We start from the raw sequence: 56514 nt of genomic DNA on the forward strand, positions 1-56514 counted from the left end.
GGCGCAGCCCGCTCAGCCCCGTGGCGATGCTCGCCTGCACCCTGGTCGGCGCCTGCGTGGCGTTGGCGATCGGCGCGGCAACGCCGTAGCGCACGTCGTTCCTGGCTGACGTCGATCGCGGTCACGCCGTTTCATGGGGCGCGGCCACTGCGGTCGCGTCGCACTGCGGGGGCGATCGCCGCGACCGGTCGGCGCACATGTGGGGTTGGATGCATGGCTTCGCTCGGAGGCGGCGCAGGGCGCCTTGCAGGCGCGGTGCGAGCAAACGCTGGTGGCGAACTTCGCATCGGGACCGCGGTGCGGCGCTGGCCGCGGCGCTAGCGCGGCAGTCGCGCTGCTAGTTTGCCCAGCCGCCGCATTGCCTCTTCCAGCGTCTCGCTCCACGGCTGCCCGCAGCTCAGCCGCAGGTGGTCGGCGTAGTCGCCGCGGCTGGAGAACAGGTGCCCGGGCGAGGTGCCGATGCCCTCGGCGAGGGCGGCTTCGAACAGCGCCTGGCCGCTGCCGGCGTCGGCCAGTTGCAGCCACAGCGACAGGCCGCCGGCCGGGTCGCCGATGCGGGTGTCGGCCGGCCAGTGCCGCAGCACCGCCTCGCGCAGGCGCTGGCCGTTGTCGGCCAGGGTGCGGCGCAGCTTGCGCAGGTGGCGTTCCAGGTCGTGCCGCTCCAGGTAGTCGGCCAGGGCCAGTTGCGGCAAGCTGGCGCCGCCGATGGTGGAGAAGTACTTGGCGCGCACCAGCGCGTCGGTCCAGGCGCCGCCGAGCAGCCAGCCCACGCGCAGGCCGGGCGCCAGCACCTTGGAGAAGGCGCCGCAGGTGATCACGTTGCCGTGCGTGTCGAAATGGCGCAGCGGCCGTGGGCGCTGCCCCGACCAGTCGAGTTCGCCGTAGATGTCGTCCTCGATCAACACCGTGCCGTGGCGCGCGCAGCTGTCCAGCAGCGCGCGCTTGGCCGCGTCCGGGGTGAGGCTGCCGAGCGGATTGTTGAAGTTCGGCACCAGCACCGCGGCGCGCGCCGGCGTGCGCTGCAGCAGCGCGTCCAGGCGCGCGGCGTCGATACCCTGACCCGGGCGATTGGGCACTTCCAGCACCTTCAGGCGCAGCGCCGCCACCGCCTGCAGGATGCCGTGGTAGGTCGGGGTCTCGACCAGCACCACGTCGCCGGGCGCGGTGAGCGTGCGCAGCGCCAGGCTGATCGCCTCCATCGCGCCGGCGGTCACCACCACCTCGTCGGCGGCGACGGTGGTGGCGCAGTGCGCGTAGCGCTGCGCGATCTGGCGACGCAGCGCGGCGTGGCCCTGCGGCGGCGCGTAGTCGAGCGCGGCGCTGCGCTGGCGACGCAGTTGCCGCGCCAGCGCACTGGCCAGGTGCGCACCGGGCAGCAGCGGCGCGGCCGGCGTGGCGGTGTGCAGCGGCACCAGGTCCGAGCGCGCGAGCATGTCCAGCACGCCTTGCAGCGCGGGATTGGCGACTGTGCCTGGGGCGCGCCGCCGGGAGGGGCCGGTGCCGGTCGGCAGCGGCGTCGCCGCGGCGCGCACGAAGTAGCCCGAGCGCGGGCGGGCCTGCACCCGGCCTTCGCGTTCCAGCTGCAGGCAGGCCTGCACCGCGGTGGCGGCGCTGATGCCGTGGCCGGCGGCCAGTTGCCGGATCGACGGCAGGCGCTCGCCGGCACGCAGCGTGCCCTGGGCGATCTGGTCGCGCAGTTGGCTGGCGAGGGTTTCGTACAGGCGCATGCGCAGGCCTCATCTGTATCGGTCGATTTGCAGCGTATCTGACTCTGTGCTGGTCGCCCAGCCGGGCGCACACTGGCCGCGTCCTTTCCCGCTCCCGAGGCTGCGCGTGCAACTGCCGCTGTTCATCGTCGATGCGTTCACCACGGTGCGGTTCCGCGGCAACCCGGCCGCGGTGGTGCCGCTGCAGGCGTGGCTGCCGGACGCGCTGATGCAGGCCATCGCCAGCGAGAACAATCTGTCGGAGACGGCGTTCTTCGTGCCCGAAGCCGATGGCGCGTTCGCGATCCGCTGGTTCTCGCCGCTGCGCGAAGTGGGGTTCTGCGGCCATGCCACCCTCGCCAGCGCCTTCGTCGTCGCCACCCAGGGCCTGGCGCCGCTGCCGTTGCGGTTCCGCGCCGCGGCGGTCGGCGAACTGGCGGTGGATCGCGAGGCCGACGGGCGCTTCGTCCTGCGCTTTCCGAACCAGGCGCCGACCGCGTTGGCGACGGTGCCGCAGGCACTCGCGCAGGCGCTGTCGATCGCGCCGCAGGCGGCATACCGCAACGATCAGGCCTACATCGCCGTGTACGCGGACGAAGCCCAGGTGCGCGCGGTGGTGCCGGACCTGGCACGGATGCTGGCGTTGGCGCCGCGCGATGTCGCGGTCACCGCGCCCGGCCGCGAGCACGATTTCGTGTCGCGCTATTTCTGGCCGGCCAACGGCGGTGCCGAGGATCCGGTGACCGGCTCGATCCATGCCGCGCTGGCGCCGCTGTGGGCGCAGCGGCTGGGCAAGCAGGACCTGCGCGCGTGGCAGGCCTCGGCGCGTGGCGGCGAACTGGAGTGCCGGGTGCTGCCGGACCACGTGCAGGTGCGCGGCGCGGCGGTGCAGTACCTGCAGGGGAGCATCGCGCTATGAGCGCCGTACCTGCGACGTCGGCGGGCACGGCGCGGCGTGCCTTGTGGCAGCTGTTGCTGGCCGAGGTGCTGATCGGCTCGGTCGGAGTGTTCGTGCACGAGAGCGGCCAGGATCCGGTGACCGCGGTGTTCTACCGCTGCCTGTTCGGCGCGCTGTTCCTGACCGTGTGCGGCCTGCTCGGCGGGCAGTTGCGCGGCCTGTGGCGCGAGCGCGCGCTGCTGCGCGACGCCGCGCTCAGCGGCGTGCTGCTGGTGCTCAACTGGGTGGCGCTGTTCGCCGGCATGGCGCGTTCGTCGATCGGCGTGGCGACCATGGTCTACCACGTGTTCCCGTTCGTCATGCTGATCCTGGCGGCGTTGCTGCAGGGCGAGCGCAGCCGCCGTTCCGACCTGGGCTGGACAGTGCTGGCCTTCGTCGGCGTGGCCTGTTCGGCGGACCCGCTGCGGCTGTGGTCCAGCGCCGACCGCGGCTACCTGGCCGGGATCGCGCTGACCCTGCTGGGCGCGCTGCTGTGCGGCGCGTCGTTGCTGATGTCGCGGCGGATCAGCCGCGAGCGGCCGCTGGCGGTGGTGACCGTGCAGTGCTGGGTCGGTGCGGCGATGCTGGCGGGCTTCTCCAGCAGCGCCGCGCTGCACCCCGGCCGCCACTGGTTCTGGCTGGTCGGCCTGGGGGTGATCCACAGCGGCGTGGTGTACGTGCTGTTCTACAGCGCCTACCGGCACCTGCACGTGGCGGCGATCGCGGTGGTCGCCTTCGTCTACCCGCTGGTGACGCTGCTGCTGGACTACCTGCTGTACGGCCACCGGCTGGTGCCGGTGCAGTGGCTGGGCCTGGCGCTGATCGTGCTGGGGACGCTGGCGGTCAATCTGCGCTGGTCCTGGCCGCGCCGGGCGGTGGCCGCGTCCTAGCGCGGCACCGCAGGGCGTCTCGGCCACCGCAGCGCGGCGGCCGTGCCGTTCGGCTCAGCGCACGTCGCGCAGTTCCCAGCCGCTGCCGGCGAGCAGGCGCAGGCGCTGCTTGAGGATGTCGCCGGGGATGCTGGTGGTCGCGGACAGGTCGATGCGCAGATCGTCCTGGCGGCCGGTCACCCGTGCTGCCGGATCGGTCACGCCCAGGGCCGGATCGACCTCGTCCGGCTCCGGCTGCATGGCGCGCCAGCGCTCGAACCAGGCCGGATCGCTCAGGGCGGCCTGCAGCTGTTCGGCGAAGGCGTCGGCGCCGTGCGCGGAGAAGCTCAGCGACGGGTTGCTGCCGCGGGCACGGGCGGGATCGGGCAGGCTGATCGAGTAGGTGACGGCCATGGGCATCTCTTGTGGGCGGTACGAAGCGGCGCAGCCTAGCAGAGCCGGCGGCGACCCGCCGTCGACGCGGCCAGCGGGCGATCAGCCGAAGCGCAGCGCCTCGCCGGCGAAGCCGAGCACCAGCGCGCCCTTGCCGACATTGACCATGCCGGTCAGGCTCATCACGCTCTCCAGCAGCGCCACGCCGTGGCTGTCGCAGGCCTGGCGCAGCGCCGCGTAGCCGGGCAGGGCGCGCAGTTCCGCCAGCTCGCCGCCATAGCTCAGGCACAGCGTGGGCGTCATCAGCCCGGCGGCCACGCGTTTGGCGGCCAGCCCGAACAGGGTCTGCACGGCGTGGTCGAAGCCCTTGAGCTTGGCCACCGGCGCGGTCTCGCCACGGTGGCAGTGCAGCACCGGCTTGATGTCCAGGGCCGAGCCCAGCGCGGCGCTGAGCAGGCCGACGCTGCGGTCGCCCTTGCTGCGCGCGCGGCTGCGCAGGTAGTACAGGTCGCGCGCGATCATGTAGCCATGGGTGTGCTCGGCCAGCGTCTCCAGCCGCTCGCGGATGGCCTGCACGCCGGCGCCGTCGGCACGCAAGCGCACCGCCTCGACGGCAATCACCGCCTGTGCGGCGAACAGGTTGCCGGTGTCGATCACGCGCAGCGCGAACGGCGAGGCATGGCCTGCAGCCTGACGGATCGGCTTGTAGTCGTTGAGGATGGCGAAGCCGGCCTGCTGCGCGTGCTCGTGGATCGGGCTGCGGGTCTTGGCGATGGTCAGGCAGAACACGTGGTCGTAGTCGATGACCAGCCGGCTCAGGAACAGCTCGCGGATCTGCGCCACGCTGTAGGGCACGGTCTCGGCTTCGGCGCCGTGCGCGCTGACCTGTGCGTGCAGGAACTCCAGCGTCGCCGCTTCGTCGCGGCGATCGGCGAGCACGGTGCCGCCGAGGCGCACGCTGATCGGCAACACCACCAGGTCGTGCTGGGCGATGTAGTCCTGCGGCAGATCGCAGGCGGAATCTACGACGATGCCGATGCGCATCCGCTGAAGCTCCAGTGATTGGGGAGACCGATGGACATGGCGACCGCTCAGGCGTTGCGCTGCACCGCGACCGGCAGCGCACTCAGGCGCGCCATCTCGCCGCGCTGCAGCAGCTGCGGGTCGGCCAGCACCGCCCGCATCAGCGGGTGCGCGTCGTTGCCCCACAGCAGGGTGTCGTCGATCTGCAGGGTCGGCACGCCGAACACGCCGGCCGCCAGCGCCTGCTCGGTGTTGGCGCGCAGTTGTGCCTTGACCTGCGCATCGGCGGTGGTCGCGGCCACGTCGGCGATCCCCAGTGCCTGGCCGACCGGCGCCAGGGCCGCGGCGTCGTCGCCGGCGTGGCCGTCGCGCCACAGCCAGTCGAAGAGCGCATCGATGGCCTGCGGCGTGGTGCCGGCGGCGATGCACAGGCGCAGCGCGGTCAGCGGGTTGAACGGATGTGCCGGCGGGAAGCGCAGCGGCACGCCTTGCTGCTGCGCCTGCCACTGCACGAAGCGATAGGTGAACTCGCGCTTGTGCGGCACCTCGGCCGGCCCGCGCGTCTGCAGCTGCGCCAGCACCGCGCCGAACACGATCGGCACCGGCTGGATCCGCGAGAACTCCGGAAGCGCTTTCACCTGCTGCCAGTGCAGATAGGAAAACGGCGAGATGAAATCGAAATACCAGCGCAACGTCATCGTGCTTCTCCGTCATGACCCATCAGCTTATCGCGGCGTCGCGCGCGCTGCGACTGCGTCCATCGCATGCTGCAGTGCGAGATGTCGCTGCCGCCCGTTCGCCCGGGCGGCCGCAATGCGTAGACGATGCCGTGGCGGAAATCTCGCTGGCACGCGATATCTGTGAAGCGCGGCGCGGCCGTGGCCTGGATCGCGGTAGCGCTATTGCGCTGGCGCATGGCATGCGCGGGTCTTGTCATAGCTCGCGGCACGCGCGCCTTGCTAGCGTCCGCCGCGGCAGCAGCTTCGCTGCCCCTGCACGCTCAGGAGAGACCGCCATGCACGCTTCCGCTTCCGTTTTCGCCGCTGCTTCGCCGCGCCTTCCCGCCACGGTCGTCAGGTCGCCGCGCGGCTGGGCGCGGCCGCTGCGCGCGCTGTTCGCCACCGCGCTGCTCGCCATCGCGCCGATGGCGCTGGCCGGTCCGTACCAGGTGTACGGCAACCAGTACGCCTGGGTGAACAATTTCAACGACCCCAACAACGTCATCCAGGGCACCTTCCACAGCGGCAGCACGCCGAGCATGACCGTGACCTTCAATTTCCCCAATGCCAGCCTGTACGGCTATCCGGCGATCCTGCGCGGTTCGCACTACGGCTTCAATCCCACTGCCGACCGCACCTTCCCGCGGCAGGTTTCGGCGCTGCGGTCCCTGCCGGCGACCTTCGCCTACTCGTCCGGCGGCAGTAACCTGGCCGGCGACTTCGCCTACGACCTGTTCTTCCGCTGGGACAGCACGGTGTCCTCCAGCGCGATCCCGCAGGCCGAAGTGATGATCTGGGGCGGCCACAACTCGTACCCGATCGGCACGCTCACCGCCAGCAACGTCATCAGCGCCGGCGGCTACACCTTCGATCTGTGGGAAGGCATGAACAGCGCCGCCGGCTACTACGTCTACACCTTCATCCCGCACAACACCGCCGGCCAGCCGACCCTGCCCAGCAACGGCAATCTCAACATCGACATCAAGCCGTTCCTGAGCTGGCTGCACACCCATCGTGCGCAGGACGGACGCTTCAGCAACGCGATGTACCTGCACGTGGTCGAGGCCGGCTTCGAGGTGGTGCGCGGCAACGGCTGGGCCTGGATCCAGGCCAATATCGGCGCCAACTGAAGCCGCCGCGGACACCGCCGGGCTCAGGGCGGCGGCGCCGTGCACCGTGCCGCGTTTTCCAGGCGGCACGGGCGCTCGGCAGAAATGCATCGGACTCGCTAGGTAGCACGCTGTGGCGCACGTCCTTGGCATCGTTGCCGGCGCGTTCCAGCCTGGTGCCGGCGTGCGCAGGCAAGCGGCGCCTTTCCAGCACCCCACGGTGCCGCCTCACGGCGCGAGCAATTGCACGCTGTCGAAGACGATGCCCGGGCCGAGGAAGCCGTTGTCCGGCGAGCCCGAGGCGACGTCGATGTCCAGTGTGTTGAGGCCGGCCTGCAGCGCGCTGGCGGGAATGTCGACCAGATAGACGGTGTTGTTGCCGCGGTAGGTGCCGCGGGTGATGCCGCGGCTGTCCGGCTGCTCCGGGCGCGGCGGCACCGGCCCGCTCCAGCGATCGTTCACCCGCAGCTGCGGGCGGCCGCCGGCCTGGGTCAGGGCGACGAACAGCCGCAGGCGGTAGGCGTGGACCTGTTCCGGCGAGAGCACGAAGGCGATGCGCGTGGGCGTGTTGACGCCGCGCCATTGCGCCGCCGGGAACGCGTCGAGACTGTCGCGGCCCACGCGATAGGTCAGCGGCCCCCATGGCGCCATGCGCCGGTCGGAGGGATGCGCGCTCGCCAGCAACGCGGCGTTGCGGAAGCCGGCCGGCGTGCCATCGGGATCGCCGATCTGCCAGATCACCTGGCCGGGCAGCGGGACGGCGTGCAGGTCGGCCTCGGTGGTGGCCGCGGCTGCGATCTGCACGGTGTCGTGGGCCACCTCCAGCTCGTTCTGGTACAGCGCGATGCGGTACGCGCCGGGGCGGATGCCGGCGATGTGGAAGTGACCGTGTGCGTCGGCCCTGGCCCAGTACTGCGCCTGCGCGTTGCGCAGGGCAACCACCGCCGGCTGCCCCGTCGTGATGCCGGAGACCTGGCCAGCCACCGCGCCGCGCTGCGCCGTGCCCAGGAAGCCCTGCAGACCCAGCGACGCGTCGACGAAGCACAGATCCGGCGGCACCTGCGCTTCCGCGCCGCCGCCGCTGAACTGCAGCACGTACACCCCATGCAGGCCGCCGCGGTAGGGTTCGGTCTGGGTGTGGTTGGAGAACATGTAGTTGTACAGCTCGTGGGTGCGCGCGGTCCGCTGCGTGGCGATGTCCTTGAAGAACGGTCCGCCCGCGCTGTGTTCGCGATCGCCCATCCACATGCGCACCGCGAGGCCGGAGCCGCTGACGCCATGCACGGTGTCGTCGATCGCGCGCCGTGCCGAGTAGAACTTGGAACTGGTGCGGCCGTCCGGCAGCAGGAACACGTCCTTGCCCTCGATCGCGGTGCCGACGTTGGAATCCGGCTCGCGTTCGGCGTCGGGCAACTTCGCCGCGTCGAGCCGGGCGATGAAGCGCAGTTCGCCGACCGGCAGCAGGGTCGGCGCGTAGGTGGCCAGGTAGAGCGCGTCGCGGCCCTTGCGCGCCATGTAGTACTGCACCAGGTCGCCGGTGCTGGCCGAGACCACGATGGTGTCGCCGACGGTGCGCACGGCGACGCGGGCGCTGCCCAGGCCCGAGGCGATCTGCGTGTGCTTGGCTTCCGGGCTCTCCAGTTCGATGCCGCGGTAGCGCAGGGAGACCACGTCGCCGGTGCGGGCATCCACGCTGAACTGCAGATCGGCGCCGCTGTCCACGACGAAGCGCTCGCCGACCCTGGCGACGCCGAAGCGGCTGGCGTCGGCCCATGCGGGCGCTGCACTGGTCAGCGCGAACAGGCACAGCAGCAGGCGAGGCAGGCGGGGCATGGCGGTGCGCGCAAGGGCAAGAAGGCGCACAGCCTACTGCGCGTGGGCGCGGTGCCGGATGTCGCCGGCGCGCGCCGGTCGGGCGGCGCTCAGCCGCGCGCGGTCGAGCGCGAGGAAGGCGTTGCCGCCGGGGAGACGGCAGCGTCTGCACGCTGCCGTCTCCGCTTCCTCGGCGAGGCTAGTGGGTGTACGCCTTCGGCAGTGCGCCGTTCTGCTGCATGTAGCGGTCGCGCAGTTCGGTCTGCCGCGAGCGCATTGGGATGGCGCGGCCGCCCAGCCAGACCTGCTCGGCGTAGTGCGCCACGTCCAGCGGGTCGCCTTCCCACAGCACCAGGTCGGCGAGCTTGCCGGGGGCGATGCTGCCCAGGCGGTCGCCCACGCCGAAGGCCTCGGCCGGGACCCGGGTCAGGCCGGCCAGGGCGGCGTCCCACGGCAGCCCGTGCGCGACCGCATTGCCGGCCAGTTGCCGCTGCTTGCGCGCGTTGTGCGCACCGTCGCCGCCCTGGGTGAAGCTCACCGCCACGCCGGCGGCGTTGAGGCGCGCGGCGTTCTCCAGGGTGGCGCCGATCTGGTCGAAGCTGGCCGGCAGGTCGTCCAGCGCATTGACGAACACCGGTACCTGCGCCTTGGCCAGTTCCGGCGCCAGCTTCCAGGCCTCGTCGCCGCCGGCGATGGCGATGCGCACCTTCTCGCGACGTGCCCAGCGCAGCAGTTGGCGGATGTCGGCCGCGCGGTTCACCGTCACCACGATGCGGCCCTGGCCGGCGAGGTAGCGCGCCAGCACCGCGCGTCCGGCCGGGGTCAGCAGCGCATGCGGCGAATCGGCGGGCATGCGCCCGCGCGCTTCGGCCACCAGTTGGTCGAGCAGCATCCACTGCGCCGCGCGCGACTTGCCGCTCAGTTCCAGCGCATCGCTGCCCAGGTGCAGGTACAGCGCGCGCTGGCCGATCGGGTCGGCGCCGCCGTCCAGGCGCATCACCGCGCCCTGGCCGGCGACGAAGGCGCCGCCGGTGTTGGCGCCGAGCGCGGTGAAGCCGATGCCTTCCACCCGTGCGACCGGGATCAGCACCGACGCGGGGTTGTAGGCCAGGGTCACGTCGAACTCCGGGCGCATCGGCTGGTCGTGCGGCAGGGTCAGCGTGCTGTCGACGGTGGAGGCCTCGCCGGACACCTCCTCGATGCCGATCTCGGTGATGCCGCCGAACAGCGCCGGGGTCAGCGGCCGGCCCTTGGCCTCGACCACGGCGACGCCGGCCGGCGCGCTCAGGCCGGGGCCGACCGCGCGGATCACGCCGCCCTGGACCAGCACGTCGGCATTGGCGAGGGTGCCGCGGGCGCTGGCGGTGTGCACGGTGGCGCCGCGGATCAGCACGTCCTGGGCGAACCCGGGCGCGCTGCCCAACAGCAGACAGGCGGCCAGGGCCAGGCGCTGCGCCAGGCGGTGGGGCGAGGGTAGGACGCGGCTCATCGGGCAGCCTCCTGGCCGAGCATGAAATCGGAGGTGGGTTGCAGGCGGCGGTCGGCGCGGTCGTAGACCTGCGCGCCGTCGATGTAGACCTTGTCGGCCAGGGCGTAGGAGCTGAAGGGGTTGCCGTTCCACAGCACCACGTCGGCCATCTTGCCCGGCTCCAGCGACCCGGTCTGCCTGTCGATGCCCAGCGCCTTGGCCGGGTTGCTGGTCAGCCAGCGGATCGCGCGTTCGGGCGGGATGTCCATGCCGGCGCGGCGGCCGGCGGCCATCGCCTTGGCCGCTTCCTGGTTGAGCCGCTGGATGCCTTCCTCCGAGTCCGAGTGCACGATCGCGCAGCCGTTGGCGGGGCGGTCGACCAGGGCGATGTTCTCCTGGATGCCGTCGAAGGCTTCCATCTTGAAGCCCCACCAGTCCGCCCACAGCGCGCCGCAGACATTCTCCTGGGCCAGGCGGTCGGCGATCTTGTAGGCCTCCACGCCATGGTGGAACGCGGCGATCTTGAAGCCGAACTCCTTGGCCAGGTCGAGCATGGTGGTCATCTCGTCGGCGCGGTAGCAGTGGATATGCACGCGGATGTCGCCGTTGATCGCGCCGGCCAGGGTGTCCAGCTTGAGGTCGCGCTTGCCGCCGCTGTCGCCGCTGCTGTCGTTGTCGCCGGCGCCGCGGCTCCACCAGTGGCGCTTGGGCGGGCTCTTCTGCTTCGGCGCGTTCTTGCGCAGGTATTCGCTGGCGTCGATGAAGGCGGCGCGGTAGCCGGCGACGTTGCCCATGCGCGTGGACGGGCCGCCCTTCTCGCCGTAGACCCGCTTGGGGTTCTCGCCGCAGGCCATCTTCAGGCCCCACGGCGCGCCCGGGAACTTCATCGCCTGGTAGGTGGTGGCCGGCACGTTCTTCAGGGTGACGCCGCGGCCGCCGACCAGGTTGGCCGAGCCGGGCAGCACCTGCAGCGCGGTGACGCCGCCGGCCAGCGCGGTGCCGAAGCCGGGATCCTGCGGCCAGATCGAATGCTCGGCCCACACGTTCGGGGTCACCGGTGCGGTCGCTTCGTTGCCGTCGCTGTGCGCGCTGACGCCCGGGCTGGGGTAGACGCCCAGGTGCGAGTGCACGTCGATGATGCCGGGCGTGACCCACTTGCCGTGGCCGTCGATGCGGGTGGCGTTGGCCGGCGCGGCCAGCGCGCGGCCGACCGCCTGCACGCGGCCGTCCTGCAGCAGCACGTCGGCATCGTCCAGGCGCTCGCCGGTGCCGGTGAGCACGGTGGCGTGTTCGATCAGCACCGGCACCGACGCCAGCGCGCGATAGGTGCTGGGATAGGGATCGTCGACGAAACGCGAGGCCGCGGCGGCCGGGCCGCACAACGCCACGCCCAGGCAGGCGAGCAACAGATGACGCATCGAATTTTCCCCGGAAGATGAACCCGGCCCTTGCGGCCGTGCCCGCACGCTAGCCCGAGCCGGCGCGCTTGCCAAGTGCGGGTGCCGCATCGGCACGCCTTGCTGCACCGAATCGCGACGCGGAACCTGTTATGCAGCGCGATTCTCGCCCATGGACACCGCAATGACCGACACCCCCGCGCGCACCGTCGTGGACTTCTGGCGCAGTGCCGGCCGCGAACGCTGGTTCGCCGCCAACGACTCCTTCGACGCCAATGTCCGCCAGCATCTGCTGGAGGCGCATCACGCCGCCGCCCGCGGCGAACGCGGCGACTGGCTGACCGACGCCGAGGGCGCGCTGGCGCTGCTGCTGTTGCTCGACCAGGTGCCGCGCAACGTGTTCCGCGGCAGCGCGCACGCCTTCGCCACCGACGGCCTGGCCTGCCGCTACGCCGACCAGGCGCTGGCGGCAGGCTTCGACCAGGAGACCGACGCGGAACTGCGGATGTTCTTCTATCTGCCTTACACACATGCCGAGGACGCCGCGCGGCAGCGCCAGGCGGTGGAGCTGTTCAGCGCGCTCGGCGATGCGGAATCGCTGCAGTGGGCGGTGGTGCACGAAGACGTGATCCAGCGCTTCGGTCGTTTCCCGCACCGCAATGTGGCGCTGGGGCGCACGACGACGCCGGAGGAACAGGCGTTCCTGGATGCGGGTGGGTTTGCTGGTTGAGGGAGGCGGTGCCTGTGCGTTCGCCACTTCATGCGGATGAAGCCACTGGCGCATCGTGTGTCACTGCAGTCGGGACTGAAGTCCCTCCCACAGGGATGCACCAGGCTACTGGCGCGGCCGCCAGCATTCGCCTGGTACGCGCACCGGAGACAAGGAATGCGCTTCTTGTGGGAGCGGCTTCAGCCGCGACGAGCGAAGCCATCGGGCGCATCGGGTGTCACTGCAGTCGGGACTGAAGTCCCTCCTACACGGAGCGCCCGACTTCGGCGCTGCCGTCAGCACTTGCGCAAGACGCCAGGCGAGTGTGTGCCCAGGGTAGGAGCGGCTTCAGCCGCGACCTGGCCTTACCGGTAAAGCCCGGTCGCGGCTGAAGCCGCTCCTTGTATCTGGACATGTCGCCCCTAAACAGGCGTCATGTCTTCCGACTGATCATCGGAGGAGGTGTGGGAGGTCCAGTCGCTCCTAAAGCTTCGAGCTTGCATCGTAGATCGGCTCCGCCCTCCACATGCTGGCCTTTGTGTGTCCGAACGGTATCCAGAGTCCGCCCCCCGGGCGTGAACTCGCATCGACGAGGCAGGACCGGGCCCAGCGCCGATCATGACCCTGACACGATGGAGGAATCGCGCATGTCTCCCGTCATCGGCATCGACGTCGCCAAACGCAGTTTCGATGTGGCCATCGAGCTGACCAATGGCAAGCACCGTACCAAGGCCAAGTTGTCCAACGATGCCAAGGGCTTCCAGGCCCTGCAGGCATGGCTGCAGACGCATGCCCAGTCCGATAGCTGGATCGCCATGGAGGCCACCGGCACCTACCACCAGGCGCTGGCCGAGTTCCTCCACGCACGAGGCTATCGGGTGTGCGTGCTCAACCCGGCACAGACGGCCGCGTACGCACGCAGCCAACTCAGCCGGGTCAAGACCGATCGCAGCGATGCCAAGCTGATCGCCAGTTATGCCTTGCGTCACCGCGAGCAATTACGCCGTTGGTCCCCTGATCCGCCGGCGCTCAAGCAGCTCAAAGCGCTGGTACGCCGGCGCCAGGATCTGCAACAGATGCTGCAGATGGAGCGCAACCGGCTGGACGTCGCTCCGGCCCAGGTGAAGGACTCGATCCAGGTCCATCTGGCCGATCTGCAACACCACATCGCCCAGATCGAGCAGGCCATCGATGACCATATCGACCAGGATCCGACCTTGCGTGGGCAGCGCGAGCTACTGGTGAGCATCCAGGGCATTGCCGACACCAGCGCGGCCTTGATGCTGGCCGAGCTTGGCGATGTGAGGCGCTTCTCCGATGCCTCGGCGGTGACCGCCTTCGCGGGCCTGAATCCGTGCCTGCAGGAGTCAGGCGAGCGCAAAGGCCACGTCTGCATCTCGCGCACCGGCTCACCCCGCTTGCGCGCGGGCCTGTTCATGCCGGCCCTGGTGGCCATGACCCACAACCCGATCATCCGGGCGCTGAAACAGCGGCTGAGCGAACGTGGCAAAGCCGGCAAGCAGATCGTGTGCGCCGCCATGCGCAAGCTCCTGCATCTGGCCTACGGCGTTCTCAAATCGGGCACGGCGTTCGATCCGAAAAGGGGCCTTGCCTGCTAGGGGGTAAGACGGTATCTACGTGTGTGCGTGCGTGCGTGTGTGCGTGCTTGCGCGCTGTGGCGATCGCGGCACGCGGACACAAAAAAGGGCGATCGTTCGATCGCCCTTTCGGCGCGTCCGCGCGGGACGCAAAACCACGAGGTGCGTGTGGCTCAGTACTTCGGCACGCTGCCGTCGACCTGGTCGGTCCAGGCGTCGATGCCGCCGACCACGTTGTGCACCTTCGTGAAGCCAAGCGAGCGGAAATGCTCGGCTGCCTGCGCGCTGCGGCCGCCGTGGTGGCACAGGAAGGCCAGCGCGGTGTCCTTCGGCAGCGCTTCCAGCTGCGCGCGCTGCTCGCCGTCGAGGGTGCGGAACGGCACGTTGACCGCCGCCACCGCGCGCTCTTCCGGCGGACGCACGTCCACCAGGATCAGGCCGCCGGCGCGCACCTGGTCGTCGGCGTCGCGCGGGCTCAGGTCCTGCACCGGCTTGGGCGCGTTCGGATTGTCGATGGCCAGACCGCGGCCGCGGATGTCGTCCACCCAGTCGATGGTGATGCCGTCGGCGCGGCGCGCGCTACCCAGGTCGAACTGCACGCGCAGGCCGTTGGACTCGGCGGCGATGGCGTTGGGATCGGTCGGCGCCAGCTGGAAGTTCGGCTGGAACTGCGCGTCGATCGCCAGCGCCAGGCTCGCGCCCGGGGCGTCGGCCAGCGCGCCGCGCAGCATCTCGGCGGCGGCGTCGGTGATGGTGATCGACGGCGGGGTGCGGTCCGGCGCGGCCACGCCGAGCAGTTCGCTCAGCTCGCCGCTGCCGGCCATCTGCAGGATGATGTCGCTGCCGCCGATCAGCTCGCCGTCCACGTACAGCTGCGGGATGGTCGGCCAGTCGCCGTAGACCTTGATGCCCTCGCGGATGTCCTGGTCGGCCAGCACGTTGACGTGGGCGAAGTCGACGCCGAGCTCGTTCAGCGCGCCCACCGCCTTGGCGGAGAACCCGCACTGCGGCATGCCCGGCTGGCCTTTCATGAACAGTACGACGCGGTTGGAGCTGAGCAGCGTTTCGATACGGGAGCGCAGGGCGGGGTCGAGGGACATGGCAGCAGTCGTCGCAGAGTCGGACCGGTCATTCTACGCCGCATGGCATCATGGGGCATGACAGTTCCGGAAACGCTGCATCGCATCCCGCGCCACCCGTACCGCTGGCTGCCCTGGGCAATGGCCTCGCAGGCGCTGGTGGCGGTGCTGTGGTGGGCGTATGGCTGGCCGGTCGGCCTGCCGGCGCTGCTGCTGTCGCACGCGGCGCTGGTGTTGCCGGTGTTCCTGCCGCGGGCGCGGCTGTACGCGCCGGTGCTGGATCGCCTGCCAGGCAACGCGCCGCGGGTGTGGCTGACCATCGACGACGGCCCCTCCGACGACACCGTGGCGATCCTGGACCTGCTCGACCGCTACCAGGCAAAGGCCACCTTCTTCCTGGTCGGTGCCCGTGCCGCCGCGCGCCCGCAACTGGTACGCGAGATCCTGCGCCGCCGCCACGGCATCGGCAACCACAGCCAACACCATCCGCAGGCGTGGTTCTGGGCGCTGGGACCGCGGCGCATGGCGCAGGAAATCGGCCAGGCGCAGCAGACGCTGGCCGCGATCGCCGGTACCGCACCGCGCTGGTACCGCTCGGTGGTGGGCATGACCAATCCCTTCGTCGCCGCACCGCTGCGCCGGCATGGCCTGACCCGGGTGGCCTGGAGCGCGCGCGGATTCGACGGGGTGCGCTGCGACCCCGCGGTCACCGTCGCGCGCATCGCCCGCGACCTGCAGCCCGGCGCCATCGTGCTGCTGCACGAGGGCGCGGCGCACGGGCACAATCCGGCGATCGTGGAGGGGGTGTTGCGGGCGTTGCAGGAACGCGGGTTGCGGGCAGTACTGCCTGATTGAGTCGGATGTGCGTCATGGCGCCGCGGCAGGGTGTCGCGCGCGGCATGCCGCATGCCGATCGATGCGCCAGCGCGGGAATCAGCCCGGCTGGGCCATGCCGTAGCCGATCAGCGCCGCCATCGCGCCGAGGGTGAGCAGGGCGCACAACAGGCCGAGAATGCCGTGCCGCTTGCTGCGGCCAGGTTGCAGACAGTTGCCGATGCCCAGCGCGATGGCGCAGACCTGGGCGATGGCGGTGACCAGCGCCAGCAGGCCGAGCAGCAGCGACATCGGCGCGTGCGGACCAGCGGCGAACGTCGGGATGACGAAGAAGGTGCTCAGCAACAACGCCGCGAGCAGCACGAAGGCGCTGATCAGGCTGGTCGCCAGGGCGGCGATGCCCAGGCCGGAGCGTGGCGGTGGCGTGGGTGTGCTCATGCGTGGCGATGCGAGCGTGGGCCGGCGCAGCCGGAGCGGCCGCTGCGTGCGCGGTGCCGCGGCAACCTCAACGCGGCTCCGCCACGATCAGCCAGTTGTTGAACGGCGTGTTGCCGTACAGCGGCGCGAAGCTGGCGCGCAGGCCGGCGGCGTCGAGCTGGGCCTGCAGGCTGTCGCGGGTGGGGTAGGCCTTGGGCAGCTCCTGCATCCAGCCGGCCAGGTGCGCGAGCACGTCGGTGATGCGGCTGGTGCGGCCGCGGCCGCTAGCATCGCCCAGGCCGCTGCGGATCACCAGCTTGGCGCCCGGCGTGAGCATGCGCGCGACGCTGCGGATCAGATTGGATTGCATGTCGCGGTCCAGGTACTGCAGCACGTCCAGGATCGCGACGCTGCCGTGGTGCTCGGGCCACGACTGACCCAGGTCGACCACCGCGAAATGCGTGTCCTGCAGCCCGTTGCGGGCGGCGATGGCGCCGGCGCGGCGGATCTTGGCCGCGTCGATGTCCACGCCGTGGTAGCGCTGGCGCTGGCCGTCGGCGCGCAGCGCGTGCGCGAGCAGGCCCAGCCCGCAGCCCAGGTCCAGCACCGGCGCATCGGTGCCGCGCAGCGCGGCGAGCACGCCGGGGTAGAGCGGATCGGTGCGCAGCTTGGTGCGCGTGTAGTAGTAGTCGTAGCGGTTGCCGAGCGGATGCGTGGGCAGGAAGGCGCGGGCGATGGCCAGGGCCTGCGGGCGGGTCATGGGCTGGGTGGTGCTGGCGTCGCGCAATGTCGGTCCTTGGCAGCGGGCGTACGCCAGCTAGGCTAACGCATCGCGTGCCGCCGGCAACAGCAGCGCGGTCCAGCGCGCATACATCGCCGCTGACGGATGCAGCCCGTCCGCGGCCAGCATCGCCGGGTCGCCGCCGCCATCGCGGCTGCAGCCGGTGATGTCGACGAAGCGCACCGCGCGCGCGGCGCAGCAGGGCTGCGCCGTGGCATTGAAGGCATCGATCTGCACGGCGATGCGTGCCGGATCGTGTGCGGGCGACTGCGCGAAGGCGGTGACGCCCCAGTCCGGGATCGACACCGCCAGTACCCGCTGCGGCCGCGCGTCGGCGAAATCGATCGCGCGCTGCAGCAGCGCATCGAACTGTGCGCGATAGTCTTCAAGCGGATAGCCGCGGTACTGATTGTTGACGCCGATCAGCAGCGTCACCAGGTCGAACGGTCCCTGCGGCGCGGCCGCGTCGATGCCGGCGTCCAGTTCGTCGGTGGTCCAGCCGGTGGTGGCGACGATCTGCGGATCGGCCAGGGCGATGCCGTCGCGGCGCAAGCCCGCGGCCAGTTGCATCGGCCAGCGTCCGTCGGCGTCCACGCCTTCGCCAATCGTGTAGGAATCGCCCAGCGCGAGGTAGCGCAGCGTTGTGTGCTCGGAAATGGCGAAACTGCCTTGGCTCATCTTTGCGCAACCAGAGGCGGCCATCTTATCGCGATGCGGGATTCAGGGACGGCGCACGCTTTGCTATTCCCCATTCCCCATTCCCCATTCCCCACTCACCGCCCCACAGCCGCCCGCGGCTTCAGCGGCACCACCTTGGTGGCATCCTCGGCGCGGCGTGCCAGGACGCGGTCGATGCGCGCGAACACCTCGCGCATCGTCGCCGCCTCCGGCAGCAGGGTGACGCGGAAATGGTGCCGGTAGGGCACGTTGAAGCTGGAGCCGGGCACCACCAGCACGCCTTCCTGTTCCATCAGCTCCAGGGCGAAGGCGTGGTCGTCGAACCCGCGGGCGGCGGCGCCGACCACCGCCGGGAACGCGTACAGCGCGCCGGCCGGCTGCACCAGCGACAGGTGCTCGCTGGCCGCGCAGGCCTCGAGTACCGCGCGGCGCGTCTCGTACAGGCGTCCACCCGGGGCGCACAGCGGCGAGATCGTGTCCGGGCCGTTGACCGCGGCATCGATCGCGAACTGGCCGGGGACGTTGGCGCACAGGCGCAGCGCGCCGAGCAGGTCCATGGCGTTGCGGAAATCGCCGACGCGCTCGGCATCGCCGGACAGCAGCGCCCAGCCCACGCGCCAGCCGCAGGCGCGGTGCACCTTGCTCAGGCCGCCGAAGCTGATGCACGGATGCGTGCCGGCCAGCGGTGCCACCGACACGAATTCCGCGTCGTCGTACAGCACCTGGTCGTAGATCTCGTCGACCATCAGCAGCAGGTTGTGCTTGACCGCGATGGCGACGATCTTCTCCAGCAGCGCCCGCGAGTAGCTGGCGCCGCTGGGGTTGTTCGGGTTGATCAGCACGATGGCGCGGGTGCGCGAGGACACCAGCGTCTCGATCTCCACCGGGTCGGGCTGGAAGCCGTTCTCCGGCGCGCAGCGGTAGTACACCGGACGGCCGTCGTTGAGGATGGTGGCCGCCGACCACAGCGGGTAGTCGGGCGAGGGCACCAGCACTTCGTCGCCAGGGTTGAGCAGCGCGCGCAGCGACAGGTCGATCAGCTCGCTGACGCCGTTGCCGATGAAGATGCGGTCCGGGTGCGCATCCGGGTGCTGGCGCCGGGCGTAGGCCGCGGCGATCGCCTCGCGCGCCTCCGGCAGGCCCTGCTGGTGGGTGTAGGGATCGGTGCGGCCCATGTCGTCGGCGATCGCACGCTGCAGGTGCTCGGGCGCACGGAAGCCGAACGCGCCGGGATTGCCGATGTTGAGCTTGATCAGTTTGCGCCCCTGGGCCTCCAGCTCGCGGGCTCGCCGTGCCAGTTCGCCGCGGATCTCGTAGCGGACTTCGGACAGGCGTTCGCGGATCGCGAGCGGCTTGATCGGCAGGGTGGGCATCGCATTGGCCGGTGGGGCGTGGGACCTGCATGGTAGCGGAAATGTGACACCGCGGCGGGGCAGTGGGGCGCCGTGGTGGCGGGTCGTCTACGGCGCCCGGCCGCCACGCTCGGCGCTGCGACGGGCGTGGCGCGGTGGCTGGCCCGTGTGGCGGCCAGCACACGCGTCGCGCGGGTCATGCGCCGCTGCTGGCGAGTCCCGGGACGCCGCCTGCGGCGCGCGGCTCTCGTCGCGGCGGGGCGGGGTTAGCTATGCAAGGCGCCGCCCCGCGCGTGTCCCAGTGGCCGCCCTGCGCTCACCTTTGGGTGCGGCACACCCTCTAGAATTCGCCCATGACCTCCTCCCCGATCGACTTCGACGCGTTGCGCCCCATCGGCTGGCCCTGGCCCGGAATGCCCGAGGAGCCCGCCTGGCGCGCACTGTTCGAGGCGCATCCGCAGTCGCGGCCGGCGCGGGTGGTGGAGCAGCACCGCACCGGCTATGTGGTCGCCGATGCGGTGGACACCGGCTTCAAGGTCGAATCGCTGCCGGACTGGCAGCGGCCGCGCTTTCCTAGCCACGAGCGCGCCGCGGTCGGCGACTGGGTGCTGCTGGAAGGCACGCGCATCGTCGCGCTGCTGCCGCGGCGCACCGCGATCAAACGCGGCGCCGCCGGCGAGCACTACCACCAGCAGGTGATCGCGGCCAACATCGATACGGTGTTCATCGTCTGCGGCCTGGATGCGGACTTCAATCCGCGCCGGATCGAGCGTTATCTGCTGCTGGTGGGCGGCGGTGGTGCGGCGCCGGTGGTGGTGCTGACCAAGGCCGACCTCACCGAGTACGCCGACGATGCGCTGGCGGTGCTGGAGGAACTGGCGGCACAGGCGATCCCGCTGCTCACGGTCAACGCCCGCCAGGCCGACAGCGTCGACGCGCTGCAGCCGTGGCTGGGGCCGGGGCAGACCGCGGTGCTGGTGGGCTCATCCGGTGCCGGCAAGTCCACCCTCACCAACACCTTGCTCGGCGTGCAGAAGATGCGCACCGCGGCGGTGCGCGCCACCGATTCGCGCGGCCGCCACACCACCACCCATCGCGCGCTGCTGCCGCTGCCGTCCGGCGCCTGCCTGATCGATACGCCGGGCATGCGCGAACTCAAGCCCACCGGCGAGGAAGACCTGGCCGAGGGCGGCTTCGCCGACATCGAGGCGCTGGCCGCGCAGTGCCGCTTCAACGACTGCGCGCACCTGGCCGAACCGGGCTGTGCGGTGCAGGCGGCGATCGAGCGCGGCGAGATCGAGGAGGCGCGCTTGGCCAATTACCTGAAGCTGCGCGACGAGGTCGCCGGCGCCGCCGGCAAGCTGGCGCAGCGCCAGGCGCAGAACGCGGCCGCAGGCCGCAGCGGCAAGCCCGGCGGTAGCAAGCCCAGCGGTGGCAAACCGGGCGGCAAGCGTCCGCCGCCGCGCACCCTGCGCCGCTGACGTCGGCCGTGGTCAAACGCGTGCTCCCGGCCGAGATCCGCCACCATGCCGCGCTCGACGCGCGGCTGGTCAAGGCGGTGCGCGGCATCCGCCTGCTGGCCCTGGCCAGTTGGCCGGTGGCGTTGCAGGCGCCATTCCTGGAGAGCGTGGCGCGCGGCCAGCCGCAACTGCCGCAGGTGGACTACCCCAGGCTGGATTTCGCCGACACACGCCGCGAGCTGGCGGCGATCGCCGAGGCCGCCGATCCGGGGCATCCGCTCGGCGCCTACCTGCAGGCGTCGGTGCACAGCTGGGATCTGGCCGCGGCATTGCTGGAAGCGCTCGGCACGCCGGCAGTGGGCACCTATTCGGCGCAGTTGTTCGGCGTGCCGGAAGACCCGATGCCCGGCCACGGTCCCACCACCCGCGAGGCCGCCGGCCATTTCATCCGCATCGCCCAGGAGCTGGACCGCGAGCTGTTCTCGGCCGAGGAGCAGGTGCCGGTCTCGGCCACTGCCTTGCGCCTGCTGCTGCAGCGCGACCTGGACGAGTTCTTCGGCACGCGGGTGATCACGGTGGAACTGGATCCGGACCTGCTGGCCAAGGCCGCTGCCGGCGCGCAGCGCATCCGCCTGCGCTCCGGCGCCCACTTCAGCGACTACGACCGCGCGCAACTGTTCCACCACGAGGCGCTGGTGCATTCGCTGACCGCGCTCAACGGCCGGCAACAGACGCAGTTGCCGAGCCTGGCGCTGTCCTCGCCGCGCACCACCGCCACCCAGGAAGGCCTGGCGACCTTCGCCGAGCAGATCACCGGCAGCATCGACATCGAGCGGATGAAACGGATCAGCCTGCGCATCGAGGCGATCGCGCTGGCCCGAGACGGCGCCGACTTCATCGAGGTGTTCCGCTACTTCGATGCGGCCGGGCAATCGCCGGCGGAGAGTTTCTCCTCGGCGCAGCGCGTGTTCCGCGGCGTGCCGACCAGCGGTGGCGCCGCGTTCACCAAGGACACCGTGTACCTGCGCGGCCTGGTGTCGGTGCACACCTTCTTCCGCCAGGCGCTGCAGCGCGACCGCCTGCCGCTGTGCCGCTGGCTGTTCGCCGGCAAGATGGCGCTGGAGGACGTGGCCGCGTTCGCACCGCTGTTCGAGTCCGGCGTGCTGGCCCCGCCGCGCTGGCTGCCGACGTGGGTGGCGCGGGCCAGCGGCCTGGCCGGGATGCTGGCGTTCTCGCTGTTCGCCAACCGTATTCGCATGGATCAGGTGGAGTAGGGTCGCTCCAGAAAGGAAGGAGCTGCCGTTGCAGGAGGTTGGCGGCATTCGCGGCGACCAGCCGCGTGGACGATCGAACGCGTCGAATGCGACTGCAGTGTTCCTGTGGCTATCGCAACCTCGCATTGCGGGCTGTCGGTCGTTTGGTTTTTGAAGAAACGAGAAGAAGTCCGCGGATTTTCTCTGGCAAGAAGGAGGGTTTACTCGTGTCCGTCTTGCTTGCAGAAAGAAGAGTTAAGTACTTATGCTGGGTTGCGCATTTATCGCCAATAAGGGGGCTCGCGTGTCTATGACGGAAGGCAAGGGTGGGGACGTGGGAGCGGCTGGCGTCATCGCGCAGTTGCGCAGGCAAAATCGAATTCTGAAGATCTTTTCGGCTGTGGCGCTTGCCTGCCCTTTGACGCTGATGCTGATGGGTGCCCGAAGCGCTGGCAGCAAGCAGGTCTTTTCCGAGATCGATGTCAAGCGCATCAATATCGTCAACGAGGACGGCTCCAGGTCCATGGTGTTGGCCGCCCGTGGTTGGCTGCCCGATCCGGTGATGGGTGGGAAGGTGATGAAAACCGAGAGGAGCGACATGCCCGGAATGCTCTTCTATAACGGCGTGGGCGACGAGGTCGGCGGGCTCATCTATGACGGCAGTATCGGCAAAGATGGAAAGCCCAGTGGCGGCGTGCATCTTTCGATGGATCGGTTCGGCGGAGATCAGCAAATCGCCCTGCATCACTACGAGGAGGGCGGCTTCATGGAAACCGGCCTTTCCGTGTTCGACCGCGGGCTCTCCAGGCAGTACGAAGGGCTGTATGAAAAGTATCTGGCGGCCCCGAATGGGCCGGAGAAGGATGCGCTGTTGAAGCAGTGGAAGAATGCGGGTGGTCAGCAGACGCAGAGACTCTTTGTCGGGCGTACTCGCGGAAAATCGTCCGCGGTGATTCTCGCGGACGATTCCGGAAATCCCAGGATCATCATGTCCGTCACGCCTGCTGGAAAGGCCTCGTTGGATTTTATTGATGACAAGGGCGATGTCGTCCAGAGTCTCCCGACCCCCGTCGTGAAGAAGTAGTGGCATGGTCGATACCGGCCATGGAGTTGCCGGAGTGGTCTGGTGTCTCGCTGGAGTACGTCGGGCTCGATGCCTGATCGCGTGCGTACGGGGTGGCGGCGCATCGGCATCGCGCCGTCCGCCTCATCGGCATCCACGCCATCACTCGGTGGATTTGGGTAGCCGCTGATTCCAGGGCGCGCCGCCGTTCGGCCTGCAGTTCCATTCGACGTCGAACAGTGCGTGCAGTGCATGCAGCGCAACCTGGACACGCATGGACTGACCCAGGACGCCGGTGACTTCGTGTGGTGTATGGAGGCCGCCTGCATGTGGTTCGTTGGCTGATCAACTAGTAGCTATCCGCTTCGAACAAGCTGGTCGACCCGGCGCAGCGAGCGGGCTGCCGCCGTAGTGACTGGCTTCGGCAGCCTTGCAGGATCGCGTGTGTGAGCTGAACCGCATTGCGCGATGCTCACCCGCCGCGAATGTGCGGCTGCCGATACTGCGGCGCCCGGCCTGCCCGCGCATGGCCGCTTCCCCTCACAAGGAGATCCGCATGAAGATCCTGATGGTGCTGACGTCGCACGACCAGCTTGGCGACACCGGCCACAAGACCGGCTTCTGGCTGGAAGAATTCGCCGCGCCGTACTACACGTTCAAGGATGCCGGCGCCGAGATCACGCTGGCCTCGCCCGAGGGCGGGCAGCCGCCGCTGGACCCGAAGAGCGATGCGCCGGACGCGCAGACCGAAGCGACCCGCCGCTTCAAGGGCGACCCGGCGGCGCAGCAGCAACTGGCGAGCACGCATCCACTGGCATCGGTGCGCGTGGACGACTACGACGCGCTGTTCTACCCGGGCGGCCACGGCCCGCTGTGGGACCTGGCCGAAGACCGCGATTCCATCGCGCTGATCGAGGCGTTCGCACGCGCCGACAAGCCGATCGGCTTCGTCTGCCACGCGCCGGGCGTGCTGCGCCGGGTGAGCGCGGCCGATGGCACGCCGCTGGTGAAGGGCCGCCGCGTCACCGGCTTCACCAACGGCGAGGAAGCCGCGGTCGGCCTGACCGACGTGGTGCCGTTCCTGGTCGAGGACGAACTGCAGCGCCTGGGCGGTCAGTACAGCAAGGTTGCCGATTGGGGCGTGCACGTGGTCGAGGACGGCCATTTGGTCACCGGACAGAACCCGGCTTCGTCCGAGGCGGCGGCCGAGGCGTTGCTGGGGATGCTGCGCGGGAAGTGAGCGCGTCCAATGGCAAGGCGACCGCCATCTCGATAAGAAAGGGCGTCGTTTTCTGATAGGCGCTGGCGCGGCAGTCGACGAGTACTTTTGGTAATCGCTTTTGTAGCGCCTCGCCGGACTCACCTTTTGTAAGTTGACCGGGCAGGACGGCTGCAAGTGGATCGTGCCGCTGGCATCGGCGTGCTCTGTCATCCGTAGGAGCGGCTTCAGCCGCGACGGGCGTTCCCATTGACGCTGGTCGCGGCTGAAGCCGCTCCTACGAGGCATGGATGTGCCGCTGCGTGCCAGCCAGGTAGCCGGCGCCTGTGGGAGGGACTTCAGTCCCGACTGCATGCACTCGCAAGCGCAGATGTACAGCAGCGGCGCTGATAGGCGCCGCTGCTGTTTTCGGCTCAGCCGCGCCGCCACCAGCGCAGGCCGTACGCAGGCAGGATGCCGTCCCAATGCACCAGCATTGCTGGATCCTTGCCGCCATCGGCAATGGCCTGCCAGTCGCCTGCTCCAAGCGCATCGGCGACATCGACCGCAATCGGCTGCGCACTGAAGTTGTACACCGCCACGAACGTCTCGCCGCGCGCCAGACCGAGCAGGGCGGGATCGCCCAGCGGCATTGCACGCAGCGGCTGGTCGGCGGCCAGCGCCGCGGTGGCCGCACGCGCGGTGATGAGATGGCGCAGGCGGGCGTAGACCTGGCCGGGCAGGCTGTCGCTGTCGTGGCGTTGCGCCGCGCGCGCCCAGTCCATCGCCGGTCGATGCAGCCAGCGGCCTTCGTGGCGGCGCAGCGGATCGTCGCGATATGCCTCGTCGTTGCCCAGGGCCAGTTCGTCGCCCATGTACAGCAGCGGGATGCCCGGCATCGCCAGTGCCACCGCATACAGCAGCAGCAGGCGGCGCACGCCTAACTCCAGCGCTTCAGCGTCGTCGTCGGCCAGCGCGGCGGCGATACCGGTCAGCGCCGCGCTCATGCCGTTGCTGCCGTGCACGCCGTCGCCGCTGCTCTGGAACGCTTCGCCGCGCGCATAGCTGTCCGGCGTGCGGCCCGCATAGAACTGGGCGATGCGCGCCAGCGCGAACGGGGCCACGCCTTCGCCACCGGCGGCTTCGCGCTGCAGCACGTTCCAGCCGATGTCGTCGTGGCAGCGCACGTAGCTGAGCCAGCCGCAGGCCGGCGGCAGCGCCGGCGTCTGCGCGATCGCCGCCTGCACGATGTCGCCGCGCTGCTCGGCCAGTGCCACCCAGCCGGCCGCCATCAGCGTGCTGTGGTAGGCCAGGTGGCATTCGTGGCCGCGCGCGGCGCCTTCGCCGAAGTAGGGCGGCAACTGCGCCATCGGCACGATCGCCTCGGCCTTCAGCAGCACCGCCGGCGCAAGGATGTCGGTGAGCGCGCGCAGCGCCTGCAGGATCGTGTGCGCCTCCGGCTGGTTCATGCAGTCGGTGCCGGGACGCTTCCACAGGTACGCGGTGGAATCCAGGCGGAACACCTCCACCCCCAAGTTGGCCAGGCGCAGCAGCGCCAGCGCCATCTCGCCGAACACCGCCGGATTGCTCCAGTCCAGATCCCATTGGTAGGGATAGAACGTGGTCCACAGCCAGGCGTCGGCGTCCTCCACCCAGGTGAAGTTGCCCGGTGCGGTGTGCGGGAACACCTGGCCCAAGGTCCGTTCGTAGGCATCCGGCGCGCTGCGGTCGCGGAAGTGGTGGTAGTAGTCCAGATGCCGCGCATCGCCGCGCTTGGCCGCCAGCGCCCAGGGATGGTCGTCGGCGGTGTGGTTGAGCACGAAGTCGGCGCACAGGCTGATCCCGGCCGCGCGCAGCCGCGCGGTCAGCGCCGCCAGATCGTCGGTGTCGCCGAGCCGCGGTTCGACCTGGCCGTAGTCGCTGACCGCGAAGCCGCCATCGTTGTCGCCGGCGCGCGCGCGCAGGAACGGCAGCAGGTGCAGGTAGCGCACGCCCAGTTCCTGAAGGTAGGGCACGCGCTCGCCAACGCTGTTCAAGGTGCCGGCGAAGCGGTCGACATAGGCGCTGTAGCCGAGCATCGCCGGGGTGGCGAACCAGTCGGGGGCGCGCTCGGCATCGAGCTGGCGCAGCGCCGGCGGCCGCGCAGTGGCGATGGCTGCCAGTTGTGTAAGCCACTGCGGCAACCACTGCGCGAAGGCCGGATGCGTGCCGTACAGCGCATGCAAAGGCGCCAACAGACGTTCGCCGTGGCGCTGCAGGCGCGGCAGCAGCGCGGCGGCGGCATGCGGAGGCAGATGCGCCTGCCACAGGGTGTGGGCGAGCGCGGACAGTGCGGAAGGAGCGGGTGCGGTCATGGAGGGCTTGGCCGCGCCCCGGGCGGGGCGCGGATGTGCGGTCCTCGTCAGAAGTCGTAGCGCAGGCTGATGCTGGAGGTGCGGCCCGGGATCGAGCGCGCGCGGATCACGCCGGAGGATGCGTCGGCGATCGAGGCTTCCTCCGCTTCGGTCAGGCCGAAGGTGTTGAACAGGTTGTTGACGTTGAGCGAGACGGTCAGCGCATCGGTGATGCGGTAGTCGCCGAACAGGTTGACCTGGGTGTAGCCGGGCATCTTCAGCTGGTTGCTGTCCTGGGTATAGGCCGAACTGGTGCCGATCGCATTGACGCCGACCTGGTAGCGCTCGCCGCGGTAGCTCGGCGTCAGCTGCCAGACGAAGCGCGCCTGCCGACGCGGGGTGTTGCCGGCGTTGGCCGGGGTGATCTGGTCCTTGTCGATGGTGGCGTCGGTCCAGGTCAGGCCGCCGTTGAGGGTGAAACCGCCGGTGCGGTACGCCGCTTCCAGTTCCAGGCCGTGCGCCTTGTAGGTGCGGTCGAAGAAGCGTTGGGTGGTGGCTTCGTAGTTCTGCTCCTGCGTGCGTGCGGCGAACGCCGTGGCGAACAGGCTCAAGCCGCCGCTGCGCCACTTCAGGCCGCCTTCCAGTTGCTTGACCACGTTCACCGCCTCGTTGGAGGACACCGAGCCGTCGTCGCGGACCACGCCGAACAGCAGGCGGTCGGCATTGGCGCGCGCGCCGCGGCTGTAGCGCGCGAACGCGGCCAGGTCGTCGCCGAGCATGTAGTTGCCGCCGAACGAGTAGGACAGGTAGTTCCAGTCGTAGCGCACCGGCTTGCGGTTGCCGTAGTCGATGGTGGCCACGCTTTGCTCCGGCGCCTCGATCACGCCGTCGCCGTTCACGTCGACGTTGTTGGCCAGTACGCTGCCGGCGGTGTTGCCGCGGGCGCGGCCCATGTCGTAGCGCAGGCTGCCGTCCACGCTCAGCGGACCCTGGTCCCAGCTCAGCGCCAGGTACGGTGCGTTGATGTCGTAGCGCACGTCGTAGTGGCGGGTGTTGTCCAGCCCCCAGTACGGCACGCCGTAGGCGTACAGGCCGTCCTGCGAGCGCAGGCTGCCGTCGGCGGCGACCACGTCCAGCAGCCGCGGGCGGTGCCCCAGCGACTGTACGTAGGAGTTCCAGGTCCAGTCCACGTCGATGGTCTGCCGCGAGGTATACCAGCCGGCCTTGAGGTTGAGATTGCCGCCGTCGCCGCTGCCGAAGTCGCGCGCCAGGCTGACATCGTTGACCGCGTTGCCCAGGTCGTTGAGGTGCACGTTGAACAGGTGCGTGCGCAGCGCCAGGCCGGTGTAGGCCTGGCCGGCGTTCGGCCCGTCGACGTAACGCAGGCCGGCACCGGCGCCGCCGATGCTCGCCGCCAGCGCGCCGGCATCGGCCACCTGCGCCGGGAACGGCGAGACGAAGCGGCCGGAGGTATCGGCGATGCGGAACTTGTCGGTCAGGGTCCAGCCGCCGCCGATGTCGAACTGCGCCTCGGCGCCGAACGCGCGCGACAGCGGATGCATGCCGTCGCCCAGTTCCACCCGCGAGGGCCTGTTGCCGCCATCGAGGGTGGCGCTGCTGCGGAAGTACGGGCTGTACAGCGTGTCGGTGCCGGGATCGAAACCGTCGATGCTGCCGAAGTGCGGCGACCCGTCGCTGCCGCTGACCCGGGTCGGCACCGGCAGGTAGCCGGCGGCGCGGTCGTTGAGGTACTTGGCGTAGACGCGCACGTAGCCGTTGTCGAACAGCCGGGTCAGGTTGGCCTTGAGCTGGCCGCCCTTGTCGGTGGTGTAGCCGGCATCGCGGATGCCGTCGCCGCGGCGGTAGAAGCCGCCGACGTTGAACTGCCAGTGCTCGGCGAACGGTGCGCCGTAGTCGAAGTCCAGGCGGGTGTTGTCGTAGCCGCCCAGGCCGCGGGTGAGGCCGACGCTGCCACCGGCGGTGTCGCCGGTCTTGCTGATGAAGTTGATGATGCCGCCGGGCGAGTTGCTGGCGAAGGTGGAGGCCGAGCCGCCGCGAATCGCCTCGATGCGCTCCAGGCTGTAGTCGGCGCGCAGGAAGATGTCGGCGTTGCCGAAGGCGATGTCGCCGAACTCCAGCACCGGCAGGCCGTCTTCCTGCAACTGCAGGAACTTGGCGCCGCCGGAGGCGACCGGCAGGCCGCGCACGGCGATGTTGGCATTGCCTTCGCCGCCGCTGGACTCGGAGCGGATGCCGGGGATGTTGCGGAAGATCTCGGCGGTGCTGCGCGGCGCCGACTGTTCGATCGCCTCGGCGCCGACGGTGCTGACCGAGACGCTGGACTTGAGCTTGCTCTTGGGCGTGCCGGTACCGGTGACGAACACCGAGTCCAGGCTGACCACGTCGCCCTGCGCCGCCGGGGCGTCGGCAGTGGCGGGCGTGGCCTGTTGCGCGAGCGCCGCCGGTGCGGACAGCGCCGCGGCGACGGCCAGGGCCAGGGTCTGCAGGCGGATCGAAGGGTGATGCATCGCTGTCTCTCCCGAAGCGAGTGGTGCAGTGGGTGGCGGCGCGCCGCTGCCGGAACGGGCAGGGCGCGGCGCGGACGGTGGGTGCGGCGGCGTACAGATACGGCTGTCCGCAATCGATTGCAATTTGCAATGCAGCAAATCCACCGGCGGTGCTTTAGCTCAACTCTACGTTGGGAGATCGAGGCATTCTGCATGGTGCAACGCAGCGTTACAAACGATTGCAGGCGCGGCGACACTCCGCTCCGCCGCTGCGGCACGCCTCCCGCGTGTCCGACCCGTTCAGGCCGATGCCGATGCTGATGCGTTCCGATCGTCCCCTGCTTCCGCTCTCGCGCGTGCTGGCGCTCAACGCCGGTTTCTTCGGCGTGCAGTACAGCTTCGGGCTGCAGCAGAGCAACATGAGCCCGATCTACAACTACCTGGGCGCCGACCATGCCAACCTGCCGTACCTGTGGCTGGCCGGCCCGATCACCGGGTTGGTGCTGCAGCCGGTGGTCGGCGTGCTCAGCGACCGCACGGTGACCCGCTGGGGCCGGCGCATGCCGTACATGGTGGTGGGCGCGCTGGTCTGCAGCCTGTGCCTGCTGACCATGCCCTTCAGCATGGCGCTGTGGATGGCGGTGGCGTTGCTGTGGATGCTGGATGCGGCCAACAACGTGGCGATGGAGCCGTACCGCGCACTGGTCAGCGACGTGCTGGCGCCGCCGCAGCGGCCGCTGGGCTACCTGACCCAGAGTGCGTTCACCGGCCTCGGCCAGACCCTGGCCTACGTCACCCCGCCGCTGCTGGTGTGGCTGGGCATGAACCAGGACGCGGCCAATGCCCACCACATTCCCTACGTCACCATTGCCGCCTTCGCGATCGGTGCGGGCTTTTCCGCCGCGTCGATCCTGCTCACCGCGCGCAGCGTGCGCGAGCCGGTGCTGCCGGCGGCGCAACTGCAGCGCCTGCGCGGCGCCGCGGTCGGGCCGCTGGCGACGCTACGCGAGATCGTCGACGCGGTGCGGCAGATGCCGCCGACGATGCGGCAGATGGCGCCGGTGATGCTGTTCCAGTGGTATGCGATGTTCTGCTACTGGCAATACATCGTGCTGTCGCTGTCGACCACATTGTTCGGCACCACCGCAGCCGATTCGCACGGCTTCCGCGAGGCCGGCCTGGTCAACGGCCAGATCGGCGGCTTCTACAACTTCGTCGCCTTCCTGGCCGCGTTCGCGATGGTGCCGGTGGCGCGGCGGTTCGGTCCCAAGGCCACCCATGCCGCCTGCCTGGTCGCCGCCGGCGTCGGCATGTGCGTGCTGCCGTCGATCCACGACCGCTGGCTGTTGCTGCTGCCGATGCTCGGCATCGGCCTGGCCTGGGCCAGCATGATGGGCAATCCCTACCTGATGCTGGCCAACAGCATCCCGCCCGAACGCACCGGCGTGTACATGGGCCTGTTCAACCTGTTCATCGTGCTGCCGATGCTGATCCAGATCGTGACCCTGCCGCTGTACTACGACCGCCTGCTGCAGGGCGACCCGCGCAACGTGATTCGCCTGGCCGGTGCGTTGATGCTGGCGGCGGCGGTGGCGATGTTGTTGGTGAGGGGGCGGGATTCGGGAGTGGGGATTCGGGATTCGTAAAGCGGTGGAGCAGGGATTGGGCATTCGGGATTCGGGATTGGAAAAAGCCGACTCTGCTAGTGCACGTTCGGCGCGCAAGTTCCCGCTTTTACGAATCCCCAATCCCGAATGCCCAATTCCGGCCCCTCACGCCGACTCCCGCACCACCAGACTCACCGGCAGCTCCACCGATTCCACCGACGTGCCGGCGATCAGGTTCAGCACGCCGTCCACCAGCAGGGTGGCGGCATGGGCCAGATCCTGGCGCACGGTGGTCAGCGGTGGCTGGCTGTAGGCGGCCAGGGGGATGTCGTCGAAGCCGACCAGGGCGATGTCCTGGGGGACGCGGTGGCCGGCTTCGATCAGGGCGCGGATCGCGCCCAGGGCGATCACGTCGGAGGCGGCGAAGACCGCGTCCGGCGGATCGGTCTTCTTCAGCATTGCGCGGGTCAGGCGGTAGGCGTCCTCGCTGAGGAAGTGGCTGCGCGCGTGCAGCCGCGGATCGAATGCCAGGCCGTGCGCGTCGAGCATGCGCCGGTAGCCGGCGAAGCGCGGCGCCACTTCCGGTAGCTGCTCGTCGCCAAGGAAGGCGATGCGCTGGCGGCCGTGCTCGATCAGGTGTGCGGTGGCCAGTTCGCCGCCGCGCAGGTTGTCGCTGCCCACGCTGGCATAGGCCTGGCCGTCGATGCGGCTGCCCCACACCAACATCGGCAGGCCGCCGCGCGCGGCCGCGTCGAGCGACGCATGCTCGTGGCTCTGGCCGAGCATGATGACGCCGTCGGCGCGGCTATTGCGCGCCAGGTCCTCGACCCAGTGATCCTGGTGCTGGTCCAGCTTGGACAGCAGCATGCTGTAGCCACGCGCGGTCAGCGCGTCGGCGAGCAGCGCCAGCATGGTCATCATGAACGGGTCCGACAGCGGCTGCTCGTGCGCGTGCATCAGCGGCACCGCCACGCAGACGATGTTGGAGCGGCGCGAGCGCAGGCTGCGCGCCACCGGATCGACGCGGTAGCCGGCGTCGCGGGCGAGCTGCTTGATGTAGGCGCGGGTGCGTTCGGCGACCACCGGGTTGTCGGCCAGCGCACGCGACACCGTGGATTCGGACACGCCGGCCATGCGCGCGATGTCGGCCATCTGCAGGCGCGCGGCGGGCGCGCCAGGTTCGGGTTTGTCGGACATGCGGAGCGGGCGCGACGGACGAAGCGGAACCGGCAGTGTATGCCAGGCGGGCGTCGCGGCGCTTTGCACGCCGCGGCTGCATCGCCGCGGCGGCGGAGCGCTGCATGTCTGTCCGCGGATACCGCGGCGTGCCTGCCGGCCGAATCCGGCGGCAGCGCGCGGGCGGTCTCGTCGCGGTTGAGCGCAGTTCCACGCCCCGCGCCCCGCGCCATGCACGCGCAACCGTGGCGCTATGCGGGGCAGGCGAGGCGCTAGGCCATGTGCAGGCCGCCATTGACCGCGTAGTCGGCACCGGTGACGTAGGCGGCCTCGTCGGAGGCCAGCCAGGCGCACAGCGCCGCCACTTCCTCGGGCTTGCCGAGCCGGCGCAGCGGTACCGAACTGGCCAGGCGATCGAGCACGTCCGGCGGGAAGCCGCTGATCGCCGCGCTGGCGATGTAGCCGGGCGAGACGGTGTTGACGGTGACGCCCCGCGAGGCCACTTCCTGCGCCAGCGCGCGGCTGAAGCCCTGCATCGCCGCCTTGGCGGTGGCGTAGTTGATCTGCCCGATCTGGCCCTTCTGCGCGCTGACCGCGCCGATGTTGACGATGCGGCCCCAGCCGCGCGCGGTCATGCCGTCCACCACTTGCTTGGTGATGTTGAACAGCGCATGCAGGTTGCTGGCGATCACCGCCTGCCAGTCCTCGCGGCCCATCTGCCGGAACAGCATGTCGCGGCTGCCGCCGGCGTTGTTGACCAGCACGTCGATCTCGCCGACCTCGGCCTTGACCTTGGCGAACGCCGCCACCGTCGAATCCCAGTCGGTGGCGTTGCCCTCGGAGGCGATGAAGTCGAAGCCGAGCTCGCGCTGCTCGCGCAGCCACGCCGACTTGCGCGGCGAGTCCGGCCCGCAGCCGGCGACCACGGTATGGCCGTTGCGCGCCAGCTTCTGGCAGATCGCGGTGCCGATACTGCCCATGCCGCTGGTGACGTAGGCGATTCTGAGGGTCACGGTGAACTCCTTCGGAGTTGGGATTCGGGATTGGGGATTCGGGATTGGGGAGTCGGGATTGGATGGGCGCGGGCAGTGGCTTTTACCAATCCCGAATGCCCAATCCCCAATCCCGGGCGGCGCTCACTTCGCCAGCGGAAACAGGCCGAACAACAACCCGCCGCCCATCAATACCAACGACACCAGCACCGCCCACTTCAGGGTGAAGCGCTGGTGGTCGGCGAAGTCGACCTTGGCCAGGCCGACCAGTAGGTAGGTGGACGGCACCAGCGGGCTGAGCAGGTGCACCGGCTGCCCGGCCAGCGAGGCGCGGGCCATTTCCACCGGGGTGATGCCGTAGTGGCTGGCCGCGTCGGACAGGATCGGCAGCACGCCGAAGTAGAAGGCGTCGTTGGACATGAAGAAGGTGAAGGGCATGCTCGCCAGCGCGGTGATCACCGCCAGGTACGGCCCCCAGGCGTCGGGGATCACCGCCAGGAAGCTGCGCGACATCGCCTCGACCATGCCGGTGTTGGAAAGGATGCCGGTGAACACGCCGGCGGCGAAGATCAGCGACACCACCGACAGCACATTGCCGGCATGGTTGACCAGACGGCGGCGCTGCTCGGCCAGGTTCGGGTAGTTGATCAGCAGCGCCAGGGCGAAGCCGATCATGAACAGCACCGGCATCGGCAGCACGCCGATCACCAGCGCCGCCATCAGCGCCAGGGTCAGCGCCAGGTTCACCCACAACAGCCGCGGCCGCTTGATGTCCTCGGCATCCTCCACGGTGGGCAGCGCCTCGCCGTCGTCGGCCACGCTGCCGTCCATCCAGGCATCGCCGGGCAGCGTCACCACGCCGAGGCGGCGGCGCTCCTTCATGCCCAGGTACCAGGCCAGCAGCAGGATGCCGACGATCGCCAGCGCCATCGCCGGCACCAGCGGCACGAACACGTCGGCTGGGTCCACGTGCAGCGCGGTGGCCGCACGCGCGGTGGGGCCACCCCACGGCGTCAGGTTCATCACCCCGCCGGCGAGGATGGTCACGCAGGTCATGTTCAATGCGTTCATGCCCAGCCGCCGATACAGCGGCAGCATCGCCGAGACGGTGATCATGTAGGTGGTGGAGCCGTCGCCGTCGAGCGAGATCAGCAGCGCCAGCACCGCGGTGCCGACCACGATCTTCATCGGGTCGCCCTTGACCAGGCGCAGGATGCGCCGCACCAGCGGATCGAACAGGCCGGCGTCGATCATCACCCCGAAGTACAGGATCGCGAACATCAGCATGACGCCGGTGGGCGCGATCTTCTTGATCCCCTCCAGCATCATCTCGTTGATGCCGGTGCCGAAGCCGCCAGCCAGCGCGAACACGATCGGCACGATGATCAGCGCGACCAGCGGCGACAGCCGCTTGCTCATGATCAGGTACATGAAGGTAATGACCATTCCGAAACCGAGCGCGGTCAGCATGGAAGTTCCTTGGTGGTACGGGGGAAGAGGCGTTGCGGTTTTTGTAAGAGCGGCTTCAGCCGCGACAGGCCGGCATCGGAGGGATCTGTCGCGGCTGAAGCCGCTCCTACAGAGGAGCGGAGGACTCAGAAGTCGTACTGGAAACGACCGGTAATCGCGCGGGTATGGTCCAGCGTCACGCCCGCCAGGTGATCGCGGTTGCGGCTGTCGATCAGGTTGAGCATCAGCCGCAGGTTCGGCTTGAGGTACCAGTTGCCGGCCAGCGTCCACGAGGCGGTGGAGGCGTCGAGCAGATCGGGTTGCCCGTCGCGGTGCTGCGCGCCCCACATGCGGTCGTAGCGCAGCGCCAGCTCGAAGGCGCCGTGTTTGTGATTGACCTGCTTGATGCGGGTGAAACGCCCGGTCTTGCTGTCGTAGCGGCGCGATTCGCCGGTGGCGAACCAACTGACGAAGCCGTAGGCCGCCATCACGTCGGCGCGCTGCGCGCCGTCGTCGAACAGCCCGCCGCTGAACTCGCCCTGCCACGACAGCGGCCCGCGCACCTGCGCGTATTCCAGCGACCACTTGTCCACGTCGGTGTCGCGGCCGTCGGCGAAGCGCGCCAGGGTGACGCGGCTGTCGTCGGACAGATGCCCGGCAGGGCGCGGGCGGATGCTCAGCGCCGGCGCGCCGCCGGCACCAGGATGGTCGTAGTGCTCGTGCGCCAGCGACAGGCCCAGGTGCAGCACGTCGCCGTCGCGCGCGCCCGGCGCCCAGGTGCCGCGGCCGCCGAACGCATGGCCGCGGACGTTGGAGACGTCGATGCTCTGCAGGCTGTAGACGCTGGCCGCCCAGGTGTAGTCGGTGCCCGCGGCCTGCCACGACACCGCCTTGCGGTACAGCGGCGCGAGCGTACTGGCCGCACCGCTGCGCTCCAGGAACTGGCCGAAGTTGGAACCGGTGCGGTCGTCGAGGGTGAAGTACTGCTTGAACTGGCCCACGGTGAGCGTGCCTGCGCCGAACTTGCGGGTGATGTAGACGTCCTTGGCCTCGATACCCTTGCCGTTGAAGTCGTCCTGCAGCCCGGCGAAATCGCCTTCGACCTTGTAGCCGAAGCCGAAGACCTTGCCGGACACGTCCAGCCACAGGCGGCGGATCTCGGTGTCGTCGGGATTGGGCGTGCCGCGCCGGTCGTTGTCGAAGTGGGCGAAATCCCAGTGCAGGCGCCCGCCGAGTTCGGCGGTGACTGGGCCGTCGTCGTCGGTGGCGGCGTGCGCCGATCCGGCCAGGCACAGCAACGCGCAGGCGCTGCCCCATGTCAGAGTCTTCAGTTCCACGTCCCCTCCCAGGTGCGTGTCGCAGCGATTGGATCGGTCCGTCCGCAACGGCCGCGGACCGGCATGGACGCAGCCTAGTCGGACGTAGCTGTCATCGACCTGTCGGTGGGGCCGGGATTGGGGATTCGGGATTGGCAACAGCGCACTGCGGCTGTCTGCTTTGCCACAAGCGCGTTAGCATCCGGCGTGCGCGGAGCCGCTTTTGCGAATCCCCAATCCCCATTCCCGAATCCCGACACATGCGCCTGCTTTTAGTAGAAGACAACGCCGATCTCGCCGACGCGATCGTGCGGCGCATGCGCCGCAGCGGGCATGCGGTGGATTGGCAGCGCGATGGCTTGAGTGCGGCCGGGGTGCTGCGCTACCAGCGTTTCGATCTGGTGGTGCTGGACATCGGCCTGCCGGGGCTGGACGGGCTGCGGGTGCTGGCCGGGCTGCGCGAGCGCGGCGATACCACGCCGGTGCTGATGCTGACCGCGCGCGACGGCATCGAGGATCGGGTGCAGGCGCTGGACGTGGGCGCCGACGATTACCTGGGCAAGCCGTTCGACTTTCGCGAGTTCGAGGCGCGCTGCCGGGTGTTGCTGCGCCGCAATCGCGGCCAGGCCAGCGAGGTGGTGCAGCTCGGCGGCTTCGCCTTCGACAACGCCGCGCACAGCGTCAGCCTGGACGGAAACCCGATCGAATTGCCCAACCGCGAGTACCGGCTGCTGGAGATCCTGATCGGCCGGCTCGGCCAGGTGGTGGGCAAGGACGAGATCGGCAACGGCCTGTTCGGCTTCGACGACGAGGTCGGGCCGAATGCGATCGAACTGTACGTTGGGCGCTTGCGCAAGAAGCTGGCCGACGCGCCGCTGCGCATCGTCACCGTGCGCGGCGTCGGCTACAAGCTGGAGGCGGCCGCGACGCCGCCGGATCCGGCGGCAGCGGACGCCGATGGCTGAGGCCGCGCCGCCTGTGCCATCGATCCGGCGCACGCTGCTGCGCTACCTGGGCGCGCTGTCGCTGCTCGGCGCGGTGGCGCTGTTCTTCGTCGCCCGCGACTACGGCCAACGTGCCGCCAACCGCTCCTACGATCACCTGCTGGTGTCCTCGGCGCTGTCCATCGTCGACTCGGTGGCGCTGGCCGGCGGCCAATGGCAGGTGGACCTGCCGTATGCGGCACTGGACCTGCTGGCGATGGCGCCGGAGGACCGGGTGTTCTACCGCGTGTTCGACGCGCGCGGGCGCACCATCACCGGCTACGACGACCTGCCGGCGGCGCCGTCGCTGCCGCGCGCCAGCGCGCCGCCGCGCTTGTTCGATGCGGTCTACAGCGGCGAGCCGGTGCGCTTTGCGGTGGTGTCGCGGCGGGTGTCCTCGGCGGCGGTGCAGGACCAGGTGTGGGTGCAGGTGGGGCAGACCCGGCGCGCACGCGAGGCGCTGGCGCAGGACGTGGTGCTGCATGCGCTGGTCGCGATCGCGTTGCTGTCGCTGCTGGCGTTGGCGCTGGTGTGGCTGGGCGTGTCGCGTGCGCTGCGGCCGCTGCGCACGCTGGAGCGCGAACTGTCGCGGCGCGAACCGTCCGAACTGAAGCCGGTTGCCGCGACGGCGCCGCAGGAGATGCAGCAGATGGTGGCGGCGCTGAACCGCTTCATGGCGCGCCTGGCCGGCAGCAACGAGACCCTGCGTGCGTTCATGGCCGAGGCCGCGCACCAGATGCGCACGCCGCTGGCGGCGCTGCGCGCGCAGGCGCAACTCGCGCTGGACGAGGACGACCCGCGCGAGATGCGCCGCAGCCTGGAAGCGATCGAGCGCAACGCCACGCACATGAGCCGCCTGCTCAACCAGTTGCTCAGCGACGCCAGCGTGATCCACCGCTCCAACCTGCAGCGCTACGCCAGCGTCGACCTGGCCGAGGTGCTGCACCAGGCGCTGCACGAGGCCGTGCCGCAGGCCGCGCCGCGGCCGCGCGTGCAACTGGCCGTCGCCAGCGAGCCGGCGCTGGTGCGCGGCGACGCGCTGCTGTTGCGCGAGGCGATCAAGAACCTGATCGACAATGCCTGCAAGTACGGCGGCGACGGCGCGCTGCAGGTGGCGCTGACCTGCAGCGCGCGCGATTGCGTGGTGACCGTGGCCGACCATGGCCCGGGCATTGCGGCCGCCGAGGCCGAGCGCGTATTCGAGCGCTTCGTGCGCGGCGAGGGCGCGGCCGCCGGCGGCGCCGGGCTGGGCCTGGCGATCGTCAAGCGCGTGGTCGAGGCCCATGGCGGGCGCATCGACCTGTCCAATCGCGTGGGCGGCGGCCTGATCGCCAGCCTGCACCTGCCGAGGTTGCATCCATGACCCTGCCCGCGCTGTTGCGTCGTCTGCCGCTGTTGCTGACCCTGCTGCTCGCCGGCAGTGCCCTGGCCGCGCCCGGCGACGTGCGCCGCTTCCCGGCGCAGGGTGCCGCCACCGCGCAGCTGTGCATCCAGGGCTCGACCGACATCGAGGTGTTCGCCGCGGTGATCGGCGACTACCAGCGCCTGCATCCGCAGACCGAGGTGGTGTACCAGGACGCGATCGCCTGGGACATCTACCAGCGCTATCTGCATCCCGGCCCTGGCCCGCGCTGCGCCGATCTGTTGATCAGCGCCAGCATGGATCTACAGACCAAGCTGGTGAACGACGGCCACGCACTGGCGCACCGCTCGCCGCAGACCGAGGCGCTGCCGGCGTGGGCGCAGTGGCGGCACGAGGTCTTCGGCATCAGCTACGAGCCGGTGGCGATCGTCTACAACACCGCACGGCTGCCGGCCGCGCAGGTGCCGCGCACCCGCCGCCGGCTGCTGGAACTGCTGCGTGCGCCGGGCTCGCCGCTGCGTGGGCGTATCGGCACCTACGACGTGGAGCGCAGCGGCGTGGGCTACCTGTTCGCGACCCAGGACAGCCAGCTCGGCAGCATGGCCGGTGCGCTGCTGGCGGCGATGGGCGACAACCAGGTGGTGCTGGAAGAACGCACCGGCGTGCTGCTGGACAAGGTCGCGCGCGGCGACCTGCTGCTGGCCTACAACGTGCTGGGTTCGTACGCGCAGGCGCGCATCGATGCCGGCGCGCCGCTGGCGATCGTGCAGCCGGAGGACTATACCCTGGTCGCGCTGCGCACCGCGGTGATCCCGCGCGACAGCCCGCACGCGGCCGAGGCGCGCCGTTTCCTGGATTACCTGCTCTCGCCGCGCGGGCAGCAGGGGCTGTCGCGCGAGGCGCGGCTGCAGCCGATCCTGCCGCAGCCGGGCGTGGCGGTGCAGGGTGGGCCGGCCGCCGCCGCGGCGTTCCGCCCGATCGCGCTCGGGCCGGGGCTGCTGGTGTACCTGGATGCGCTGAAGCGACGTCAGTTCCTGGACGCCTGGCGCAGCAGCATGCAGCAGGCGCCGCCGCGCTGAGCTAGGGCGTGTCACCAATCCCCGAGCATGCCGCGTTGGGTCTGGCAGGCGCGCGGCCGGCGTTGCGTGGCGCAGCGCCTGACTGGCCGTCAGGTCAAGCCGCGCGGCGCCGGCCGCGCGCCTTCCAGGCCCAACCCGAAGGGCCGCGGTTGCGCGCGCCCGTGGCCGCGTCATCGCTCGGGCGTGGACGCACGTCCACTTCCTCGCTCTTCCTTGCCACAGGCACGCGCAACCGCGGCGCGGCATGCTCGGGGATTGGTGACACGCCCTAGGGCGCCGGCGTCGCTCAGCGCGCGAAGCGCGGTTGGCGCCCGGGCGAACACAGCACGCGTACGCTGTCGCCCAGTTCTTCCGGTGCGCCGCCGGCCAGCAGCGCGTGCAGGCGCGGCCGGTCCGGCGCCGCGCCCGGGGCCAGTCCCACCCAGGCGTCCTTGCCGGCGCCCTTGGCGGCGTAGAGGCAACGGTCGGCCAGGCCCACGCCCTGTTCCCAGTCGCCCAGCGCCGGCCACGCGGCGACGAACGGCCACGGGGCGAAGCCGATGGAGCAGGTCAGGGTCAGTTCGCGCTCGGCCAGCGCGAAGCGCTGCGTCGCCACCGCCGCGCGCAGGCGTTCGGCCAGGTCGCTGGCGGCGTCCTCGCGCGGCAGGCGGGTGACCAGCAGGAACTCCTCGCCGCCCCAGCGCACCAGCAGGTCGCGTTCGCCGCACAGTCCGCGCAGGCGATCGGCGCAGTGCACCAGCGCGGCGTCGCCGGCCTGGTGGCCGTAGTCGTCGTTGATGCGCTTGAAGTTGTCCACGTCGATCATGAAGAAGTACAGCGCATCGGCGCTGCTGCCGTCGTCCAGCGCCGCCAGCAGGGCCGGGCATTCGCGCGCCAGCCAGTCCTGCAGCTCGCGGCGGTTGGCGACCTGGGTCAGCGGATCCAGGCGCGTGGCCGCCTGCAGGCGCGCATTGCTCTGCAGCAACTGCTGGTTGGCGCGTTCGAGCTGGCGGGTGCGCTCGGCCACGGTCAGGTTGAGCAGTTCCACCATGTCGCGCTCGCGGTTGACCGTGCGCCGCACCCGCTGCAGCGCCAGGCCGAGCAGCGCCAGGCCCAGCACCACGTAGCCGGCGTAGGCCAGCGGATGCCGCCAGGGCGGCGGCAGCACCTCGATCTGCAGCCGCCGCGCGCCACCGAACTGGCCGTCGCGCCCGGCCGCTTCCACCACCAGCGTGTAGCGGTCCGGTGGCAGGTGGCTGACCGAGAAATCGCTGTGCGCGGTCTGCGGGTACACCCAGCCCTTCTGCAGCCCATCGACGCGGTAGCGCAGGCGCGCGGTGCCCGGGGCGGCGAAGTCGATCGCGGTCATGCCGATGGTGAACACGTTGTCGCGATGGTCCAGGGCGATGCGCTGCGCGTAGACCACGTCGCTCTCGGTCTGGTTCTCGCTGCCGTTGCGGTCCTCGCCGGCCGTGAGGATGCGCAGGTCGGTCAGTACCGCGCGTGCCTGCGGGCTGCGCAGCGGCAGGCGCGTGGGATCGATCACGTCCACGCCCTGGGTGCCGCCGAAATACAGCAGGCCGTGCGCGTCGCGGTAGCCGCGGCCGCTGTTGTACTCCTGGTTCTGCAGGCCGTCGCGGCGGCCCAGGCTCTGCACGATGCGCGTGCGCGGATCGAGCACGCTCAGGCCGTTGTTGGTGCTCAGCCACAGCCGCCCCTGCGGATCCGGCAGGATCGTGTAGATGACGTTGCTGCTGAGCCCCTCGCGGTCGCTGTAGCGCAGCGCCACGTCGCGCTTGAGGTCGATGCGGTACAGCCCGCCGGAGAACGTGCCCACCCACAGTACGCCGTCGTGTTCGTACAGCGACCACACCGAGGGGTACAGGGTGCTGCCGCGCGGGCGGTACGGCTCGGCGGGACGGCCGCTGCGCATGCGCCACACGCCGCAGTCGTTGCAGCCGATCCACAGCGTGTCTTCGCTGTCGCGGTAGACCCGGGTCAGGGTGTGCCCGTTTAGGGGTGCCCAGCGCGGATCGTTGCGCACGCGCCCATCGACCACGCGGGTCAGGCCGCGGCGGGTGGCCACCCACAGCGTGTCGCCTTCCAGCAGCAGATCGTTGACGTGCTCGTCGGCCAGCCCGCCCAGGCGCCGCACTGCGCCGTTGCGGTCCAGGCGCCACAGCCCCTGGCGCGTGCCCAGCCACCAGCCGTCGCGGTCGGCGGCGATGCTGCGGATCGCCTGGCTGGCCAGCCCGGGTACCAGCTGCCAGGCGGCACGGCTGCTGTCGCGCAGCAGCAGGCCCTGGTCGGTGCCGATCAGCATGCGCTCGCCGTCGCGCCAGATACTGCGCACGCTGCTGCTGGGCCAGGCATGGGTGTCGCTGACGTGCTCCTCGTCGTTGCGGATCACCGCCGACAACGGACGCACCCGGTACAGCCCGCCGGTGTAGGTGCCGATCCACCAGGTGCCGTCGGGCGCCTGGTAGAAGCGGATGATGGCGCTGTTGGGCGGCATGTCGAAGCTCAGCCGCTGCGGCGCATGCTGCGCGCTGTCCAGTTGCGTCACCGTGGCATTGGTGGTGCCGACCAGCACGCGGCCGTCGTGCAGCCGGATCAGCGCGCTGAGGTCGCTGCCGCCGGTGAGCAACTGCGCTGGCGTCCAGTGCGCCAGCACCGCGCCCTGCGCATCGAGCCGGAACAGACCGCCGCGTGCCGAGGCCAGCCACAGCCCTTCCGGGCCGGACTGCAGGCCCACGCATTCGTCGATGCCGGGCGGTGCCGGCAGTTCCTCGCGCGCGTCGTGGCCGAGTCGCCACAGCCGGCATTGCCGGTCCAGCGCCACCGGCTGCTTGCCGTCCGGCATCCAGGTCAGGCCCACCACCGGCGCATCGCCGCCCAGCGGGCGCGCCCGCTGCAGGTCGGCCTCGACCCGGTCCGCCCCGCGTTCGGTGCCCAGCCACGCGCCGCCCTGCGGATCGATCAGGATCTGGGTGACGCGGTTGTGCGACAGGCCCTGCTTGGCGCCGAGACGGTGGTGTTGCCAGGTCGCCAGCTCGATCACTTCCAGGCCGGCGTCGTTGGTGCCCAGCCACAGGCGGGTGCCGCGCGGCTCGAAGCCGATGCTGTCGATGCTGCTGCTGAGCAGGCTCTGCCGGCTGTCGCTGCCGAGTTCGCGCCGGTAGGCGCGGAACAGATGCCCGTCGAAGCGGTTCAGGCCTTCCTGCGTGCCCACCCACAGGAAGCCCTGGTCGTCGCTCTGCAGGGCGTTGATCGACAGCTGCGACAGGCCCTCGTCCAGGCCGAAGTGCTCCAGGCTGCTGGGCAGGTCGTCGTCGCTTGTCGTGGCGGCCGCGGACGCGTCCGGCGCGAGCGCCAGGCACACGATGAGGCAGGACGCGGCCAGCGGCAGGCGGCCCAGCAGATTGGAGAACGAGACGGTCACGCCGTGTTATCGGCCATGGTGGGGCCGGCCTTGAATGCGCGGCCGAGGACGCCTTGCTGCGCGCTGCGGAGGGCCACGCGCGGCGTGGCGGTGCTGTGCGCGGCGTCCTGCACGAGTTTCTCCGCAGGCACCCGGCACGCCGGTCTCGGCCAATCCGCCGCCGCCCGATCGGCCCCCGCGCACTCGGCATCCAACGGCCACGCACGTACACTGCGGGTCCTGCGCGTTGTCCGCGCCCACCCGACGCCGCGTTGCAGCGTCATGCCAGCCGCCTTCACGCCCATGGATGCCCCGACGATCCTGGTCGCCGACGACCACCCGCTGTTCCGCGCCGCCGTGCTGCACGCGTTGCGCCAGGCCTTGCCGCGCGCCCTGGTGGTGGAGGCGGCCAGCGCTGGCACCCTGGACGCCGCGCTGGCCGCGCAGGCCGATGCCGACCTGATCCTGCTGGACCTGGCCATGCCCGGCGCGCGCGGCTTCTCGGCCCTGCTGCACGTGCGCGGCGAGCGCCCGGACGTGCCGGTGGTGGTGATTTCCTCCAACGACCATCCGCGGGTGATCCGCCGCGCGCAGCAGTTCGGCGCGGCCGGCTTCATTCCCAAGTCCTCGCCGGCCGAGACCATCGGCATTGCGGTGGCGGCCGTGCTCGAAGGCGGCACCTGGTTCCCACCGCTGACCGCGGCGCGGTCGGAGGCCGATGCGCAGCTGGCGGCGCGCCTGGCGCAACTGACCCCGCAGCAGTTCCGGGTGCTGCTGTGCCTGGCCGACGGCCTGCTCAACAAGCAGATCGCCTACGAACTGGGCCTGGCCGAGAACACCGTCAAGGTCCACGTGACCGCGATCCTGAAGAAGCTCGAATGCCACAGCCGCACCCAGGCCGCGGTGCTGGTGAAGGCGCTGGAGCCGGAAGGCGAGGCCTGAACCGGGCGCCGGCGGGGGGCGTTTTCTGCGGCGCCCGGATACGCGATGCTATGCGCCGATGCCCGCGCCCCCCGCGGGCGGAGACCACCGGACCATGCCCACCACGACCATCCGCAACGAGCAGACCGCCCACTATCCGTTCCTGCAGGAGATGCTGGACGACGACTACTTCCCCCCGTCGCTGGTCGGCAAGGGACAGAAGATCCTGCTGCGGTTGTGCGAGGCGATCGAGGCGCAGGCACCGGCGGACCTGCCGGCGCTGTACCGGCTCACCCATGCCGCCACCGAAGAGTTCAACAAGCTGGCGCTGGAGTTCGAGGCCCACGACAGCGAGATCGAGACCGCCGCAAGCGAGAACATCGGCGTGGACTTCCTGCACATCGCCAAGGCCTATGGGTTCGCCGACGCCGACGTCGAAGAGCTGATCGCCCCGCGCGAGTGGTAGACATCGCGCGGCGCCCCGTACCCTCACCCCAACCCCTCTCCCGGGGGGAGAGGGGCTAAAGCGCGGCGCCGCCGGCTTTTTCCTTCTCCCCTCGGGAGAAGGTGCCCCGCAGGGGCGGATGAGGGTGCGACAGCCATGGTGGTCATCGCCGCAAGGGCAGAGCAGGGGGCATATCAGTTTTGACGCGGCGCTGCGCGTCCGTACCCTCACCCCAACCCCTCTCCCGAGGGGAGAGGGGCTAGCGCCTTCCTTCTCCCCCCGGGAGAAGGTGCCCCGCAGGGGCGGATGAGGGTACGGCAGCTAGAGATCCGAACTCCCCAAAACCCAAAGCGAAAATCCGCCTGCGCCGCGCGGTCACCGCGAATAGCTGGCCGACAGGGTAGCGTTGCCGTAGCCACCGTTGCCCGCCGACCAAGCGAACGCCTCAACCACGCCGCAGCAGCATCTGCGTCATCAGCGCGCGCAGGGCCGGGGCCCGTACCGGTTTGGCCAGGAAGCCCCAGCCGCGGTCCTGTGCCAAGGTGCGCAGGGCCGGGTCGGCTTCGGCGGTGACCAGGATCACCCGCGGCTCGGCCTGCCAGCGTGCGCACAGCTGCGCGAACAGGGTCGGGCCGTGGCAGTCGCCCATGCGCACGTCCAGCAACACCAGTTCCGGCGCCTGCGCCGGCTGCGCTACGGCCAGCGCCTGGTCCGGGCCGGCGGCCAGTTCCACCTGGCAGGCCCAGCGCGTCAGCAGGGTCCGGCTGGCCTCGCAGACGCGCGGGTCGTCGTCGATGCACCAGACCCGGCAGCCGTGCAGGATCGGGTCGTCGCCGTTGTCGCTGGCCATCGCCGCCGGCACCTGGCGTTGCGCCGCGGCGGCATCGCCCAGCAGCACGGTCACCGAGAACACGCTGCCGCGGCCCAACTGCGAGCGCAGGCCGATGCGATGGCCGAGCAGGCGGCCGATGCGCTCCACGATCGCCAGGCCGAGGCCGGCGCCGCGGTCGTTGGCGACGCCGTCGCCAAGCCGGCGGAATTCCTCGAAGATCTCCTGCTGCAGGGCGTCGGGAATACCCGGTCCCTGATCGTGCACTTCGATGCGCAGCTGCGCCCCGTCGCGCCGGCAACCCAGCAGCACCCGCCCGCGCGGGGTGTAGCGCACCGCGTTGGACAGGAAGTTCTGCAGGATGCGCCGCAGCAGGGTCGCATCGCTGCGCACGGTGGCGCGGGTCGGTACGTAGTCCAGGCGCAGCCCACGGCCTTCGGCGACGATGCCGAACTCGCGTGCCAGGGTCTGCAGCAGCGGGTCCAGCGCCAGGTCCTGCACCTGCGTCTTCAACGTGCCCGCTTCCAGTCGCGAGATGTCCAGCAGGCTGTTGAGGATCGCGTCCTGTGCCGCCAGCGCGTTGTCGACGTGGTCGGCGATCTGCCGCGCATCCGCCTCGTGCAGCTTGCCGCGCAGCGCCGAGACGAACATGCGCGCGGCGTTGAGCGGCTGCAGCAGGTCGTGCACCGCCGAGGCCACGAAGCGGGTCTTGTAGCGGTTGGCGTTCTCGGCCTCGCGCTTGGCCTCGGCCAGGTCGTGGGTGCGTTCGGCCACGCGATGCTCCAGCGCGTCGGCCAGCGAGCGCAATTCGCGCGCGGCGTTCTTGTAGCTGGTGATGTCGGCGTAGCTGGTGACGAAACCGCCGTCGGGCAGCGGATTGCCGCGGATCTCCAGCACCGTGCCGTCGTCCTTCTCGCTTTCGCGCATGTGCGGGCGGCCGCTGCGCAGGTGATCCAGGCGGCGCTGGATCGCCGCTTCCACCGGGCCGGGGCCGAGCAGGCCGCGACGCGCGTTGTAGCGGAACACATCCTCGATCGGGCGCCCGACCCGGATCAGTTCCGGCGGGAAGCGGAAGATCTCCAGATAGCGCGAATTCCACGCCACCAGACGCAGTTGCGCATCAATGATCACCACGCCCTGCGGCAGGTGCTCCAGGCTGCGGCTGAGGCCGGTGTCGGCCTGCTGCGCGGCCTGCACGATGCCGTCCTGGGCGGTGCGCAGCTCCTGCGCATGTTGCTGCAGCAACGCCTCCAGTTCGCGCCGGCTGCGCTGGCGCAGCCGCGCCAGGCGCTGGCGCTGCTGGAACAGCAGGCCCAGGAACGACAGCGCCAGCCAGATGCCGGCCGCGGCCAGCGCGGCGGCGCGGCCGGCCGCGCGGCTGCCGCCGACGTCGTGCAGCAGGTGCAGGCGCCAGCCGCCTTCCGGCAGCGCCATGCTCTGCCACAGCAGCGGGGCGGGTTGTGCGGGCATGTCGATGCGCATCACCTGGCCGCCGTCGTCCAGCGTCTCCAGCACCCGCCGTCGCGCCGGCAACAGCGTCTGCTGCGCGTACTGGCGGGTGGCCAGCAGTTCGTCGCGCTCGTGCGCGCTGAGCGGTTGCAACTGGCGATAGCGCCAGACGTCGCGGCTGGACAGGAACACCACGCCATGGCTGTCGCTGACCAGCACCACGTCGGGCACGCGCAGCCATTCGTGCTCCAGCGCGGCCAGTTCGATCTTGATCACGATCACCCCGAGCGGGCGCCCGCGTGCGTCGAGGATCGCCTGCGACAGGAAGTAGCCGGGCACGCCGGTGGTCATGCCGATGCCGTAGAAGCGGCCCTTGCCCTGCGCCAATGCCTGCTTCACGTACGGGCGGAAGCTGTAGTCGGCGCCGACGTTGCTGCTGGCCAGGCGCCAGTTGCTGGCGGCCAGGGCCACGCCGTTGGCATCGATCAGGGTCAGGGTCGAGGAGCGGGTGACGTCGTTGGCGCGTTCCAGCTTCAGGTTCAACTGCTGCTGCGTGGCCGCGTCCAGCGGATGGGTCAGGGCGTCGCGCAGTTCCGGATCCAGCGCCAGCACCTGCGGCAGTGTGCGGTAGCGGTCGATGCGCTGCTGCAGCGTCTGCGCATACAGCTCCAGCTGTTGCCGCAGTTGCACGCTCTCGGCGCGCAACGCGCGCTGTTCGGCGACGTGCTGCGCCGACAGCATCGCCAGCACCATGCCGCCGACGATGACGACCAGCAGCAGGATCAGGCGACGATGGCGCAGAAGCGAGGGCATGCGGAAGAACGCGGCGACCGGGACCGCATCAGCTTAGAGGGTGCGCTGCTGTTTGCGGCATGCGGCGGTGATGGCGGGCGTCGCGGACCGCCAACGAGCGGAAACCGCCGGCAGGTGGAACGGCGATCGCATCAGGGAACGTTGCCGGTGTCGTCTTGCGGATGTGCCGCGAACACGCTCTGGGCGCCGAGGCCGCAGCGCGCTAGGTTCTTGGTATCGCCAAGGCCCATCCTGCGGTTCGCTGCGCAGCCTTTGCGGCTGGCGCAGCGGGGTGCACGCCGGCCGATCGCCTCGGATCGGCCGGCGTGCGCAGGCTCAGAACTGGACCTGGGCGCGGACGTCCAGCGAGTTCGGCTTGACGTGCACGCCGGCGCGTTCGGCATCGGCGCGCACGTAGTTGACCTGGAACTTGAAGTGGCTGGTCAGGTACCAGTTGGCGCCGAAGGTCCAGTCGTGCTGGCGGCCGCCGAGCACCGTGCCGTCGTCCAGGTCCAGGCGGCTGTAGCGCGCCAGCAGCTCGACCGCGCCGTAGGCGTTGGCCGGCTTGATGTTGCCGACGTTGCCGGCGCTGTACGGCCGCGATTCGCCGGTCAGCACGTAGCTGGCGAACACGTACTGGCCGTCGGCGGTGTAGTCGGGGCGGCCGTTGTCGCGGGTGACGTCGGCGCGCAGCGCCTCGCCCTGCATCGAGAACGGTCCCTTGATCCAGATCGCCTCCAGGCCGGTGCGGCGCACCTGGTCGACGTCGACCAGCGTGCCCGAATCGATCAGGCGCACGTCGGTCAGGCCGGCTTCCGGACGCGCACGGAAGCGTGCGCGCGGGCTGAAGCTCACGTCCAGGCCGTTGTGGTAGCCGCGCGGATTCTCCTGCGAGTACGCCAGGCCCAGGTGCAGCACGTCGCCGTCGGCCTTGAACGGGGTCCACACGCCGCGCACCGCCTGGGTGGTGCCGGGGTTGTCGCCCTGCAGGTCCTTGCCGCCGTAGGCGCCGGCCTGCAGCAGGTATTGCGGACGCTCGAAGGTCCACTCCACACCGGTGCGACGGCCCTGGTAGATGGCCTGCACCGGCAGCGCCACTTCCATGAAGCTGTCCGCGCGCGAGCTGGTCACGCCTTCCAGGCCCACCGGCACCTTGATGTAGCCCAGGCGCACCTTGCCGTAGTCGGCGCCGAACAGGGCCTTGGTCTCGAAGCGGAAGAACACGTCCAGCCACAGCTTGGACTCGAAGTCGAAGTACACCATCGCGTCGTACACGCCCTTCTTCTTCAACGTGGCGCCGAACTCCTTGCGCCGGAACGCGTTGTCGTCCTCCAGGCGGCCGTCGTCGTTGGAGAAGTTGTTCCAGTCGTAGGCGTAGTTGCCGGTCACGGCCAGTTCGGTGCCGTCGTTGAAGGCGACCTTGGTCGGCCAGTCGTCGAAGCCGTTGGCGGCGACGGCGGGAGCGGCGGCGGTCAGGCCCAGCGCAGCGAAGAGGAGAGTGTGGCGCATGATGGAGTCGTCTCGGTAAGGAATGAAGGCGCGGCAGTCCCCGGCCGGGCTGGTGGTGCCATGGATGGCGCGGGCAGTGCGGCGGCGGACCGCACGCGAACGGCGAGGCCGCTGCGATGCGGACACGGTGCCGGACGTGATGCCCCCTGCATGCAATAGCGGACGCGCCCGGCCGTTCTTTACGGCGATGTTGCAGTCCTGCGGCGCCGTCTCCCCCTGAAGACGCGCGCTGCGATGGCGACGGCGCCGCCATCGGCCGCGAGGGGCGGCGTCTGCGTGCGGCGTTGCGTTAGCCCTTCCGTGAGCCTACCGCGCCACTGTAACCGCGTCGACACGGCGCGGCGCCGGGTCTAGTACCAATAGGTTATCTGCTTAGACGCTGGCGACGCGTACAAAGGCAGCATTCCGCGACCCGCGTCGGGTGGGCGGACCGTCCCGGAGTGCCTTCGATGCATATCTCAACTTCCCCGGCCAGCCCTGCGCCGCGGCCGGTGCCGTTCTACCGGCATACCTACGTCCAGGTGCTGGTGGCCATCGTCATCGGTGCCGTGCTCGGTCATCTGGAGCCGCAGATCGCCACGCAGCTCAAGCCGCTGGCCGATGCCTTCATCAAGCTGGTGAAGATGATCATCGCGCCGGTGATCTTCCTGACCATCGTCACCGGCATCGCCGGCATGACGCACCTGAAGACGGTGGGCCGGGTGTTCGGCAAGGCGATGGTGTACTTCCTGTTCTTCTCCACCCTGGCGCTGGTGGTGGGCATGATCGTCGCGCACGTGGTGCAGCCCGGCGCGGGCATGGACGTCAACCTGGCCACGCTGGACCAGAGCAAGGTCGCCAGCTACGTGCAGAAGTCGCACGACCTGACCCTGGTCGGCTTCCTGATGGACATCATCCCCAACTCGCTGGTCGGTGCGTTCACCGGCGACCAGGTGGTCAACGGCAAGCTGGTCGGGACCAACGTGCTGCAGGTGCTGTTCGTCGCCGTGCTGTTCGGCGTGTCGCTGGCCATGGTCGGCGAGCGCGGCAAGCCGGTCCTGAACTTCCTGGAGGCGCTGATCGCGCCGGTGTTCAAGCTGGTGCACATCCTGATGAAGGCCGCGCCGATCGGCGCGCTGGGCGCGATCGCCTACACCATCGGCGAGCACGGCCTGCACTCGCTGGTGCAGCTGGCCTGGCTGGTCGGTTCGTTTTACGTCACCTCGCTGCTGTTCGTGGTGGTGATCCTCGGCGCGGTCGCCTATCTGTGCGGCTTCTCGATCTTCAAGCTGATCCGCTACCTCAAGACGGAACTGTTGCTGGTGCTGGGCACGTCCTCGTCCGAATCGGCGCTGCCGTCGCTGATGGAGAAGATGGAGCGCGCCGGGTGCGAGAAGTCGGTGGTCGGCCTAGTGGTGCCCACCGGTTACTCGTTCAACCTCGACGGCACCAACATCTACATGACGCTGGCGGCGCTGTTCATCGCGCAGGCCACCAACACCGAACTGACCCTGGGGCATCAGATCACGCTGCTGCTGGTGGCGATGCTCAGCTCCAAGGGCGCGGCCGGTGTGACCGGCGCCGGCTTCATCACCCTGGCGGCGACGCTGGCGGTGGTGCCGGAAGTGCCGGTGGCCGGCATGGCGTTGATCCTGGGCGTGGACCGCTTCATGAGCGAATGCCGCTCGCTGACCAACTTCATGGGCAATGCGGTGGCCACCGTAGTGGTCTCGCGCTGGGAGAATGCGCTGGATCGCGACCGCCTGCGGCTGGCGCTGGATGGCGAGGCCGAACCGCTGCCGGCGGTGGCGGCCGAACCGCTCGCCACGCGCTGATCCCTTGCATCACACGACGCGCCGGCCTTGCCGGCGCGTTGCGTTTTTCCTGCCCCCAAGGCCGTGGCGACAGCCGCCAGACAGGACCGCTCCTGCCGCTGGGAGTAGAATTCCGGGCCTCCGCGCCTTTCGACAAAAGAAGCCCTCGATGTCAAACGACGATTTCAAACAGGCCGCACTCGACTATCACCGCCAACAGCCGCCGGGCAAGATCAAGGTCTCCGCGACCAAGCCGATGCTGACCCAGCGCGATCTCTCCCTGGCCTATTCGCCGGGCGTCGCCTTCGCCTGCGAGGCCATCGTCGCCGATCCGAAACAGGCCAGCGAACTGACCGCGCGCGGCAACCTGGTGGCGGTGATCAGCAACGGCACCGCGGTGCTGGGCCTGGGCAACATCGGCCCGCTGGCATCCAAGCCGGTGATGGAAGGCAAGGGCGTGCTGTTCCAGAAGTTCGCCGGCATCGACGTGTTCGACATCGAGATCAACGAGAACGATCCGGACAAGCTGGTCGACATCATCGCCAGCCTCGAGCCGACCTTCGGCGGCATCAACCTGGAAGACATCAAGGCGCCGGAGTGCTTCATCGTCGAGCGCAAGCTGCGCGAGCGCATGAACATCCCGGTGTTCCACGACGACCAGCACGGCACCGCGATCATCGTCGGCGCGGCCGTGCTCAATGCGCTGGTGGTCACCGGCAAGAAGATCGAAGAGGTCAAGCTGGCCACCACCGGCATGGGCGCGGCCGGCATCTCCTGCGTCAACATGCTGGTCTCGCTCGGCCTGAAGCCGGAGAACATCCTGGCCCTGGATCGCGACGGTGTGATCCACACCGGTCGCACCGACCTGGATCCGGACAAGGCGCGCTACGCGCGCGACACCGACAAGCGCACCCTGGCCGAGATCGTCGAGGGCGCGGACATCTTCCTCGGCCTGTCGGCCGCCGGCATCCTCAAGCCGGAGATGGTGGCGACGATGGCGCCGCAGCCGGTGATCTTCGCCCTGGCCAACCCGAATCCGGAGATCACGCCGGAGGCGGCCAAGGCGGTGCGTCCGGACGCGATCATCGGCACCGGCCGTTCGGACTATCCGAACCAGATCAACAACGTGCTGTGCTTCCCCTACCTGTTCCGCGGCGCCATCGACGTCGGCGCCACCGGCATCAACGAGGAAATGAAGATCGCCTGCGTCAAGGCGATCGCGGCGATGGCGCGGCGCGAGGCTTCGGACCTCGGTGCGGCCTACGGCGGCGAGACGCCGAGCTTCGGCCCCGACTACCTGATCCCGCGGCCGCTGGATCCGCGCCTGCTGGTCGAGCTGTCCTCGGCGGTGGCGCAGGCGGCGATGGATTCCGGCGTGGCCACGCGGCCGATCGCCGACATGGCCGCCTACCGCGACAAGCTCAGCCAGTTCGTCTACCGCACCAGCCTGATGATGAAGCCGGTGTACGACCGCGCCCGCGCCGACAAGCAGCGCGTGGTCTATGCCGAGGGCGAAGAGGAAGTGGTGCTGCGCGCGGTGCAGAGCGTGATCGACGAGGGCCTGGCGTTCCCGATCCTGATCGGCCGTCCCGACGTGATCGAGGCGCGCATCCAGCGCCTGGGCCTGCGCATCACCGCCGGCGTGGATTTCGAGATCACCAACATCCACGACGATCCGCGCTTCAACGACTACTGGCAGTACTACCACGCGCTCACCGAGCGCCGCGGCGTCACCGTCACCGCGGCCAAGGAACTGATGCGCTCGCGGCCGACGCTGATCGCGGCGGTGATGGTCGCGCGCGGCGAAGCCGACGCGCTGCTCACCGGTGTGGTCGGCCGCTTCCACAAGAAGCTCGGCTACGCGCGCAGCGTGATTCCGCTGGAGCCGAAGGTCAGCTCGACCTCGGCGATGACCGGCGTGATCAATCAGCAGGGCGCGTTCTTCTTCGTCGACACCCACGTGCAGGAAGATCCGAGCGTGGAGCAGATCGTCGAAGCCACGCTGCAGGCCGCCTATCGCCTGAAGCTGTTCGGCATCGAGCCGAACATCGCGCTGCTGTCGCATTCCAATTTCGGCAGCCACGATTCGCGCGACGCGCTGAAGATGCGCCAGGTGCGCGAGGCGCTGCTCAAGCGCAAGCCCGAGCTCAACATCGATGGCGAGATGCAGGGCGACACCGCGTGGGACGAGGCGCTGCGCAAGCAGATCATGCCCAACAGCACGCTCAAGGGCCGCGCCAACCTGTTCGTGCTGCCGAACCTGGAAGCGGCCAACATCGCCTACAACCTGGTGCGCGTGTTCACCGACGGCGTGGCGATCGGCCCGATCCTGATGGGCATTTCCAAGGCGGTACACATCCTCACCACCAGCGCCACCTCGCGCCGGGTGATGAACATGACCGCGATCGCCGCGGTCGATGCGCAGATCCGCAAGCAGCTTGAAGCGGAAAAGTAAGCCGCCACGCGGCTTCCAGCCCGCACCGGCCCGCATGACTGCGGTGCCGGTGCGGCTGCATGTGCTCCCGCGGCGCTTCGGGCGTGCGCGAACGGCACGGCTGGCAGCATGGCTGCCACTCTCATGTCCTCAGCAGCTCCGCTCGCACGCTGCGCGCGCCTCAGGTGCGAGGTCGTGCGCGAGGCCGTGACTGAAGCGCGTGATGTCGCCGCAGACGGAATGACTGGCAGGGGAGGCGCCGCGATTGCGCCAGGGGCAGTGAGGGAGTGGCGCTGAAGCGGCCCGCGTGCCGCAACCGCTGCGCCGGATTGCGGCGAGATCAGCGAAAGGGCGGGGCTGGAAGCGGTTTCATATGGGGGCGACAGCCAGTGTCGCAGTGCGAGTCGCGTCTTCACGCGCAGCCGGCACCTGGGCTGCGCGGGGTACAGCCGGGCACGGGGACGGCGCCAGCGGCGCCGCGCCGCGCTCAGGCCATGCGCTTGCCCACCGGCAACGGCAGGCTGTCGCTGTCGGTCTGGTTCAGCTTGGAAGGCTTGCCGGTCAGCAGCACATAGGCATCGACGCCGGTAAGTTCGGCGATCTTCAACAAATGCCGGGCATTGGGGACCGAACGGTTGTTCTCCCAATGACCCAGGGTGCTATGCGCCACGCCCAGCAAGGCGGCAAGCTCGCGCAGTGTGAAACCGGCATTTCGCCGCGCCTGCATCAAACGCACACCTATATCCACGAGACACCTCAAAGCGGCATGTCGGCGCCGCGTGACACCAGCATAGTGTCGCGTTCGCCCTGCATCAAGCAGATAGGAAAGGCGCGTGAAAGAAGGTCTCCCGCGACGGCCGTCCGGACCCGCGCCCGGCCCCGGGACGGGCTGCTAGAATCGTCTGTCCCCTTCGCCGTGTCCCCACCGCCATGAGCCATACCGCCACCGCGCCCGCCAATGCCCAGACGCGCTACGAGGTGCGCCGCGCCGACCTGCCGCTGAGCTGCCCGACCCCGGAAATGGCGCTGTGGAACTCGCATCCGCGGGTCTACCTGCCGATCGAGGATGAGCCGGGCCTTGAAGCCAAGTGCCCGTACTGCGGCGCGGTCTTCGTGCTGGTCGACTGATCCGGGTTCGATGCACCGCCTGACCGTGGTGCAGCTGCTGCCGGCGCTGGAGTCCGGCGGCGTCGAGCGGTCCACCCTGGAAATCGCCCAGGCCTTGGTCGAGGCCGGGCATCGCGCCGTGGTCGTGTCGGCCGGCGGCCGGCTGCTGCCGGCGCTGGCCGCCACCGGCGCCGAACACATCGCCCTGGACATCGGCCGCAAATCCTTGCTGACCCTGCGCCATGTGCCGGCGTTGCGGCGCCTGTTCGCGCGCGAGCGCGCCGACATCGTGCACGCGCGCTCGCGGCTGCCGGCCTGGCTGGGCTGGCGCGCGCTGCAGGGCATGCCGGCGGCACAGCGCCCGCGCCTGGTCACCACCGTGCACGGGCTCAACTCGCCGAGCCGCTACAGCGCGGTGATGACCCGCGGCGAGCGGGTCATCTGCGTGTCCGAGACCGTGCGCGACTACGTGCTGCAGCACTATCCGCAGACCGATCCGGCGCGCCTGCGGGTGGTGCCGCGCGGCATCGATCCTGCGCAGTTCCCGCGCCGTCCCCGGCCCGATGCGCAGGCGCGCGCCTGGGCCTCCAGCCAGGTGCCGGCGCTGGCCGGCAACGGGCCGCTGCTGCTGTTGCCGGGGCGCGGCACGCGCCTGAAGGGCCACGCCGATGCGCTGCGCCTGCTGGCGGCGCTGCGCGGCGAGGGAAGCGACACGCGGCTGTGGCTGCCGGGCGCGCGCGAGGCCGGGCGCGCGGCCTACATCCGCGAACTGGAAGCCGAGGCGGCGACCCTCGGCGTGGCTGGCGCGGTGGCGTTCACGCCGCCGACTGCGCGCATCGCCGACGCCTACGCCGCCAGCGACCTGGTGCTGCAGCTGTCGCGCAAGCCCGAGGCCTTCGGCCGCACCGTGGTCGAGGCGCTGGCGGTCGGGCGGCCGGTGCTGGGCTGGGCGCATGGTGGGGTCGGCGAATTGCTGGCGCAGCTGCAACCCGCCGGCGCCGTGGCGACCTTCGACGCCGTGGCCCTGCTGGCGGCCGCGCGCGGACTGCTGGCCCAACCGCCGGCGCCGCCGGCCACGCTTCCCTATACGCTGCAGGCGATGCAGCGCAGCACTCTGGCGATCTATGACGAACTCCGGTCCTGACGGTTCCTTGTCCGCTTCTCCCTTGCCCGAGGTCCGCGAACGCTGGGCGCCAGTCTGGGTGCTGGTGTTCGTCGCGCTGTGGCCGGCGCCGGGCCTGGCCGCCGGGGTGCTGGCGCTGGGCGCCCTGGTGACCCTGGCGCGCCTGCTGCACAGCCGCTTCCGCGGCGGCGCGCGCCTGCTCAGCGGCCCGGCCTGGGCGCTGACCACACTGCTGTTCCTCACCTATTGGCTGCCGCAGCCGCTGTCGGCACTGGGCGCGGTGGACGTGCCGCTGGCGCTGCGCGAATCGGCGGTGGACCTGCGCTTCCTGCCGTTCCTGTGGCTGGTGGCGATGGCGGTGGCGACGCCGCGCGGTCGCCGCATTACCTTCAACGGCCTGGCGGTGATCGCCGCGCTCTGGACCGTGGATGCACTGGCGCAGGCGCTGTGCGGCACCAGCCCGCTGTTCTGGTCGATGGACCAGCTGAAGTGGGCGATCAGCCACCACGGCCTGTGCACGCCGCAGGAGATCGCCCTGGCCGATCGCCTCAGCGGCGTGTTCGGCCCGTGCAACCTGAAGTTCGGCCAGGTGCTCGCCAGCGTGTCGCCGTTTCTGCTGTGGCTGGCTGCGCGCCGCGGCGGTGCCTGGGGCTGGCTGATCGCGGCAGGGGCGGTTGGCGTGGTGCTGGTGCTGGCGGGATCGCGTGCGTCGTGGATCACCTTCGCGGTGCTGCTGGTGCTGTCGGGCTGGCGCCTGCTCGGCGCGCGCAAGCTGCTGGCACTGGGCGTGGCCGCACTGCTGGTGGCGGGGGTGCTGGGTGTGGTGTCGCCGCAGGTGCACGACCGCTTCGAGCGCACCGCGCGCGCGCTCAGCGGGCATCCGGCCGACCTCAACGCGGCGCTGACCGGGCGCGCGCAGATCTGGAGCGCGGCCTGGTGCATGATCCGCCAGCACCCGATCAACGGCGTCGGCGTGCGCGGCTTCCGCGAGGCCTACGTCGGGTGCGACCCGGATCCGACCCATGCCGGGGAATGGGGACGCGAGCCGGCCTTCCATGCCCACCAGATCGTGCTCGAGGTGCTCGCCGAGACCGGCGTGATCGGTCTGCTGCTGTGGCTGGCCGGTGCCGCGCAGGCGTGGCGCGCCTGGCGCTACGCCTCGGCGCAGGCGCGCGAGCGGGCGCGCCCGGCGATGCAGGCGCTGCTGATCACGGTGTTCCCGTTCAACACCCACCTGGCGTTCTATTCGTCGTTCTGGGGCGGGCTGACCATGCTGCTGATCGGCCTGTACGCCGGCGCCTTGCTGGCGAACGACCCCGAACAGGCCGAACGCACGGACGCTGCGGCGCCGCGCTGAGCGCTCAGCCGCGCTCGTAGAAGTCGCTGCGGCCGCCGGGCTGGCGCTTGAAGCGGCGGTGGATCCACAGATACTGCGCCGGCGCTTCGCGCACCATCGCCTCGATGGCGGCGTTGACCCGCGCGGTGTCGGCGACCATGTCCTCCGACGGGAAGTCCTCCAGCGGCGGCGCGATGCGCAGCACGTAGTCGGCGCCTTCGCGGCGGTGGAAGTACGGCACCACCGCGCAGCCGGTCAGCCGCGCCAGCTGGTGGGTGGCGGTGATGGTGGCCGCGGGCATGCCGAAGAACGGCACGAACACCGTGTCCTTGCCGCGCATGTCCTGGTCCGGCGCGTACCACAGGAAACCGCCGCGCTTGAGATGGCGCACGCTGCCGCGCAGGTCCTCGTTGGCGAACATCGCGGTGGCGTAGCGCAGGCGGCCGCGCTTGACCGCCCATTCGAACACCGGATTGCGGTGGCGCCGGTACATGCCGGCCAGCGGCACGTACTGGCACAGCAGGCGGCCGCAGATCTCCAGGGTCATGAAGTGGCCGGACACCAGCAGCACGCCGCGGCCTTGCGCCTGCAACGCCTGCAGGTGTTCCAGGCCCTCGATGCGGGTGCGCCGGTGGATCGCGCCGATGCCGCCCCACCAGGCGCGGGCGAATTCGAACACGCCCACGCCCAGCGCATCGAAGCTGTCGCGCAGCAGG

46 protein-coding genes (2 of these 46 cut by a window edge) are annotated in these 56514 nt (G+C 70.1%); 22 read left to right on the forward strand and 24 right to left on the reverse strand.

Going from position 1 to position 56514, the window contains the following annotated elements:
• Window positions 1-89, forward strand: the 3' portion of a protein-coding gene (locus AC1PMG_RS04360) for a hypothetical protein (RefSeq protein ID WP_342072921.1). The gene continues 40 nt to the left of window position 1, outside the view; 89 of the gene's 129 nt are visible here — the last part of the coding sequence; the start codon falls outside the window, past its left edge; its stop codon occupies window positions 87-89.
• 228 nt (window positions 90-317) lie between these two features.
• Here AC1PMG_RS04360 and AC1PMG_RS04365 read toward each other — a convergent pair whose 3' ends face one another.
• On the reverse strand, window positions 318-1727 hold the full coding sequence (locus AC1PMG_RS04365; RefSeq protein ID WP_481110783.1) for an aminotransferase-like domain-containing protein: 1410 nt from the start codon (window positions 1725-1727) through the stop codon (window positions 318-320).
• A gap of 106 nt (window positions 1728-1833) precedes the next feature.
• Between AC1PMG_RS04365 and AC1PMG_RS04370 the strand changes: the two genes are divergently transcribed.
• Window positions 1834-2625 carry a PhzF family phenazine biosynthesis protein gene (locus AC1PMG_RS04370; protein ID WP_481110784.1) on the forward strand — a complete coding sequence of 264 codons (792 nt, stop codon included), beginning with the start codon at window positions 1834-1836 and terminating at the stop codon, window positions 2623-2625.
• Window positions 2622-3533: a DMT family transporter gene (locus AC1PMG_RS04375; protein WP_481110785.1), complete on the forward strand. Its 912-nt coding sequence runs from the start codon at window positions 2622-2624 to the stop codon at window positions 3531-3533. Before AC1PMG_RS04370 ends, AC1PMG_RS04375 begins: the two co-directional genes overlap by 4 nt.
• A 54-nt stretch (window positions 3534-3587) precedes the next feature.
• Here AC1PMG_RS04375 and AC1PMG_RS04380 read toward each other — a convergent pair whose 3' ends face one another.
• From AC1PMG_RS04380 to AC1PMG_RS04390, 3 genes are all read right to left on the reverse strand, one after another.
• Window positions 3588-3926, reverse strand: a complete 339-nt coding sequence (locus AC1PMG_RS04380; protein ID WP_017913202.1) for a hypothetical protein — start codon at window positions 3924-3926, stop codon at window positions 3588-3590.
• Between the two features lie 81 nt (window positions 3927-4007).
• Entirely contained in the window at window positions 4008-4949 is a 942-nt protein-coding gene (locus AC1PMG_RS04385) for a DegV family protein (protein ID WP_481110786.1), read from the reverse strand.
• 47 nt (window positions 4950-4996) lie between these two features.
• Window positions 4997-5626, reverse strand: a complete 630-nt coding sequence (locus AC1PMG_RS04390; RefSeq protein WP_481110787.1) for a DsbA family protein — start codon at window positions 5624-5626, stop codon at window positions 4997-4999.
• A 317-nt stretch (window positions 5627-5943) separates the two neighbouring features.
• On the opposite strand from AC1PMG_RS04390, the gene AC1PMG_RS04395 reads away from it, so the two are divergent.
• Window positions 5944-6777, forward strand: coding sequence for a GH12 family glycosyl hydrolase domain-containing protein (locus tag AC1PMG_RS04395; protein ID WP_481110788.1), 834 nt, complete (start codon window positions 5944-5946; stop codon window positions 6775-6777).
• Between the two features lie 207 nt (window positions 6778-6984).
• On the opposite strand, the gene AC1PMG_RS04400 is transcribed toward AC1PMG_RS04395, so the two are convergent.
• From AC1PMG_RS04400 to AC1PMG_RS04410, 3 genes are all read right to left on the reverse strand, one after another.
• A complete protein-coding gene (locus AC1PMG_RS04400) occupies window positions 6985-8589 on the reverse strand; it encodes a rhamnogalacturonan lyase B N-terminal domain-containing protein (RefSeq protein WP_481110789.1) in 1605 nt (534 codons plus the stop codon).
• A gap of 178 nt (window positions 8590-8767) precedes the next feature.
• Window positions 8768-10057 carry an amidohydrolase family protein gene (locus tag AC1PMG_RS04405; protein ID WP_481110790.1) on the reverse strand — a complete coding sequence of 430 codons (1290 nt, stop codon included), beginning with the start codon at window positions 10055-10057 and terminating at the stop codon, window positions 8768-8770.
• Window positions 10054-11454 carry an amidohydrolase gene (locus AC1PMG_RS04410; protein ID WP_267101865.1) on the reverse strand — a complete coding sequence of 467 codons (1401 nt, stop codon included), beginning with the start codon at window positions 11452-11454 and terminating at the stop codon, window positions 10054-10056. The genes AC1PMG_RS04405 and AC1PMG_RS04410 overlap by 4 nt, the downstream gene beginning before the upstream one ends.
• 163 nt (window positions 11455-11617) lie before the next feature.
• Here AC1PMG_RS04410 and AC1PMG_RS04415 point away from each other — a divergent pair, with 163 nt between their 5' ends.
• Window positions 11618-12163 (forward strand): DUF924 family protein, encoded by a 546-nt coding sequence (locus tag AC1PMG_RS04415; protein ID WP_481110791.1) that lies wholly within the window; start codon window positions 11618-11620, stop codon window positions 12161-12163.
• Window positions 12164-12789: 626 nt separating this feature from the next.
• Window positions 12790-13761, forward strand: a complete 972-nt coding sequence (locus tag AC1PMG_RS04420) for an IS110 family RNA-guided transposase (protein WP_481110792.1) — start codon at window positions 12790-12792, stop codon at window positions 13759-13761.
• Window positions 13762-13913: 152 nt separating this feature from the next.
• On the opposite strand, the gene grxD is transcribed toward AC1PMG_RS04420, so the two are convergent.
• The gene (gene grxD, locus AC1PMG_RS04425; protein WP_481110793.1) at window positions 13914-14840 is read right to left on the reverse strand and encodes a Grx4 family monothiol glutaredoxin; all 927 of its coding nucleotides are present in this window, start codon (window positions 14838-14840) and stop codon (window positions 13914-13916) included.
• Between the two features lie 42 nt (window positions 14841-14882).
• On the opposite strand from grxD, the gene AC1PMG_RS04430 reads away from it, so the two are divergent.
• Window positions 14883-15674 carry a polysaccharide deacetylase family protein gene (locus AC1PMG_RS04430; protein WP_481110794.1) on the forward strand — a complete coding sequence of 264 codons (792 nt, stop codon included), beginning with the start codon at window positions 14883-14885 and terminating at the stop codon, window positions 15672-15674.
• 78 nt (window positions 15675-15752) lie between these two features.
• On the opposite strand, the gene AC1PMG_RS04435 is transcribed toward AC1PMG_RS04430, so the two are convergent.
• From AC1PMG_RS04435 to AC1PMG_RS04450, 4 genes are all read right to left on the reverse strand, one after another.
• Window positions 15753-16091 (reverse strand): hypothetical protein, encoded by a 339-nt coding sequence (locus AC1PMG_RS04435; protein ID WP_481110795.1) that lies wholly within the window; start codon window positions 16089-16091, stop codon window positions 15753-15755.
• Between the two features lie 67 nt (window positions 16092-16158).
• Window positions 16159-16830, reverse strand: a complete 672-nt coding sequence (locus AC1PMG_RS04440; protein WP_017910897.1) for a methyltransferase domain-containing protein — start codon at window positions 16828-16830, stop codon at window positions 16159-16161.
• 57 nt (window positions 16831-16887) lie between these two features.
• Window positions 16888-17529: an SGNH/GDSL hydrolase family protein gene (locus tag AC1PMG_RS04445; protein ID WP_481110796.1), complete on the reverse strand. Its 642-nt coding sequence runs from the start codon at window positions 17527-17529 to the stop codon at window positions 16888-16890.
• Window positions 17530-17624: 95 nt separating this feature from the next.
• On the reverse strand, window positions 17625-18902 hold the full coding sequence (locus tag AC1PMG_RS04450; RefSeq protein WP_481110797.1) for a pyridoxal phosphate-dependent aminotransferase: 1278 nt from the start codon (window positions 18900-18902) through the stop codon (window positions 17625-17627).
• 332 nt (window positions 18903-19234) lie between these two features.
• On the opposite strand from AC1PMG_RS04450, the gene rsgA reads away from it, so the two are divergent.
• The 4 genes from rsgA (at window position 19235) to AC1PMG_RS04470 (ending at window position 23897) form a co-directional block, all read left to right on the forward strand.
• Window positions 19235-20362, forward strand: a complete 1128-nt coding sequence (gene rsgA / locus AC1PMG_RS04455; RefSeq protein ID WP_481110798.1) for a ribosome small subunit-dependent GTPase A — start codon at window positions 19235-19237, stop codon at window positions 20360-20362.
• An 8-nt stretch (window positions 20363-20370) separates the two neighbouring features.
• Window positions 20371-21615, forward strand: a complete 1245-nt coding sequence (locus AC1PMG_RS04460) for a flavohemoglobin expression-modulating QEGLA motif protein (protein WP_481110799.1) — start codon at window positions 20371-20373, stop codon at window positions 21613-21615.
• A gap of 289 nt (window positions 21616-21904) precedes the next feature.
• The gene (locus AC1PMG_RS04465) at window positions 21905-22678 is read left to right on the forward strand and encodes a hypothetical protein (RefSeq protein ID WP_481110800.1); all 774 of its coding nucleotides are present in this window, start codon (window positions 21905-21907) and stop codon (window positions 22676-22678) included.
• A 535-nt stretch (window positions 22679-23213) separates the two neighbouring features.
• Window positions 23214-23897, forward strand: coding sequence for a type 1 glutamine amidotransferase domain-containing protein (locus AC1PMG_RS04470; RefSeq protein WP_481110801.1), 684 nt, complete (start codon window positions 23214-23216; stop codon window positions 23895-23897).
• A 392-nt stretch (window positions 23898-24289) separates the two neighbouring features.
• On the opposite strand, the gene AC1PMG_RS04475 is transcribed toward AC1PMG_RS04470, so the two are convergent.
• Both AC1PMG_RS04475 and AC1PMG_RS04480 read right to left on the reverse strand, forming a co-directional pair.
• Complete coding sequence (locus tag AC1PMG_RS04475; protein ID WP_481110802.1) at window positions 24290-26209, reverse strand: alpha-amylase family glycosyl hydrolase; 1920 nt, start codon at window positions 26207-26209, stop codon at window positions 24290-24292.
• Between the two features lie 47 nt (window positions 26210-26256).
• Window positions 26257-28716, reverse strand: coding sequence for a TonB-dependent receptor domain-containing protein (locus AC1PMG_RS04480; RefSeq protein WP_481110803.1), 2460 nt, complete (start codon window positions 28714-28716; stop codon window positions 26257-26259).
• A 299-nt stretch (window positions 28717-29015) separates the two neighbouring features.
• Here AC1PMG_RS04480 and AC1PMG_RS04485 point away from each other — a divergent pair, with 299 nt between their 5' ends.
• Window positions 29016-30341: an MFS transporter gene (locus AC1PMG_RS04485; protein ID WP_481111607.1), complete on the forward strand. Its 1326-nt coding sequence runs from the start codon at window positions 29016-29018 to the stop codon at window positions 30339-30341.
• Between the two features lie 126 nt (window positions 30342-30467).
• On the opposite strand, the gene AC1PMG_RS04490 is transcribed toward AC1PMG_RS04485, so the two are convergent.
• The 4 genes from AC1PMG_RS04490 to AC1PMG_RS04505 all read right to left on the reverse strand — a co-directional run bounded on the left by AC1PMG_RS04490 (window position 30468) and on the right by AC1PMG_RS04505 (window position 35256).
• A complete protein-coding gene (locus AC1PMG_RS04490; protein WP_481110804.1) occupies window positions 30468-31499 on the reverse strand; it encodes a LacI family DNA-binding transcriptional regulator in 1032 nt (343 codons plus the stop codon).
• A gap of 251 nt (window positions 31500-31750) precedes the next feature.
• The gene (gene phbB, locus AC1PMG_RS04495; protein ID WP_010344527.1) at window positions 31751-32491 is read right to left on the reverse strand and encodes an acetoacetyl-CoA reductase; all 741 of its coding nucleotides are present in this window, start codon (window positions 32489-32491) and stop codon (window positions 31751-31753) included.
• A 123-nt stretch (window positions 32492-32614) separates the two neighbouring features.
• On the reverse strand, window positions 32615-33940 hold the full coding sequence (locus AC1PMG_RS04500; RefSeq protein WP_017913225.1) for a CitMHS family transporter: 1326 nt from the start codon (window positions 33938-33940) through the stop codon (window positions 32615-32617).
• Window positions 33941-34065: 125 nt separating this feature from the next.
• Window positions 34066-35256, reverse strand: coding sequence for an OprO/OprP family phosphate-selective porin (locus tag AC1PMG_RS04505; protein WP_481110805.1), 1191 nt, complete (start codon window positions 35254-35256; stop codon window positions 34066-34068).
• A 239-nt stretch (window positions 35257-35495) separates the two neighbouring features.
• Between AC1PMG_RS04505 and AC1PMG_RS04510 the strand changes: the two genes are divergently transcribed.
• The 3 genes from AC1PMG_RS04510 to AC1PMG_RS04520 are packed head-to-tail and all read left to right on the forward strand — an operon-like array spanning window position 35496 to window position 38660.
• Window positions 35496-36200: a response regulator gene (locus AC1PMG_RS04510; protein WP_481110806.1), complete on the forward strand. Its 705-nt coding sequence runs from the start codon at window positions 35496-35498 to the stop codon at window positions 36198-36200.
• Window positions 36193-37581 carry a sensor histidine kinase N-terminal domain-containing protein gene (locus tag AC1PMG_RS04515; protein WP_481110807.1) on the forward strand — a complete coding sequence of 463 codons (1389 nt, stop codon included), beginning with the start codon at window positions 36193-36195 and terminating at the stop codon, window positions 37579-37581. The genes AC1PMG_RS04510 and AC1PMG_RS04515 overlap by 8 nt, the downstream gene beginning before the upstream one ends.
• The gene (locus AC1PMG_RS04520; protein ID WP_342072894.1) at window positions 37578-38660 is read left to right on the forward strand and encodes an ABC transporter substrate-binding protein; all 1083 of its coding nucleotides are present in this window, start codon (window positions 37578-37580) and stop codon (window positions 38658-38660) included. Before AC1PMG_RS04515 ends, AC1PMG_RS04520 begins: the two co-directional genes overlap by 4 nt.
• Before the next feature lie 286 nt (window positions 38661-38946).
• Here the strand turns inward: AC1PMG_RS04520 and AC1PMG_RS04525 are convergent, their stop codons facing one another.
• A complete protein-coding gene (locus tag AC1PMG_RS04525) occupies window positions 38947-42081 on the reverse strand; it encodes a two-component regulator propeller domain-containing protein (protein WP_481110808.1) in 3135 nt (1044 codons plus the stop codon).
• Window positions 42078-42344, reverse strand: a complete 267-nt coding sequence (locus AC1PMG_RS04530) for a hypothetical protein (RefSeq protein WP_481110809.1) — start codon at window positions 42342-42344, stop codon at window positions 42078-42080. Before AC1PMG_RS04530 ends, AC1PMG_RS04525 begins: the two co-directional genes overlap by 4 nt.
• Window positions 42345-42363: 19 nt before the next feature.
• Here AC1PMG_RS04530 and AC1PMG_RS04535 point away from each other — a divergent pair, with 19 nt between their 5' ends.
• Complete coding sequence (locus AC1PMG_RS04535; RefSeq protein WP_481110810.1) at window positions 42364-43002, forward strand: LuxR C-terminal-related transcriptional regulator; 639 nt, start codon at window positions 42364-42366, stop codon at window positions 43000-43002.
• 94 nt (window positions 43003-43096) lie between these two features.
• Entirely contained in the window at window positions 43097-43447 is a 351-nt protein-coding gene (locus tag AC1PMG_RS04540) for a DUF5713 family protein (protein WP_153750699.1), read from the forward strand.
• A gap of 424 nt (window positions 43448-43871) precedes the next feature.
• On the opposite strand, the gene AC1PMG_RS04545 is transcribed toward AC1PMG_RS04540, so the two are convergent.
• Both AC1PMG_RS04545 and AC1PMG_RS04550 read right to left on the reverse strand, forming a co-directional pair.
• Window positions 43872-46517, reverse strand: coding sequence for a hybrid sensor histidine kinase/response regulator (locus AC1PMG_RS04545; RefSeq protein ID WP_481110811.1), 2646 nt, complete (start codon window positions 46515-46517; stop codon window positions 43872-43874).
• Between the two features lie 315 nt (window positions 46518-46832).
• The gene (locus tag AC1PMG_RS04550) at window positions 46833-48005 is read right to left on the reverse strand and encodes an OprO/OprP family phosphate-selective porin (protein WP_481110812.1); all 1173 of its coding nucleotides are present in this window, start codon (window positions 48003-48005) and stop codon (window positions 46833-46835) included.
• A 449-nt stretch (window positions 48006-48454) separates the two neighbouring features.
• Here AC1PMG_RS04550 and AC1PMG_RS04555 point away from each other — a divergent pair, with 449 nt between their 5' ends.
• Window positions 48455-49819, forward strand: a complete 1365-nt coding sequence (locus tag AC1PMG_RS04555; RefSeq protein WP_342072890.1) for a dicarboxylate/amino acid:cation symporter — start codon at window positions 48455-48457, stop codon at window positions 49817-49819.
• A 148-nt stretch (window positions 49820-49967) separates the two neighbouring features.
• Entirely contained in the window at window positions 49968-52253 is a 2286-nt protein-coding gene (locus tag AC1PMG_RS04560) for an NADP-dependent malic enzyme (RefSeq protein WP_048490875.1), read from the forward strand.
• Between the two features lie 466 nt (window positions 52254-52719).
• Here AC1PMG_RS04560 and AC1PMG_RS04565 read toward each other — a convergent pair whose 3' ends face one another.
• Window positions 52720-52959: a helix-turn-helix domain-containing protein gene (locus tag AC1PMG_RS04565; RefSeq protein ID WP_039728970.1), complete on the reverse strand. Its 240-nt coding sequence runs from the start codon at window positions 52957-52959 to the stop codon at window positions 52720-52722.
• A gap of 203 nt (window positions 52960-53162) precedes the next feature.
• Between AC1PMG_RS04565 and AC1PMG_RS04570 the strand changes: the two genes are divergently transcribed.
• Genes AC1PMG_RS04570 through AC1PMG_RS04580 form a run of 3 tightly spaced genes read left to right on the forward strand, consistent with a single transcriptional unit; the run spans window position 53163 to window position 55819 of the window.
• The gene (locus tag AC1PMG_RS04570) at window positions 53163-53360 is read left to right on the forward strand and encodes a zinc-finger domain-containing protein (protein WP_010344507.1); all 198 of its coding nucleotides are present in this window, start codon (window positions 53163-53165) and stop codon (window positions 53358-53360) included.
• Window positions 53361-53370: 10 nt separating this feature from the next.
• Window positions 53371-54483: a glycosyltransferase gene (locus AC1PMG_RS04575; RefSeq protein WP_481110813.1), complete on the forward strand. Its 1113-nt coding sequence runs from the start codon at window positions 53371-53373 to the stop codon at window positions 54481-54483.
• On the forward strand, window positions 54464-55819 hold the full coding sequence (locus tag AC1PMG_RS04580; RefSeq protein WP_481110814.1) for an O-antigen ligase family protein: 1356 nt from the start codon (window positions 54464-54466) through the stop codon (window positions 55817-55819). Before AC1PMG_RS04575 ends, AC1PMG_RS04580 begins: the two co-directional genes overlap by 20 nt.
• A gap of 4 nt (window positions 55820-55823) precedes the next feature.
• Here the strand turns inward: AC1PMG_RS04580 and AC1PMG_RS04585 are convergent, their stop codons facing one another.
• A protein-coding gene (locus AC1PMG_RS04585) for an LpxL/LpxP family Kdo(2)-lipid IV(A) lauroyl/palmitoleoyl acyltransferase (protein WP_481110815.1) crosses the window boundary here: on the reverse strand, window positions 55824-56514 show its 3' portion. The gene runs 251 nt beyond the window's last position; only the last 691 of its 942 coding nucleotides appear in the window; the start codon falls outside the window, past its right edge — the gene reads right to left on this strand; the stop codon is at window positions 55824-55826.

Source organism: Xanthomonas sp. NCPPB 2250 (assembly GCF_056725265.1).

Bases quoted from the DNA above. Each gene is read 5' to 3' on its own strand.
- AC1PMG_RS04365 (WP_481110783.1), bottom strand. From the start codon at position 1,727: ATGCGCCTGTACGAAACCCTCGCCAGCCAACTGCGCGACCAGATCGCC.
- AC1PMG_RS04375 (WP_481110785.1), top strand. From the start codon at position 2,622: ATGAGCGCCGTACCTGCGACGTCGGCGGGCACGGCGCGGCGTGCCTTG.
- AC1PMG_RS04380 (WP_017913202.1), bottom strand. From the start codon at position 3,926: ATGGCCGTCACCTACTCGATCAGCCTGCCCGATCCCGCCCGTGCCCGC.
- AC1PMG_RS04385 (WP_481110786.1), bottom strand. From the start codon at position 4,949: ATGCGCATCGGCATCGTCGTAGATTCCGCCTGCGATCTGCCGCAGGAC.
- AC1PMG_RS04390 (WP_481110787.1), bottom strand. From the start codon at position 5,626: ATGACGTTGCGCTGGTATTTCGATTTCATCTCGCCGTTTTCCTATCTG.
- AC1PMG_RS04395 (WP_481110788.1), top strand. From the start codon at position 5,944: ATGCACGCTTCCGCTTCCGTTTTCGCCGCTGCTTCGCCGCGCCTTCCC.
- AC1PMG_RS04400 (WP_481110789.1), bottom strand. From the start codon at position 8,589: ATGCCCCGCCTGCCTCGCCTGCTGCTGTGCCTGTTCGCGCTGACCAGT.
- AC1PMG_RS04405 (WP_481110790.1), bottom strand. From the start codon at position 10,057: ATGAGCCGCGTCCTACCCTCGCCCCACCGCCTGGCGCAGCGCCTGGCC.
- AC1PMG_RS04410 (WP_267101865.1), bottom strand. From the start codon at position 11,454: ATGCGTCATCTGTTGCTCGCCTGCCTGGGCGTGGCGTTGTGCGGCCCG.
- AC1PMG_RS04415 (WP_481110791.1), top strand. From the start codon at position 11,618: ATGACCGACACCCCCGCGCGCACCGTCGTGGACTTCTGGCGCAGTGCC.
- AC1PMG_RS04420 (WP_481110792.1), top strand. From the start codon at position 12,790: ATGTCTCCCGTCATCGGCATCGACGTCGCCAAACGCAGTTTCGATGTG.
- grxD (WP_481110793.1), bottom strand. From the start codon at position 14,840: ATGTCCCTCGACCCCGCCCTGCGCTCCCGTATCGAAACGCTGCTCAGC.
- AC1PMG_RS04430 (WP_481110794.1), top strand. From the start codon at position 14,883: ATGGCATCATGGGGCATGACAGTTCCGGAAACGCTGCATCGCATCCCG.
- AC1PMG_RS04435 (WP_481110795.1), bottom strand. From the start codon at position 16,091: ATGAGCACACCCACGCCACCGCCACGCTCCGGCCTGGGCATCGCCGCC.
- AC1PMG_RS04440 (WP_017910897.1), bottom strand. From the start codon at position 16,830: ATGACCCGCCCGCAGGCCCTGGCCATCGCCCGCGCCTTCCTGCCCACG.
- AC1PMG_RS04445 (WP_481110796.1), bottom strand. From the start codon at position 17,529: ATGAGCCAAGGCAGTTTCGCCATTTCCGAGCACACAACGCTGCGCTAC.
- AC1PMG_RS04450 (WP_481110797.1), bottom strand. From the start codon at position 18,902: ATGCCCACCCTGCCGATCAAGCCGCTCGCGATCCGCGAACGCCTGTCC.
- rsgA (WP_481110798.1), top strand. From the start codon at position 19,235: ATGACCTCCTCCCCGATCGACTTCGACGCGTTGCGCCCCATCGGCTGG.
- AC1PMG_RS04465 (WP_481110800.1), top strand. From the start codon at position 21,905: ATGACGGAAGGCAAGGGTGGGGACGTGGGAGCGGCTGGCGTCATCGCG.
- AC1PMG_RS04470 (WP_481110801.1), top strand. From the start codon at position 23,214: ATGAAGATCCTGATGGTGCTGACGTCGCACGACCAGCTTGGCGACACC.
- AC1PMG_RS04475 (WP_481110802.1), bottom strand. From the start codon at position 26,209: ATGACCGCACCCGCTCCTTCCGCACTGTCCGCGCTCGCCCACACCCTG.
- AC1PMG_RS04480 (WP_481110803.1), bottom strand. From the start codon at position 28,716: ATGCATCACCCTTCGATCCGCCTGCAGACCCTGGCCCTGGCCGTCGCC.
- AC1PMG_RS04485 (WP_481111607.1), top strand. From the start codon at position 29,016: ATGCGTTCCGATCGTCCCCTGCTTCCGCTCTCGCGCGTGCTGGCGCTC.
- AC1PMG_RS04490 (WP_481110804.1), bottom strand. From the start codon at position 31,499: ATGTCCGACAAACCCGAACCTGGCGCGCCCGCCGCGCGCCTGCAGATG.
- AC1PMG_RS04500 (WP_017913225.1), bottom strand. From the start codon at position 33,940: ATGCTGACCGCGCTCGGTTTCGGAATGGTCATTACCTTCATGTACCTG.
- AC1PMG_RS04510 (WP_481110806.1), top strand. From the start codon at position 35,496: ATGCGCCTGCTTTTAGTAGAAGACAACGCCGATCTCGCCGACGCGATC.
- AC1PMG_RS04515 (WP_481110807.1), top strand. From the start codon at position 36,193: ATGGCTGAGGCCGCGCCGCCTGTGCCATCGATCCGGCGCACGCTGCTG.
- AC1PMG_RS04520 (WP_342072894.1), top strand. From the start codon at position 37,578: ATGACCCTGCCCGCGCTGTTGCGTCGTCTGCCGCTGTTGCTGACCCTG.
- AC1PMG_RS04530 (WP_481110809.1), bottom strand. From the start codon at position 42,344: ATGACGCTGCAACGCGGCGTCGGGTGGGCGCGGACAACGCGCAGGACC.
- AC1PMG_RS04535 (WP_481110810.1), top strand. From the start codon at position 42,364: ATGGATGCCCCGACGATCCTGGTCGCCGACGACCACCCGCTGTTCCGC.
- AC1PMG_RS04540 (WP_153750699.1), top strand. From the start codon at position 43,097: ATGCCCACCACGACCATCCGCAACGAGCAGACCGCCCACTATCCGTTC.
- AC1PMG_RS04545 (WP_481110811.1), bottom strand. From the start codon at position 46,517: ATGCCCTCGCTTCTGCGCCATCGTCGCCTGATCCTGCTGCTGGTCGTC.
- AC1PMG_RS04550 (WP_481110812.1), bottom strand. From the start codon at position 48,005: ATGCGCCACACTCTCCTCTTCGCTGCGCTGGGCCTGACCGCCGCCGCT.
- AC1PMG_RS04555 (WP_342072890.1), top strand. From the start codon at position 48,455: ATGCATATCTCAACTTCCCCGGCCAGCCCTGCGCCGCGGCCGGTGCCG.
- AC1PMG_RS04560 (WP_048490875.1), top strand. From the start codon at position 49,968: ATGTCAAACGACGATTTCAAACAGGCCGCACTCGACTATCACCGCCAA.
- AC1PMG_RS04565 (WP_039728970.1), bottom strand. From the start codon at position 52,959: ATGCAGGCGCGGCGAAATGCCGGTTTCACACTGCGCGAGCTTGCCGCC.
- AC1PMG_RS04570 (WP_010344507.1), top strand. From the start codon at position 53,163: ATGAGCCATACCGCCACCGCGCCCGCCAATGCCCAGACGCGCTACGAG.
- AC1PMG_RS04575 (WP_481110813.1), top strand. From the start codon at position 53,371: ATGCACCGCCTGACCGTGGTGCAGCTGCTGCCGGCGCTGGAGTCCGGC.
- AC1PMG_RS04580 (WP_481110814.1), top strand. From the start codon at position 54,464: ATGACGAACTCCGGTCCTGACGGTTCCTTGTCCGCTTCTCCCTTGCCC.